The sequence below is a fragment of the Brevundimonas sp. SL130 genome (assembly GCF_026625805.1).
GTDB lineage: Bacteria > Pseudomonadota > Alphaproteobacteria > Caulobacterales > Caulobacteraceae > Brevundimonas.
Map to the genome: position 1 here is coordinate 113,416 of NZ_CP113064.1, position 56,360 is coordinate 169,775.

A 56,360-nucleotide genomic window follows, 5' to 3' on the forward strand; every position below is an offset into this window, starting at 1 on the left:
GCGACGAGGCCCTGGCCGGGGTCTCCGTCACCGTGACCGAGGTCCGTCTGTCGCCGGACCTGAAACACGCCACCTGTTTCGTCAAACCCCTGGGCGCCGGCGTCGAGGCCGCCGCGACCACCGGTCACGAGAGCGAGATCATCAAGGCGCTGAACGTCCATGCCAAATTCCTGCGCGGCCAGCTGGGTCGTCGCCTGGACATGAAGTTCACCCCCGACCTGCGCTTCCTCCACGACGAAAGCTTCGACACCGCCGGCCATATCGACCGCCTGTTCGACGACCCCCGCGTCCGCGCCGACCTGGAACGCCGCGACGACGAGAGCGAGAACGACGCCTAATGTCCCGGCCTCAAGTAGCGCGAAGCGCGTTAGGTCCAACCTTCCGGCCTCAAGTAGCGCGAGGCGCGATAGGCCAAGCATCCTGGCCTCAAGCAGCGCGAAGCGCGATAGGCCCAGCATAATGGCCCGCAAGAAGAAGGGCGACGTGGTCGACGGCTGGGTCTGCCTGGACAAGCCGTTCGAGATGGGATCGACCGAGGCGGTCAGCCGCATCCGCCGCCTGTTCAACGCCCAGAAGGCCGGTCACGCCGGAACCCTGGACCCGCTGGCCAGCGGCATCCTGCCCATCGCCCTGGGTGAGGCGACCAAGACCGTGCCGATGATGATGGAGGCGCAGAAGGTCTATCGTTTCACCATCAACTGGGGCGTCTCGACCGACAGCGTGGACCGCGAGGGCGAGATCATCGGCCGCTCCGACGTTCGCCCCTCGGTCGAGGCGGTGAAGGCCGCCCTGCCCGCCTTCGTCGGCGAGATCGACCAGACCCCGCCGCGTTTCTCGGCCATCAAGGTGGACGGCGCCCGCGCCTATGACCTGGCCCGCGACGGGGTCGAGTTCGAGCTTCAGGCGCGCCGCGTCACCATCTATTCGGCAGAAGTCACCGACGCGCCGGACGCCGATCACGTCGAACTGACCATCCGCACCGGCAAGGGCGTCTATGTCCGGTCGCTGGCGCGCGATCTGGCTGTCGTCCTGGGCGCCGAGGGGCATGTTTCGGCCCTGCGGCGCGAGCGGGTGGGACCGTTTCATACCGAAAACGCCGTGACGCTGGATTTTCTCGAGGATTTGGTGCATAGGGGCGCCGCCTCGGAAGGCTTGCTTCCCGTTGCGACCGCCCTGGACGACATCCCGGAGCTGGCCGTGACGGATCAGGACGCCTTCTCGCTTCGGCAGGGACGCCCGATCGTTCTGCTCCCCCGTCAGGTGGAAACCCTCAAGACCCGTCTGTCGGACGGTTCGCGAACGGTTTCAGCCTTTCAGGGTCAGACCCTCGTCGCACTCTGTCAGTTGCGGGCCGGCCGGTTAGAACCCGACCGCGTTTTCAATCTTTCCTGATCGCCTGATCAGGGGACTCCAACCCGGCCTCAAGTAGCGCGAAAGCGCGGTAGGCCACCAAGGGAGACTTACGATGTCGGTTACTGCTGAACGCAAGCACGAGATCATCGCCGATAACGCCCGCACCGCTGGCGACACCGGCTCGGCCGAGGTTCAGGTCGCGATCCTGTCGGAACGCATCGCCAACCTGACCGAACACTTCAAGACCCACAAGAAGGACAACCACTCGCGTCGTGGCCTTCTGAAGATGGTGTCGCAACGTCGCCGCCTGCTCGACCACCTCAACAAGGTCGACGCCGGTCGCTACCAGGCGCTCATCTCCAAGCTGGGCCTGCGCCGCTAAGGCGTCGGATCAGTGTAAGACTGTATTTCGAGGCGCGGGCGGTCACGTCCGCGCCTCGTTGTGCGATTAGAACCGACCTGCGCGCCGCAGGACTTTACGGCGCAGACGCGAGGGCCATGCCGGTCCTCAAATGGTCTTCCGCGATGGCGCGGCGACCCTGGATCGAAGGACTGAACGCCCGACGCATCCGCCCCCAATGATGGGACCCCGCACGGAATACGCCGTCCGGGATACGAAAGACGAAATATGTTCGATATCAAACGCAAGACGATCGACTGGGCCGGCCGCCCGCTCACCCTGGAAACGGGCCGCATCGCCCGCCAGGCCGACGGCGCCGTGCTGGCGACCTACGGCGAGACCGTAGTTCTGGCCACCGTCGTCTACGGCCGTTCGCCCAAGCCGGGTCTGGATTTCTTCCCCCTGACCGTCAACTACCAGGAAAAGACCTTCGCCGCCGGCAAGATCCCGGGTGGCTACTTCAAGCGTGAAGGCCGTCCGACCGAGAAGGAAACCCTGGTTTCCCGCCTGATCGACCGTCCGATCCGCCCCCTGTTCGTCAAGGGCTTCAAGAACGAGACCCAGGTCGTCGTGACCGTGCTGCAGCACGACATGGAAAACGATCCGGACATCGTCGGCCTGGTCGCCGCCTCGGCCGCCCTGACCATTTCGGGCGTGCCCTTCATGGGCCCGATCGGTGCCGCGCGCGTCGGCTTGATCGACGGCGAGCTGGTTCTGAACCCGCACATCGACCTGATCGCGACCTCGGACCTCGACCTGGTGGTCGCCGGCACCCAGGACGCCCTGATGATGGTCGAATCCGAAGCCAAGGAGCTGTCGGAAGAGAAGATGCTCGAAGCCCTGATGTTCGCTCACGCGGGCATGCAGCCGGTGATCGAGGCCATCATCGAACTGGCCGAACACGCCGCCAAGGAGCCCTTCGACTTCCAGGCCGAAGATCACTCCGACGTCGTCGCCTCGATCAAGAAGCTGGTCGGCGAAGACATCAAGGCCGCCTACACCCACCCCGGCAAGTACGACCGTCGCTCGGGCGTCGACGCGGCCAAGAAGACCGCCGCCGCCAAGCTGGTGAAGACCGACGAAAACCCCGACGGCGTCGACAGCTCCAAGTTCTCGGCCGCCTTCAAGGAATGCGAAGCCGACGTCCTGCGTCGCGACATCATCGAGAACGCACACCGCGTCGACGGCCGCGCCCTCGACAAGGTCCGCGCCATCGTGTCGGAAGTCGGCGTCCTGCCGCGCACCCACGGTTCGGCCCTGTTCACGCGTGGGGAAACCCAGGCCCTGGTCGTCGCCACGCTCGGCACCGGCGAGGACGAGCAGTACATCGACAGCCTGTCGGGCACCTACAAGGAAAGCTTCCTGCTGCACTACAACTTCCCCCCCTATTCGGTGGGTGAAGCGGGTCGCATGGGTTCGCCCGGCCGTCGCGAAATCGGTCACGGCAAGCTGGCCTGGCGCGCGATCCGTCCGATGCTGCCGTCGAAGGAAGACTTCCCCTACACCATCCGTCTGGTCTCCGAGATCACCGAGTCGAACGGCTCGTCCTCGATGGCCACGGTCTGCGGTTCGTCGCTGGCCCTGATGGACGCCGGCGTGCCGCTGATCCGTCCGGTCTCGGGCATCGCCATGGGCCTGATCCTGGAGCCGTCGGGCGAGTTCGCCATCCTATCGGACATCCTGGGTGACGAAGATCACCTGGGCGACATGGACTTCAAGGTCGCCGGCACCTCGGAAGGCATCACCAGCCTTCAGATGGACATCAAGGTCGCCGGGATCACCAAGGAGATCATGAAGCAGGCTCTGAGCCAGGCCTCGGCCGGTCGTCTCCACATCCTGGACGAAATGTCCAAGGCCATGGACGCGCCGCGCACCGAACTGGGCGAGCACGCGCCGAAGATCGAAACGGTCAAGATCGCGGTCGACAAGATCCGTGAAGTGATCGGTTCGGGCGGCAAGGTCATCCGCGAGATCGTCGAGAAGACCGGCGCCAAGATCGACATCGGCGACGACGGCACCATCAAGGTCGCCGCCAACGACCAGGAAAAGATCGACGCCGCCAAGGCCTGGATCCAGTCCATCGCCTCGGAACCGGAAGTCGGAACCATCTATTCCGGCAAGGTCGTGAAGGTCGTCGATTTCGGCGCCTTCGTGAACTTCTTCGGCGCCAAGGACGGTCTGGTCCACGTGTCCCAGATCGCACTGGAACGCGTCGCCAACCCGGCCGACGTCCTGTCGGAAGGCCAAGAGGTCAAGGTCAAGTTCCTGGGCTTCGACGATCGCGGCAAGACCAAGCTGTCGATGAAGGTCGTCGATCAGTCGACGGGTGAAGACCTGACCGACAAGATCAACGCCGAGCGCGCCGAACGCGGCGAAGAGCCCCTGTCGGAAGACACCGGCGGCCGTCCCAAGCGCGAAGGCGGCGGTGATCGCGGTGGCGATCGCGGTCGTCGTCGTCGCGACTAAGCCTTAGGCTCAGTTGAGAACGAGAAAGGCCCCGCCGGCGACGGCGGGGCCTTTTTTCATTCAGCAGCCGCAAAAAGCAGCGCGTCTGCTGGCGATCAGAGGGCCAGCACCGTCCCCAGCAGCACGCGGGCGCCCGCGCGGCCCAAGGTGGCGTTAGTGGCCGCCTGAAGCTCGGCCGTCAGTCGATCCAGATCGGGAACCGCGCCGGGGCGAAGTCCATTTGCGAACCTCTGAGCGACGATGGCATATGCGGCGCGAAGCCGCGGCGCCGACTGCTGCGCCCGGGTTCGAAGCGTCGCGTCCGGCACATCTACGCCGGTCTCGACCGAAAACACGCCACGCCCGCCATTGGCGCGCATGATCGAGGCCGTGATGATCGGCAGCCGGAAATAGGTGTCCGCCGACGGGGCGGCGGCTCCGCTCGAAGAGGCGTGAGCGGAGGTCGAGGCGGCGGCCGTCGCGACAAGGGCGAGGCCAAGAAGAGCGCGGCGTTCCATGCCTCCACGCTAACCGGTCTGGCTTAAGAAACTGCTTAGCCCGCCATCAGGCATAGCGCATATAAGGATATCCTTATGTGTTTATTGCTCCTTCATCGTCTGCGGGCTAGAAGGTCTGGGAAATCCCCTGCGGCCAGGAGCCCCCATGACCGACTACATCATCCGCGACATCTCTCTGGCCGACTGGGGCAAGAAGGAAATCGACATCGCCGAAACGGAAATGCCGGGCCTGATGGCCTTGCGCGCCGAGTTCGGCGCGGCCCAGCCGCTGAAGGGCGCCCGGATCGCCGGCAGCCTGCACATGACCATCCAGACGGCCGTTCTTATCCAGACGCTGGAAGCCCTGGGCGCCGAAGTGCGCTGGGCCTCGTGCAACATCTTCTCGACCCAGGATCACGCCGCGGCCGCCATCGCCGCCGCCGGCACGCCGGTCTTCGCCATCAAGGGCGAAACCCTGGAAGAATACTGGGACTATGCCCACAAGATCTTCGAATGGGCCGACGGCGGCTATCCGAACCTGATCCTGGACGACGGCGGCGACGCCACCCTGCTGTGCGTGCTTGGCCCCAAGGCCGAGAAGGACATCTCGGTTCTGGCCAATCCCCAGAACGAGGAAGAAGAAGCCCTGTTCAAGGTGATGAAGCGCTACATCGCTGAAAAGCCCGGCTTCTATTCGGCCATCCGCGACGCCATCGGCGGCGTGTCGGAAGAAACCACCACGGGCGTGCACCGCCTGTACCAGATGTCGGAACGCGGCGAGCTGCCCTTCCCGGCCATCAACGTCAACGACAGCGTCACCAAGTCGAAGTTCGACAATCTGTACGGCTGCCGTGAATCCCTGGTCGACGCCATCCGTCGCGGCACCGACGTCATGCTGTCGGGCAAGGTCGCCGTGGTCTGCGGCTACGGCGACGTGGGCAAGGGCTCGGCCGCCTCGCTGCGCCAAGGCGGCGCCCGCGTGATCGTGACCGAGATCGACCCGATCTGCGCCCTGCAAGCCGCCATGGAAGGCTATGACGTCCAGACCCTGGACGACGTCGCCGACAAGGCCGACATCTTCGTCACCGCCACCGGCAACAAGGATGTGATCACCGTCGATCACATGCGCCGGATGCGTCACAACGCCATCGTCTGCAACATCGGCCACTTCGACTCCGAGATTCAGGTGGCCGGCCTGAAGAACTTCAAGTGGGACGAGATCAAGCCTCAGGTCCACCACATCGAATTCCCCGGCGGCAACAAGATCATCCTGCTGTCGGAAGGCCGCCTGGTGAACCTGGGCAACGCCACGGGCCACCCCTCCTTCGTGATGAGCGCCTCCTTCACCAACCAGACCCTGGCGCAGCTGGAGCTCTGGACCAACAAGTCGGCCTATGAGACCAAGGTCTACACCCTGCCCAAGCATCTGGACGAGAAGGTCGCCGCGCTGCACCTCGGCAAGCTGGGCGCCAAACTGACCGTGCTGAACAAGGAACAGGCCGATTACATCTCCGTGCCGCAGGAAGGCCCGTTCAAGCCCGAGCACTATCGCTACTAAGACCCAAGTCCCGGAGCCGGTCTCGTGAGCCGGGCGTCCTTCGACGTCCTGGTGATCGGGGCCGGCGCCGCCGGCATGATGTGCGCCGCCGAGGCCGGGCGGCGCGGCCGTCGGGTGCTGGTCGTCGATCATGCGGCCAATCCCGGCGAGAAGATCCGCATCTCCGGCGGCGGCCGGTGCAATTTCACCAATCTGGGCTGCGGGCCGGCGAACTTCCTGGGTGAGAACCCGAGGTTCGCCACCTCGGCCCTGCGCCGATTCACCCAGCACGACTTCATCAAGCGCGTGGACCGGGCCGGGATCGCCTGGCACGAAAAGACGCTGGGTCAGCTATTTTGCGACGACAGCGCCAAACAGATCGTCCGCATGCTGACCGACGACATGGCGGCGGCGGGCGTGACCCTGAAGATGAAGACCGGCGTCGAGCGCCTGGCGAAAGCGGGCGAGGCCTGGACCATCGACCTGTCGGACGGAACCCAGGTCACGGCGGCGGCCCTGGTCGTCGCGACCGGCGGCAAGTCGATCCCCAAGATGGGCGCGACCGGCTGGGCCTATGAGGTCGCACGCCAGTTCGACATTCGCGTCACCGACACCCGCCCCGCCCTGGTCCCCCTGACCTTCGAGGCCGGCCTGTTGGAGACCCTGACGCCGCTGGCCGGCGTGGCGGTGGACGCACGGGTCGCCTCGGCGCCCGACACGAAGGCGCGCAAGGCGGCCTTTAACGAGGCCATGCTGTTCACCCACCGCGGCCTCAGCGGCCCGGCCATATTGCAGATCAGCTCCTACTGGCGCGAGGGCGAGGCCATCGTCGCGTCCATGGCTCCCGGCCGCGACGTCTTCAACGAACTGAAGGCGGCCAAGACCGCAAACGGGCGTCAGGCCGTGCACACGGCTCTGGGCCATATCCTGCCGCGACGGCTGGCGGAAAGCCTGTGCGCGCGCGAGGGCGCGGCGGGCAATCTGGCCGACCTTTCGGACGCCACGCTGCGGCGGCTGGACCAGGCGGTCAACGCTTGGAGCGTGAAGCCGGTCGGGTCTGAAGGCTATCGCACCGCCGAAGTGACCCTGGGCGGGATCGACACCGCCGCCCTGGACCAGCAGACCCTGGCCGCCAAGGCGGTTCCGGGCCTGTATTTCATCGGCGAGGCGGTCGATGTGACCGGCTGGCTGGGCGGCTATAATTTCCAGTGGGCCTGGTCGTCGGGCTGGGCCGCTGGGCAGGTCTGTTAGGTCGCCGAACCATCGCCGATCAACCGGTCGGGAACGGTCGACCGGCCAGCCCGTTATCCCGCCTCTGTCTTCCTAAGCTTCAGTATTGCGATGAACAGGGCTTCATCGGAGCGCCGGAATATGGTCAGGCTCGCGTCATTCCGACGCCAAGCCGGCCGGGCAAGACAGCAGGATCGCTGACCATTCCCGACGGGGAGACTGACTTCATGACCGAACCCACCCAATCCAAGACCCAGGCCGCCGTCGCCGAAGCTACGGACCTTGACCGGCGCCGGCTGCTGCTGGGCGCGGGCCTCCTGACCGGGGTTGCGGCCCTGGGTCTGTTTGACGCGGCTGAGGCGCAGTCCAGCCTGTCGGCTGAGGATCGCGCCGTGGTGCAACAGGCCCAGACCTATTTGCAGGGTTTGACCTCGGCCCAGGGCGGCTTCGTGGAGACGGGTCCGGGCGGCCAGCGTCGCGAGGGTCGCTTCTATCTTCAGCGCCCCGGCAAGATGCGGTTCGAGTACACCAATCCCGCCGGGCTTCTGGTCGTGTCGGACGGCTATAACGTCAAACGCTACGATCCGCGCCTGAACAACTTCCAGCAGGTCCCCCTGGGGCGGACGCCCCTGTCCACCTTCCTGGCGCGCAATGTGCGTCTGGACCAGGGCGTGCGCATTGACCGCGTCACCCGCATGAACGCCGGCGCCTTTGCGATTACGGCGCGGGACGCCGGACGACCCAATGACGGCTCCGTGGTCCTGGCCTTCGGCGGCGATCCGATCCGTTTGCAGGAGTGGACCATCACCGACGCCCAGGGCGCACGCACCCGGACGCAGTTGATCGGGCTGAGAGCGGCGTCCGGCCTGTCGGCCAGCCTGTTCCAGCTGCGGGATCCCACCCGTCGTCCGGGTCGAAACTGACCGGATTGTTCGCCGATCAACGCTATCGATCCGTTGCCGGATAATCACGGCCAAACGTCAAATATGACAATTTGACCTTTTCTCCAGGGCGTGACATCAAGAGCACAGAGCGGCGGCGGCCGTTCTACCGCCTCGGATGCATCCCCCTCCCGGCGGCGAGAGAGACGATCACCTTCATAAGCCCGGCCCGTAGCGGCCGGGCCTTTTTTATCCGGCGTGGCCTGCTACAGCGGGGCATGACTCTTCGCCTCGCTACCTGGAACATCAACTCCGTCCGTCTGCGCATCGATCAGGTGGCCCGGTTCGTCGCCGAGAAGGCTCCTGACGTCCTGCTGTTGCAGGAGATCAAATGCACGACGGACCAGTTTCCGCGCGCCGCCTTCGAGGAGATGGGGATGCCTCATCTACGGGTGGCGGGCCAGAAGGGCTGGCACGGGGTGGCCATCGCCTCGCGCCTGCCGCTTGAGGACAGCGACACCTTCCAGGTCTGCAAGCTGGGCCACGCCCGTTGCGTCTCGGCGCGGGTCGCCGGGATCGACGTGCAGAATTTCTACATTCCCGCCGGCGGCGACATTCCGGATCGAGCGCTGAACCCGAAGTTCGATCACAAGATGGACTTCTATGAGCAGCTGACCGCCATCGTCGCCAAACAGGACAAGTCGCGCCCCCTGGTCATGGCCGGCGACTTCAACATCGCCCCGGGCGAGGGCGACGTGTTCAACCATCGCTACATGTCCAAGATCGTCAGCCACACCCCGATTGAGGTGGAGACCCTGAATCGGCTGCAGGAAACGGGCGGGTTCGCCGACGTGCTGCGCGACCGCTTCCCCGAACCGCAGAAACTGGCCAGCTGGTGGAGCTATCGCGCGGCGGATTTCCGCAAGTCCAACCGCGGCCTGCGTCTGGACCACATCTGGACCTCGCCGGGCCTGACGCCGGCCGTGATCAAGGACACCGCCCGGATCCACGACGACGTTCGCGAATGGGACCGCCCGTCGGACCATGCACCGGTGACGGTCGATCTGGACGTGTGAGTTAATAGACGGCGGCGGGCTTGCTGGCGGCCGGCGCTATTGATTTGCGCCGGCCGAGCGCCTTCGCCGCCCTTGCCAGCCGCCCCACAGCCTCATCCAGTTCGCTCTCCGGCAGGGTGTAAGGCAGGCGTAGGCGGCGTTCGAAGGCGCCGTCCACGCCAAAACGCGGCCCGGCGGCCAGGATCAGGCCTTGCGTGGCCGCCTGGACCGTCAGGCTCGAACTGATCGGCGCGGGAAGCTGCACCCAGAGCGTCAGACCGCCGGCGGGTCGAGGGCAGGACCAGTCCGGCAGGTGCTGCGTCAGGCGCGCCCGCAGATGGTCGCGTCGCGCGCGCAGCAGAGGCCGCCGCGCCGACAGAGCCGCGCCGCCGTCGTTCAACAGCTCCACGGCGGCCAATTGCTCCAGAATCGGCACGCCCAGATCGAAGCTGGCGCGGCTTTGGGCCAGGCGCTGGATCACGGCCCTGTCGGCGCGGATCCAGCCGATGCGCAGACCGCCCCAGACGCTCTTGGACATGGAGCCCAGCCGCACCACGCGCGGAGCGTCCACGGCGGAGGCGGTGAGCGCCGGCGGGCCGCTGAGGGTCAGTTCGACCAGGGTCTCGTCCAGCACCAGCAGGGTCTCTGACCCCTTCAACCCGGCCAGAAGCCGAGCGCGGTCCGGGGCCCGCATCATCCGACCCGTTGGATTATTGTGGTCCAGCACCAGATAGGCCATGGGCGCGCCGCTGCGTCGACAGGCCGAGACCAGGCCGTCCACGTCCCAGCCGTCCGCGCCGTCGTCGTCAGGCAAGGCGACCGGCGTCGGCCGGCCGCCCGCCGCGAGTATGGCGTCGATCGCCTGGGGGTAGGTGGGATGGTCGAACACCACCGGGACGCCGGGTCGAACAGCCAGGCGCAACAGATGAACCAGGCCGTTGTGGGCCCCGTGGGTGATCAGGATCTGGCCCGGCGACGTCGCCAACCCGCGTCGCCGGTAGCCCTGGGCCACGGCCTCGCGGAGTTCTTCGAGGCCCGCCGGCTCATAGCCATGGCCGGGCAGATTGGCGGGAAGCCGCTCCAGCGCCCGCACATAGGCGGCGTGGACATTGGGGTCGGCCGGGAGAACGGCCGCCGTCAGGTCGATCACCCCCGTCGCCGGCGATTGGGGCGGCGCCGCCAGACGGGGGCGAGGCCCGGCCGGCAGGCTGGTCCGCGCGCCTTCGCCCTGACCGCCGACCAGGAACCCGTCATCCCTCAGTCGTCCATAGGCGGACGAGACGGTCGTACGGCTCAAACCCAGGGCCTGCGCCACTTCTCGCTCGCCCGGCAGCCGAACCGCCAGCGGCAGACGGCCGTCGAGAATCAGAAGTCGTACCGCCGCCGCCAGCTGTCGATAGGTCGCGCCGGCGCCGGGCGTGCGCCAGACGCCCAGATGGCGGACAAGCGAGGGAAGACCTATCGAACGGGGAGACATGGGGCCAGAATGACAGAACTGGCTATTTTTTATAGGTCCAGTATCGCCCAAACCGTCGAAATGACTCGTCGCCTTGCCCAGCTCTTCGCCGGCCTCGCCCTCTATGGCTTGGCGATTGCCCTGATTGTTCGCGCCGATCTGGGGCTCGATCCCTGGGATGTTCTGCACCAGGGGGTGTTCGAGCGGTTTGCCGGCCCGGCCGGGATCAGCTTCGGCCTGGTGGTCAATCTGATCGGTATGGCCGTTCTGCTGCTGTGGATTCCCCTGCGCCAGCGGCCTGGAATAGGGACTGTGGCCAATGTTCTGGTGATCGGCACAGTCGCGAATTTCGGCCTGGACTGGATCCCGTCTGACCTGGGCCTACCGCTCCGGGCGGGCTTGCTGGGCGCGGGCGTCGTGCTGAACGGCGTCGCCAGCGGGGCCTATATCGGCGCGGGTCTTGGTCCGGGGCCGCGCGACGGCCTGATGACCGGCATCGTCGCGCGCACGGGCTGGCCGGTGAAATGGGTCCGGACCGCCATCGAGCTGAGCGTCATCGCCCTGGGCTGGCTATTGGGCGGCTCTGTCGGCGTCGGCACGGTGATCTACGCCGTGACCATCGGCCCCCTGGTCCATCTTTTCTTGCCGATGTTCACGATCCGTTCGGCCGTCCGACGCGACCCAAGCTCAGCAGGCTAAGGCGCGGATATGGCCGCCTTCGGCATAAGCGAGCAGCGGGCGATCTCGTGTCACGAGGGTCCAGCCGCGCAGACGGGCCGTCGCCGCCAGAATTCGATCCGCCGGGTCCCTCAACCCCTTGGACTGCGGCAGATAGGACGCCGCCACGAGAATGTCCGGACTGAGCGGCGCCTCCGTCAATCCGGCCGCAAGAAGCGTCTCGAACCAAATCAACGGATCGACGGACAAGGCATATCTGCCCCTGGCGACCAGTTGTGCGACTTCCCAGGCGGTGATCGGAGAAAGATGGATGGGCACGCCTTGCGCATCGGCCTGAATCAAGGCCTCGGCAGCCTGATCTCGCAATTCCATATCGGAAGTCGAGGTCCAGAGCGCCGCACAGGTGTCCAGCAAAAGCGGAGCCTTCAGTCGCACTCGGCGGCCCAGACATCACCCGTTGGCTGCGTCACGTCCACACCGGGAGGAATGGTGACGGTTCCGGCCAAACGGTGACGAATCCGCTCCAGAATATTCGGCCTCGCCGACGAAGGGTTCTGTCGATCCTCCGGACGAATACGACGGAACACCAGCTTTTCCCGGCCGATATCCACCCGCTCGGTCTGGAACCCGGCTTCGAGCCAGGCCCTCGTCATGACGTTGTTGGATGGATTGTTGCTCCACCACGCCGGATATTGCTTTGAAGCCGGCAGGGCCGCGCCGAGAACTCGTTCGATCTCGGAAAAGGTCATCGGCACTTCAGCGGTCGGCCGATCCGCCAGGTAACGCGTCAGGGGTTCATATTTTCCCACGTCCACCTCCGCGCCCGATCACGAAGACACACTACTAAGTGTGTTGCATTCCGTCAAGTCAAGGTTGCAGTCGATACCCGCCGGCGTCGGTCAGCAGCAGGCGGGCCTGACCCGGCTCGGGCTCGATCTTCTGGCGCAGACGATAGATGTGGGTTTCCAGCGTGTGGGTGGTGACGCCGGCGTTGTAGCCCCAGACCTCGGTCAGCAGTTCCTCGCGCGACACCGGCTTGGCCCCGGCGCGGTAGAGGTATTTCAGGATGTTAGTTTCTTTTTCCGTCAGCCGGACCTTCTTGCCCTTGGCGTCCATCAGAACCTTGGCGGCCGGGCGGAACTCGTAGGGGCCGATGGAGAAGACCGCGTCTTCCGACTGTTCGTGGCTGCGCAGATGGGCGCGGATGCGGGCCAGCAGGACGGCGAACCGGAAAGGCTTGGTGACGTAATCGTTGGCGCCGGCGTCTAGGCCCAGGATGGCGTCGGCGTCGGCGGACTGGGCCGTCAGCATGATGACCGGGGTCGAGACCCCGTCCTTGCGCAACAGGCGGCAGGCCTCGCGGCCGTCCATATCCGGCAGGTCGACGTCCAGCAGGATCAGGTCGGCGCGGATCTCGCGCCCCATGCGGACGCCGTCGGTGGCGGTGGAGGCCTGCTGGGTCTTGAACTCTTCGTGGAGGTTCAACTGCTCGGCCAGGGCCTCGCGCAGGTCGTCGTCGTCGTCGATGATCAGAATGGTCTTGGGCGTGGGCATGTGCAGACAATGGCGAGGCTTGGGCCCCGCGCCAAGGCTTGGGGGTGCGAATTCACGTAAGGTTACGGCCTAGAGGCGGTTTAAGGACGATTTCGTTCCCCGAACAACGCCGTTCCCACCCGAACATGGGTGGCGCCGCAGCGGATGGCGGTCTCGTAGTCGCCGCTCATACCCATCGACAGGACCGAAAGTCCGTTGCGGTCGGCGATCTGTTTCAAAAGGGAGAAATGGGGCGCGGCGTCCTGGTCCGCCGGCGGGATACACATCAGGCCCTCGACCGTCAGGCCATAGGTGTCGCGCGCAGCGCGGATCAGGGCGTCGGCGTCTTCGGCCAGGACGCCCGCCTTCTGGGGCTCTGCGCCCGTATTGACCTGGACCAGGACGCGCGGGGCGCGGCTGAGCTTTTGCGCCGCCTCGGCCAGGGCTCGCGCCAGTTTTTCGCGGTCCAGGGCCTCGATCACGTCGAACAGGGCCACGGCGTCTTCGGCCTTATTGGTCTGCAAGGGGCCGATCAGGCGCAGTTCCAAGTCGTTCAGACCGGGAAGACGGCCGATCCACCGCTCTTGCGCCTCCTGCACCCGATTTTCGCCGAACACGCGCTGGCCGGCGGCCAGTATGGCGTCGATGGCCTCGGGCGGCTGGGTCTTGGACACGGCGGTCAGGATGACGGCGGCCGGATCCCGGCCGACGGCGCGGCAGGCCGCGTCAATGCGCGCGCGAACCTCGGCCAGGTTTTCGGCGATGGACGCGGGCGAGGAAGCGGAGGAAGTAGGGGTCATGATCCTGTCGGCCGATTACAGCGATGAGGCGCGCGCGCTCTGGGATGCGGCGACCGCTCTAAACCGCGCCGCGGCCGCTGTCAGCCCGAGCGTCGCCGGTTTGCCGCCCCTGCTGTTCTTCACCGACCCGGAGCGCACGCCCCGGCCCTGGGAGACGGCGGCCCGGCTGCCGGTCGGATCGGCGGTGGTCTATCGCGCGTTCGGCGCCGAAGATGCGGTCGAGACGGGACTGAGATTGCGCGGCGCCACGCGGGAGGCGGGGGTCAAACTGCTGGTGGGGCTGGACCAGGCCCTGGCCGAGGCGGTCGAGGCGGATGGCCTGCACCTGCCGGAACGCGAGGCGGCGCGAGCGGTCTTGATCCGCCGGGCCCATCCCGGCTGGCTGCTGACGCGGGCCTGGCATGGCGGCGACGCGAGCTGCACGGGCCTGGACGCCCTGGTCCTGTCTCCGGTCTTTCCGGCAGGCGGGGTCTCGGGGGTGAAGACGCCGCTGGGCGTGGAGGGATTTCGCAGGCGCGTGATTGCGGCGGATCTGCCCGTCTATGCGCTCGGGGGCGTAGATGCGGCGACCGCCTCGGGCCTGATCGGCTCAGGCGCGTGCGGCCTGGCCGGCGTGGCCGCGATCCAGTCCGCGTTTCGATAGGGCCTGTCCTGCGCGGATCGGATCCGAGCGGGCGAGATCAGAATTTGAAGATGGTCTCGAGCCGGACGCGCGGCTGGGTGCGGCCGGTCGTTTCCGGCGCGCGGGCCGGGTCGGCCTCTGGCGAGGCGACGGCGGCGGCTGCGCCGACACGCAGGCGGTCGTTCAGGCGGTAATAGGCGCCCGCCTCGACATCGCCCCAGTCGGTTTCGCGACCCACCGGCTGGTTCAGATTGAAGTCCAGACCCCAGCGGCCCTTGTCGTTCAGACGCAGGCCGCGGCGCTGCTGCACAGGGGCGTTGCGCTGGGCCGCCTGGGCTTCGGCGAGGGAAACAGTGGGCGCACGAGACGGCGACGCGGTCTGGGCAAGCGCGGGGGCGCCGACGGCGAAGGCCATCGTTGCAAAAACCACCACGGAGAAATCGCCGAGACGCATCCTGAACCCTTTAGACGTCATCGATTGAGGACGTCTTAATCTTGAACCGATCTTTTTTGATCGTGAACGCCGCGATTAGACACCGGGGGTTCGCCCGGTCAACGCAACCTGGCCCAGATGGCGGAGTTCCCTGCATTGTTGCGCTGCGATGTGGCTCAAGCGTCACGGGAATTGGCGAAAAACCGACCGAGCTGTCAGCGCTCTGTCACAGAACACAGAAAGCCGTATCGCCTTGGTCAAGCGGTTCGCCTTGTCATCGCCCCTTTTGCCCGTGTTATAGAGCCACGCAGCGTCGCCCCCTGAAGGCGAAATGTCGTTCGCGCGTGTGGGCGAGGGCCCCCACGTCCCTGAGTTTACGGAGACTTCCTTGATGAGCCTCAACAAGGCCCTGGTTCGCGGCGTCGCTGTCGCCCTGGTCTCAGGCTTGGCGCTCAGCGCCTGCTCGAGCATTCCCTTCGTCGGCGGTGGCGACAAGAAGACGCCCAAGACGGACGTGCAGCAGGGCATCGGCGTCAACGGCTACCTGTGGCGCGCCTCGCTGGACACCCTTAGCTTCATGCCCCTGCTGACCGCCGATCCCTGGGGCGGGGTGATCAATTACGACTGGTACACCAACCCCCAGACCCCGAACGAGCGGTTCAAGGCGACCGTCTTCATCCTGGACACCCGTCTGCGCGCCGATGCGCTGAACGTCACGGTGACCAAGGAAGTGAAGGGCGCCGACGGTCAGTGGACCGCCGCCCCGGTCGCCGCCCAGACCGAAGCCGATCTGGAAAACGCCATCCTGACCAAGGCGCGCCAGCTGAACCTGTCTAATGCGGGCTGAAGGCCCGCATTAGTTCCTTTTTAGGCGCTACCGCCCTTCGGGCTAGTTGAGCGCGACGCGCTCAGGCGTTTGTGGGACGCATTACTTCTTGGGCGCTGTCGTCCTTCGGGCTAGTTGAGCACGGAGGGCGGCAGCGCCCTTTTGACTTCAGGACGACCGTGGCCCGTTACGAACCCAAGACCGCCGAACCCCGCCAGCAGGCTCGCTGGGCGGACGCCTCCGCCTTCGTGACGAAGGACACCGGCAGGCCGAAATACTATGTGCTTGAAATGTTTCCCTATCCGTCGGGGAACATCCATATGGGCCACGCCCGCAACTATGTGATGGGCGACGTGGTGGCGCGGTCCAAGCGCGCGCAAGGGTTTGACGTCCTGCATCCGATGGGCTGGGACGCCTTCGGCATGCCGGCCGAGAACGCGGCCATGGAGCGCGGCATCCACCCCAAGGGCTGGACCTACGACAATATCGCCCAGATGCGGGACCAGTTGAAACTGCTGGGCCTGTCGCTGGACTGGTCGCGCGAGTTCGCGACCTGCGACCCGGAATATTACGGCAAGCAGCAGGCCTGGTTCCTGGAGCTGTATCGGCGCGGCCTGGTCTATCGCAAGGACGGGGTGGTCAACTGGGATCCAGTCGACAACACCGTCCTGGCCAATGAACAGGTGATCGACGGGCGCGGCTGGCGTTCCGGCGCGGTGGTCGAGAAGCGCAAGCTGAACCAGTGGTTCCTGCGCATCACCGACTATGCCGACGACCTGATCGACGGTCTGAAGACCCTGGATCGCTGGCCCGAGAAGGTCCGGCTGATGCAGGAGAACTGGATCGGCCGGTCCAAGGGCCTGCAAATGACCTGGAAATTCGCTGGTCAGGCCCCCGCCGGCTACGAATCGGGCGTCGAAATCTACACCACCCGGCCCGACACCCTGTTCGGGGCCAGTTTCCTGGGCCTGGCGCCGGATCACCCGATCTCGAAACAGCTGGCCGAGGCCGATCCGGCGGTGGCGGACTTCGTCGCCAAATGCCGCGCGGGCGGCACGTCCCAGGCCGACATCGACCAGGCCGAGAAGATCGGCTGGGACACGGGCCTGAAGGCCGCCCATCCCTTCACCGGCGCCGAGGTTCCGGTGTGGATCGCCAACTTCATCCTGTCGGAATACGGCACGGGCGCCATCTTCGCCTGCCCGGCCCATGATCAGCGCGACCTGGACTTCGCCCGCAAATACGATCTGCCGGTGATCCCGGTGGTCCGTCCCGAGGGCGCGGGCGACGACTTCGCCGTGGGCGACGAGGCCTATACCGGCCCCGGCTCCATCTTCCAGTCCGACTTCCTGGACGGCCTGGATATCGAGACCGCCAAGGCCGAGGCGGTCCGCCGCGTCGAGGCGGCCGGCACGGGCAAGGGCGCGACCATCTATCGGCTGCGCGACTGGGGCGTTTCGCGCCAACGCTACTGGGGTTGCCCCATCCCCATCATCCACTGCCCGTCCTGCGGGCCGGTGGAGGTTCCCGCCGATCAGCTGCCGGTGGTCCTGCCCGACGACGTCACCTTCGACGTTCCTGGCAATCCGCTGGACCGTCACCCGACCTGGAAACACGTCAAATGCCCGTCCTGCGGTCAGGACGCGACGCGCGAGACCGACACCCTGGACACCTTCGTGGACTCCAGCTGGTATTTCGCCCGTTTCACCGACCCGACGGCGGCCGAGCCGATCAATACCGAGGCGGCGAACCGCTGGCTGGCGGTGGATCAGTATATCGGCGGGGTCGAGCACGCCGTGCTGCACCTGCTGTACGCCCGATTCATCACCCGCGCCCTGTCCGACGCCGGCATGCTGTCGGTGAAGGAGCCGTTCGCCGGCCTGTTCACCCAAGGGATGGTGGTCCACGAGACCTATCGTCGTGAGAACGGCCAGTGGGTCGAACCCACCGACGTGGACCTGACAAACGACAACGGCGTCCGCTCGGCCCGTCAGCTGTCGACCGGCGAGACCCTGGTCATCGGCGACATCGAGAAGATGTCCAAGTCCAAGAAGAACGTCGTCGCGCCCCAGGAAATCCTGGAATCGCATGGCGTGGACGCCGGTCGTCTGTTCGTCCTGTCCGACAGTCCGCCCGAACGCGACGTGCAATGGACCCCCGGCGGGGTCGAGGGCGCCAGCCGGTTCGTGCAACGCACCTGGACCCTGTTCGACGCCTATGACGCGGGCTTCGCGGGCGAGGACAAGGCCAACGCCGACCTGCTGCGCGAGACGCACAAGGCGATCAAGGCCGTGTCCGAAGGGGTCGAGGGCTTCCGCTTCAACTCGGCCATCGCCAAACTCTACGCCTTTGTCGCCACGGTCCGTGACAGCGCCCGGGCCGGCGGCGACGCCAAGCGTCAGGCCCTGTCCGCCCTGGCCCGCCTGATCGCCCCCTTTACCCCGCACCTGGCCGAGGAAGCCTGGACGCGGCTGGGTGAAGACGGGATGGTTCTGGACGCGCCGTGGCCCGTGTGGGACGCTGCGCTGGCGGCCGACGACGAGGTGGTCCTGCCCATCCAGATCAACGGCAAGCGTCGCGCGGAAATCCGCGTGCCGCGTGGCATGGAGCCCGCCGAGGTCGAGGCCATGGTTCTGGCCGACGAGACCGTGCAGGCGCGGCTGGAGGGTCTGAGCGTGAAGAAGATCGTCGTGGTCAAGGACCGGATCGTCAATCTGGTGGCCGGCTGATGCGCGGTGCAGCGGTTTTCGTGGTGCTGGGCGCGCTGGCGGTCTCCGCCTGCGGCTTCACCCCCATGTACGCCGAACCGGGCGTGGGCTCGCCCCTGCGTCGGATCGCCGTCTCGGCCCAGGACGACCGGCTGGGCTATCGGCTGCGCGAGCAGCTGGAGGACGCCCTGGGCTGGGACCGGTCCGCTGCGCCCCTGTATCGCCTGACCGCCCAGGTGGAACAGGAACGGCGCTCGCTGGGGCGGCGGATCGACGACACCGCCACCCGTTATGAGCTGACCGTCAAGGCGCGCTGGACCCTGACGCCCGCCGACGGCGGGGCGCCCGTCACCGGCGAGGAAACCGTCACCACCACCTATGCCGCCGCCGATCAGCCCTATGCCGCCATCGCCGCCCAGCAGGACGGCGAGGAGCGTGCGGCGTCGGAGCTGGCGCGCCGAATCCGGCTGGACCTGATGCAGGCGCTGTCGAACCGGTGATCCTCGCCAAACGCCCAGAGATCGATCGCTTCCTGAAGGCGCCCGATCCGGCCATCCGGGCGGCTGTGATCCACGGCAAGGACCGTTCGGGCGTCGCCGAGCGGGCCGAGGTTCTGTGCCGTACCGTCACCCCGGACCTGAACGACCCCTTCAATGTCACGGTCCTGACCGACAGCGACATCGACGGTGACGAGTCCAAGCTGGAAGAGGCCCTAACGGCCATGTCCCTGATGGGCGGGCGTCGTCTGGTGCGGATCCGCCTGTCGACGCTGAAGCCCGGCGTGGACAAGGCCGTCGCCGCCGCCGTGAAGATCCACGCCGAGGGCGGCTATAATCCCGACGCCATGCTGGTGGTCGAGGCCGACCAGCTGGGCCGCGACTCCGCCCTGCGCAAGACCGCCGAAAAGGAGAACGGGGCCGTCGGCATCGTCTGCTACGAGGACGAGACCGGCGACGTCGCCCGCATGACGCGCGAGGCCCTGGCCATCGACAAGGTGGGCCTGACCGCCGACGCCCTGGACCGGTTCGTCGGCCGCCTGCCGCGCGAGCGGGGCCTGATGCGCCAGGAGATCGAGCGTCTGGCCCTGTTCATCGGTCCCGGCTCGGGCCGGACCATCGATGTCGAGGAGTTGGAGCAGCATCTGGGCGTCGAACCGGACGCCTCATTGTCCGATGCGGCGCTTCAGGCCTTCGGCGCCCGGCCCGGTCCCGCCCAGTCGGGTTTGAGGCGCGCCTTTGCCGAGGGCGAGTCCTCGGTGCTGGCTGTGCGGTCGGCCGCCCTGCACTTGGGCCGACTGCGCCGGATCAATATCCTGCAAGCCAATGGCGCGGGGGCCAAGGAGGCGGCCAAGGCGGCCGGGGTCTTCTGGAAACAGGAGGCGGAAATGCTGCGTCAGGCCCGCGCCTGGCGGCTGGAGGCGTTGGACGAGGTGCTGGACAGCATCAACACCGCCGACATCGCCACCAAGACGACCGGCATGCCGGATCAGCTGATCGCCGAACGCCTGCTGCTGGAGATCGCCGGGCGGGCCAGACGTCTGGGGCTCTGAGGGCCTGAGGACGCGCCTCAGACCATCGGCGGCGGACCGGCCAGGACATCGCGCTTGCCGGCGTGGTTGGCGGGGCTGACCACGCCTTCCTGCTCCATCCGCTCGATCAGCGAGGCGGCGCGGTTGTAGCCGATCTGTAGCCGGCGCTGGACGTAACTGGTCGAGGCCTTACGGTCGCGGGTGACCACGGCCACGGCCCGATCGTACAGGTCGTCCCCAGAGCCGCCGCCCCCGTCATCCATCGCCCCGTCGGCGTCGCCGTCCGGTTCGTCGGTGATCAGGTCCAGATAGTCGGGCTCGGCCTGGGCCTTCAGGTGTTTGCAGACGTCCTCGACTTCCTTGTCGTCCACGAACGGACCGTGCAGGCGCGTGATCCGCCCGCCGCCGGCCATATAGAGCATGTCGCCCTGGCCCAGCAGCTGCTCGCCGCCCTGTTCGCCCAGGATGGTGCGGCTGTCGATCTTGGACGTGACCTGGAAGGAGATCCGGGTCGGGAAGTTGGCCTTGATGGTGCCGGTGATGACGTCGACCGACGGGCGTTGCGTCGCCATGATCAGGTGGATGCCGGCGGCGCGGGCCATCTGGGCCAGACGCTGAACCGCGCCCTCGACGTCCTTGCCGGCGACCAGCATCAGGTCGGCCATCTCGTCCATGACCACGACCAGGAAGGGCAGGGGCTCGGGCCGGATCTTCTCGGACTCATAGACCGGGCGGCCCTGGTCGTCGAAGCCGGTCTGGACCGTGCGCTCGAAATGCTCGCCCTTCGCTTGGGCTTCGCGGGCGCGCTCGTTGTAGGAGGCGATGTTGCGCACGCCCAGTTTGGACATGCGGCGATAGCGATCCTCCATCTCGCGCACCGTCCATTTCAGGGCGACGACGGCCTTCTTCGGATCGGTGACGACGGGCGCCAACAGGTGCGGGATGCCGTCATAGACCGACAGCTCCAGCATCTTGGGGTCGATCATGATGAAGCGGCATTCGGCCGGGCTGTGGCGATACAGGATCGACAGGATCATGGCGTTGACCCCCACCGACTTGCCCGAGCCGGTCGTGCCCGCGATCAGCAGGTGGGGCATGCGGGCCAGATCGGCGACATAGGGCTCGCCGCCGATGGTCTCGCCCAGGGCGAGCGGCAGCAGATGGCCCTTCTTGTCATATTCGGCGCTGGACAGCAGGTCGCGCAGATAGACGGTCTCGCGCTTGGCGTTCGGCAGTTCGATGCCGATGGCGTTGCGACCCTGGACCACCGAGATGCGGCAGGCGCGGGCGGACATGGAGCGGGCGATGTCGTCGGCCAGGGCGACGACGCGGCCGTGTTTCACGCCGGGGGCGGGCACCAGTTCATACAGGGTGACGACGGGGCCGGGGCGGATCTGGTCGATCACGCCGCGCACGCCGAACTCCTGAAGCACGCCTTCCAGCATCTTGGCGTTCTGTTTCAGCGAATCCTCATCCACCGAACCGACCCGCTGGGGCGGCTTGGTCAGTATGCCCAGCGGCGGCAGGTCGAAGGCGCCTTCGGGACGGTCGAAGACGAAGGCCTGCTGGTCGGCGTCTTCCTTGCGGGGCTTGGGGGCCTTGACCGCAGCGACGCGCGGTTCGACCGAACGAGGCGCGGCGCGGGCGGCGGGGGCGGCTTCGTCTTCCCACGGCGGCAGGTCGTCATAGGCCGTCTGGGGACCATCGGGGTCCTGATCCGGCGCGAAGGCGGCGTCCATAACGGGCGCGGGCGCGCGAACCTCGGGCTTGGGCTTGGGCGCCGCCTTGGCGCGCGGTTTGCGAGCAGCCGGCGGGGGCGGCGCGGCGGGAGCGCGCAAGGACCTGCTCCAGTGGAGCGTATCGACGAAGTCCATGGCGCGCAGGCCGATGGCGAAACCGGTCAGCCATAGGCCGCCCCCCAGGAAGACCACGCCGGCGATGATCCGTCCGCCGGGAATCCTCAGGGCGCCCAGGCCCTGGGCGGTCAGGCCAGTGAAGGCGTCGCCCCACAGGCCGCCCAGACCGGCGGCCAGGGGCCAGGCGGCGGGCGCAGCCAGGGCGGCGAGGGCGCCGGACAGCAGCAGGGTTCCGGCGGTGGCGGCCAAGGCCTTGATCGGGCTGGGCTTCAATCTCTGCTGGATGGCGTCGCCGACGGCGCGGGCCAGGCCGAAGGCGACCAGCAGCAGGGCGGCGGGCCAAGCGGCGAGGCCCAGCGACTGCATGAACAGGTCCGCGAACAGGGCGCCGTTCGCGCCCAACCAGTTGGTGGTCGGCAGGCTGGAGGCGGCGTTCAGACTGGCGTCCGCCGGGTTCCACGAGACCAGGGCGACCAGCAGAAGGGTCGCCAGCAGGGCCTGAAGCACCCCCCGGAACCGCACGACGAAGGGCGCCTCCCACAGGATGCGGGCGCTGATCCAGGCCTGACGGCCGACGGCGAGGGCGGTGGACATGAAAGGCGTGACCTTCCGGGCGGCTGACGTTCGGCAGCTCTTGTCGCATCCTCAGGGTTAAGAGCCTGTTTACCAGCGGCCGCGCGAGACAAACCGCCCACTGGACGTTCGCTGTTCCTGGAGCGAAAAGGCCTGCATGGCCCAAACCGAACCCTATGACATCATCATCGCCGGCGCGGGCTTAGCCGGGGCGGCCTTCGCCCTGGCGGCGACGCAGGGCGGGCTGAAGGTGGTGCTGGTCGATCCGCAGCCGTTCAGCGCCCAGTTGGCGCCGACCTTCGACGGCCGTTCGACCGCCGTGGCCTTTTCGACCTTCCGCATGCTGGACGCCCTGGGACTGGGCGAGGCGCTGCGGCCCCATGCCTGCCGGATGGATCACATCCTGGTGACGGACGGCCGCCGGCCGGGGGCCGCCAGTCGGCCCGCCTCGCCGGCCTTCCTGAGGTTCGACGCCGACGAGATCGGCGGGCGCAACGGCGGCGAGCCCCTGGGCTATATGGTCGAGAACCGACGCATCCGGGTCGCTCTGGCCGAGGCGGTGACGGCGGCGGGGATCGAGGTCCGGGCGCCGGCGTCTGTCGTCTCGGTCGAGACCGACGCGGGTCAGGCGACCGTGACCCTGGCCGACGGCGCGATTCTCAAGGCGCCTCTGGTCGTCGGCGCCGAGGGTCGGGGATCGACGGTGCGCCGCGCCGCCGGGATCGAAACCGTCGGCTGGGGCTATGGCCAGAGCGGCGTCGTGGCCACGGTCCGGCTGGGTCTCGACCACGGCAATGTCGCCCACGAATATTTCCTGCCCAGCGGCCCCTTTGCCATCCTGCCCCTGACGGACCAGCGCGCCAGCCTGGTCTGGACCGAGACGACGCGCCGGGCCGAGGCCCTGCGAGACGCCTCGGACGCGGCCTTCCAGTCCCATCTGATGCGGCGGTTCGGGGAGTTTCTGGAGGGGGTTTCGGTCGAGGGCCCACGCTTCGTCTATCCGCTGTCGCTCAGCCTGGCCGAAAAACTGGTCGCGCCGCGCATCGCCCTGATCGGCGACGCCGCCCATGGGGTGCATCCGGTCGCGGGCCAGGGCCTGAACATGGGGCTGAAGGACGCCGCCGCCCTGGCCGAGGTGCTGGCCGAAGCCGCGCGGCTGGGCGAGGATCTGGGGGCGGAGACCGTGCTGGAACGCTACGCCCGCTGGCGCCGGTTCGACACCGCAGCCCTGGCGGCCGGCTTCGACGCCTTTGTCCGCCTGTTTTCCAACGACATCGCCCCGGTGCGGATCGCCCGCGACCTGGGCATGGCGGCGGTGAACCGGATCGGGCCCTTGCGCCGGGCCTTTATGCAGGAGGCCGGCGGGGCGACCGGGGATCTGCCGCGGCTGCTGCGCGGCGAGGCGGTCTAGTTCAGCTGCAACCGCACGCGGTCGAAGGTCGTCGATCGCCGCGCTTCTTCGACACCGTCCAGGCCGTGGGCGCGGGCCAGGGCTTCTAGCGAGCCGGCTAAAGCCCCTTGTTTCTCGCGCGCGGCGGCGACGTCCAGCCAGGGGCGGTGGTCGTCCGGGTCCAGCAGGGCGCGGCGCAGGGCCGAGCGTTCGGCGGCGTCATAGTCGCGACTGCGAATGGCGCGGCTGAACAGCAGATTTTGCAACCGGATCAGCGACTGGCGGTCGGTCACAGGAGCCATCAGCAGGTCCAGCCTGTCCGCGACGTGCGGGGTCAGGCCGGCCCGTAGCGCGCGCCGGGTCAGTTCGCTGGGCAGGACCAGCCGTCCCTGACTGAAGGGGTCCAGGGCCACTGGCCCCTCGGCCGTCTCGACGCGAACCAGGAAATGGCCCGGAAAATCGACGCCTGCGGCCTTTAAGCCGACCGCCCTTGCCGCATGCAGATAAAAGACCGCCAGGGCCGCAGACAGGCCGCGCCGACGCTCCGCCACGTTGATGATGTCGGTGTTGGCGGGATGGTCCGAGTGCAGCAGGTCGCCGTTCAGCTGCAGATCGGCGGACAGGGTCTCGGACAGGGCCTCGTCGGGGCCTTCGCCCTCCATCCGTTCCTTCAGTCTTTCACAGGCGCTGCGGGCCAGAGTGCGGACGGGTTCAGGGTCGCGGAACGGATAGTCGTGGATGGCGCAGGCGATCGCCGCCTCCAGCAGGGGGAAGCCGTTGTCGCCGCCCTCCCCGGCCGACGTCAGGATGGCCTCGGCCTCTTCCCGCGTCATGCGATCCCTTCAATCTCCGCGTCGTTGAACGCCGCGAAGATGACGCGGAAACCGACCGGGAGCCAGCGCCACCATATCAATTCTTAATTCAAGCGGTTGCAGGGCCGGGCGATTGCGTCGGACGGCCTCGCCCGCCGCGACCAGCCGGTCATGCTGGGCGGGCTTCAACGCCAGGACGGCGAGGTCGAGCCTGGTGCGGCGCTTGACCTCCACCACGGCGAGGACGGGGCCGCGCCGGGCCAGCAGGTCGATCTCGCCGGAGCGGGTCTTCAGCCGAAATCCGAGCACCTGATAGCCTTTCAGCATCAGCCAGAGCGCGGCGATCCACTCCGCCGCATGACCGGCCTTGAAGGCGGCGCCGCCCTTGGCCTGGCGCCACGCCGCCTTGGGACGGCGGTTCGGCGCCGGGCGGGGCAGGCGAGGGTTCACTTGCCCTGAAGCTCCAGGGCGCGGCGGTAGAGGGTCTTGCGGTTCAGCCCCAGGGCCCGGGCCACTTCCGAGGCGGCCTCGCCGGTCGATAGACGCGTCAAGGCGTCGGTCAGGGCGGCGTCGGCGTCGGCCTGGGTCGCTTCTTCGGCCTCGCCGGGGCCGATGACCACGACGATCTCGCCCTTGGGCCCGTCAAGGCGGGGATCGACCGCCAGTTCGTCCAGCGATCCCCGCACGCATTCCTCGTACAGCTTGGTCAGTTCGCGCGCCACGGCGGCCGGACGAGGACCCAGGACAGCGGCCATGTCGGTCAGACTGTCTCGCAGGCGCGGCCCGCTTTCGAAGAAGACCAGGGTCTGGCGCTGGCCTTTCAGCCCCTCCAGGGCGGCGGTCCGGCCGGCGGTCTTGTGCGGCAGGAAACCGGCGAACAGGACGCGGTCGGCGGGCAGGCCGGCGATGCACAGGGCGGCGAGCAGGCTGGACGGGCCGGGGATCGGGTGGACCGGCAGACCCTCGGCGATCACCGCGCGGGCGACGACGAAACCGGGGTCGGAGACCAGGGGGGTGCCGGCGTCGGAGACCAGGGCCACCACCTCGCCGCTTCTGAGACGCTCGATCGCCTGTTCGGCGGCGCGGCCCGACGCGTGATCATCGCAGCGTTCCAGCTTCGCCTTCAGTCCATAGGCGGTCAGGAGCTTGGCGGTGACGCGCGTGTCCTCGGCCAGGACCAGGTCGGCGGCGGCCAGGACGTCCAGGGCCCTGAGCGTCATGTCGCGCAGGTTCCCGATCGGCGTCGCCACCAGATAGAGACCCGGTTCCACCCGCCGGGGCGGGGGGGCGGTGGGCGGGAAGGGGCCGGGTTCGCTCATGATCAGACGGTGGGGGGCACCGCAGTGCTCGGCTTTTCGACCACGGCGGCGGGCGGACGCGGGGCCGAGGTCAAGCCCGATCCCTGGAAGGCGGGGCCGGCGTCATAGGCGGCGAAGGTGGCGGCGGTGATGATCTCGCTGACCGAGGCGCCCAGGGAGACGATCTGCACCGGCTTCTCCAGCCCGACCAGCAGCGGGCCGATCACCGTGGCGCCGTCCAGGGCCTGGACCAGTTTGGTCGAGATGGCGGCCGAATGGATGGCGGGCATGACCAGGACATTGGCCGGCTTGGTCAGGCGATTGAAGGCGTAGGCGGGGTGGCCCTTGGGATCCAGGGCCACTTCCGGCGGCATTTCGCCCTCGTATTCGAAGTCGACGCCCTTCTTGTCCAGGATGCGGATGGCTTCGCGCACCTTTTCGGCCCGGTCGCCGGGCGGATTGCCGAAGGTGGAATAGCTGAGGAAGGCCACGCGCGGATTGCGGCCCAGCTTGCGCACCGTCTCCGCCGCCTTGATGGCGATGTCGGCCAGTTCAGAGGCGTCAGGCAGTTCGTGGATGGTGGTGTCGGCGACGAACAGGGTGCGGCCCTTGGCCAGCAGGATCGACAGGCCGATCAGGGTGTCCTCGACATCCAGCACGCGCTGGACCTCTTTCAGGGCCATGTTGAAGTTGCGGGTCACGCCGGCGACCATGGCGTCGGCCCGGCCCTTGGCGACCAGGGTGGCGGCGAAATAGTTGCGGTCCTGATTGATCATCCGCGCCACGTCGCGGCGCAGATAACCCCGGCGTTGCAGCTTCTCGTACAGCCAGTCGGTGTCCTCGACATTGTGTTCCGAGACGCGGGCGTTGGTGATTTCGATGTCCAGATCGTCGAAATTCAACCCGGCCTCGGCGGCGTTCTGGCGGATCAGATCCTCGCGACCGACCAGGATCGGCGTGCCCAGATCGGCCTGTTTGAAGCCCCAGGCGGCGCGGATCACGGCCAGTTCTTCGCCCTCGGCGAAGACGACCCGCTTGTTGGGGCCGCCGCGCACCGCCGAGTTGATCTTCTGCATCAGGGCGGCCGACGGATCGACACGCGAGCGCAGGGCGTTGCGATAGACGTCCATGTCCTCGATCTGGACGCGGGCGACGCCGGTATCCATGGCCGCCTGGGCGACGAAGGGCGGGATGTACCAGATCAGGCGCGGGTCGAACGGGGTCGGAATGATATAGTCCGGGCCGAACTTCAGCTTGCGGCCGCGATAGGCGGCGGCGACCTCGTCCGGCACGTCCTCACGGGCCAGGGCGGCCAGGGCCTGGGCGCAGGCGACCTTCATCTCGTGGTTCACGCGACGCGCGCGCACGTCCAGGGCGCCCCGGAACAGATAGGGGAAGGCCAAGACGTTGTTGACCTGGTTCACATAGTCCGAGCGGCCGGTGGCGATGATGGCGTCGGACCGGACCGACTTGACGTCTTCCGGCGTGATTTCGGGATCGGGGTTGGCCATGGCGAAGATGATCGGATTGGGCGCCATGGAGGCGACCATCTCCTTGGTGATCGCGCCCTTGGCGGACAGGCCCAGCACCACGTCGGCGCCGACCATGGCCTCGGCCAGGGTGCGCAGGGAGGTGTCGGTGGCGTGGGCGGCCTTCCACTGGTCCATGCCGTGTTCGCGGCCCTGGTAGACGACGCCGTCCTTGTCGCAGATGACGGTGTTCTCGGCCTTGACGCCGGCGGCCTTCATCAGGGCGATGGAGGACAGGCCCGCCGCCCCGGCGCCCGCCAGCACCACCTTGACCTCGTCCAGTCGCTTGCCGGCGACGTGACAGGCGTTGATCAGGCCGGCGGTCGAGATGATGGCCGTGCCGTGCTGGTCGTCATGGAAGACGGGGATGTCCAGCAGGTCCTGAAGTTCGCTCTCGATGACGAAACACTCCGGGGACTTGATGTCCTCCAGATTGATCCCGCCCCAGGTGTCGCCGATGTTCTTGACGACGGTGATGAACTCGTCCGGATCGGTGGTCTTGACCTCGACGTCGAAGCTGTCGACGTCGGCGAAGCGTTTGAACAGGACCGACTTGCCCTCCATCACCGGCTTGGAGGCCATGTGGCCCAGGTTGCCCAGGCCCAGGATGGCGGTGCCGTTCGAGATGACGGCGACCAGATTGCCCTTGGAGGTGTATTCGTAGGCCTTGTCCGCGTCGGCGGCGATGGCCAGGACCGGCACGGCCACGCCCGGCGAATAGGCCAGCGACAGGTCGCGCTGGGTCGCCATCGGCTTGGTCGGGGCCATCGAGATCTTGCCCGGGGTGGGAATGCGGTGGAAGTCCAGCGCTTCCTGGTCGGAGAAGGTCTGTTTTTCGGTTTGATCGGGCATGGGGCGTCCAGGGCGTCGGCGGGGCTGTAACCGTTCGTGTCCTAGAGTGTGGGAAGGGCCGCGCCAAGCCTTGACGCCCCGGAAGGTTCACAGACTAGGGCGCAAGTTTCCGTTCGCGTCAGCGTCAACCCGAAGGGAGGCTTCAAAACACGAGGGCGCCGGTGCGCTCGATTTCGACGGGGCCGGTCATCAGGACGTGATCCGTCGCCGGGTCCCAGTCGATCACCAGTTCGCCGCCGTCGACGACCACCGTGGCCTTGCGATCGGTCAGGCCGCGACGGGCCGCCGCCACCTGGGCCGCGCAGGCGCCTGTGCCGCAGGCCTTTGTCAGGCCGGCGCCCCGTTCCCAGACGCGCAGACGGATATGGCTGCGGTCCAGCACATTGGCGAAGCCGACATTGACCCCTTGCGGGAACAGCGGGTGATGTTCGACCAGGGAGCCGGAGCCGGTGACGAAGCCGTCGTCCTGGCGGTCGGTGAAGAAGACCACGTGCGGATTGCCCATGGAGACAGCGCCGGGCGTGTGCAACAGGGGGGCGTCGATGGGCCCGACCTGAAGCTCGATCCCACGGGTGTCCATCTCCTCGGCCAGGGGCACCTGGGTCCAGTCCAGCCGAGGCTTGCCCATATCGACCGTCACCTGGCGGTCGCCGGCGCGCACGGCGGTGGTCGGGCCGCCGGCGGTGTCGATGACGACCCGGTCCGAGCCCTTAGCCTCCATCAACAGCCAACCCAAGCAGCGCAGGGCGTTGCCGCAGGTCTCGACCATGGAGCCGTCGGCGTTCCACACCCGCATGAAGGCGTCGGCCGTGTCTGACGGCTCCATGGCGATCAGCTGGTCGAACCCCTCGCCCGAGCCACGGTCGGCGAGCGCGCGGATCTGGTCCTCGGTCGGACGAAACGGCGTTTCCAGCGCGTCGATGACGATGAAGTCATTGCCGGCGCCGTTCATCTTGACGAAAGGACGGGTCATGCAGGCCATATAGGCTGATCCCCGCCGTCCGGAAACCACTGTGTCCCAGAGCGAAACCGACCCCAAGGACGACGGCCTGCGGCTGCGCGCGCGGCTGCGCTATCTGTATCACGGCGGCCAGCCTGCGGCGGTGAAGTTCCGGCTGACGGTCATCGTCATCGACTTCGCCATCATCGCCTTCTTCCTGGCGGCGCCGATCCTGAAGAACATGGGCTGGGCCTTCTATGTGCTCGACTATCTGATCGCCGCCCTGCTGGCGCTGGACCTGGCGGCGCGGGCCTACGCCTATTCCGACATCAAGGACTGGCTGAAGCGGCCGATCGTCTGGCTGGACCTGTTCATCCTGGCCACCCTGCTGTTCCCGGCCTGGCTGTTCAATCTGGGCTTCCTGCGGATGTTGCGCCTATGGACCCTGCTGAACTCGGACTTCTTCTGGCGTACGGTGGGCCGTCGCTTCGACGACACCCGGGTTGAGGCGATCGTGCGGGCGCTTTCGGGCCTCGTGACCTTCGTCTTCGTCGTGACCGGCTTCGTCTACGCGACCTTCCGGGGGCATGACGGCATCAACGGCTATGTCGACGCCCTGTATTTCACCGTGGCGACCCTGACGACGACCGGTTTTGGCGACGTCACCCTGCCGGGGGCGACGGGAAGGCTGCTGTCCATCGCCATCATGCTGGTCGGGATCACCCTGTTCCTGCGTCTGGCCCAGGCCCTGATCAAGCCGCACAAGGTTCGCTTTCCCTGCGACCGCTGCGGGCTTCAGACGCATGATCCCGACGCCGTCCACTGCAAGGCCTGTGGGAACCTGCTCTGCATCCCCGACGAGGACTGAGCGGAGATGACAAAACCGTAAGGGTCTGTCGGCTCGCCTTGCCGCAGGGCCGCCCGTCGTTAAGGTGCCCGCCTTCACTCGGGGACTGTCCATGATCCGTTCATCCGCCGCCGTGCTTGCGGCCCTTCTCGCCTCCACCAGCCTGACATCGGTATCCATGGCCCAGACCGCGCCCTCCGTTCCCGCCTTCGCCACCAGCGAGGCGAGCGATCCCTATGTCTGGCTCGAGGACGTCGACGGCGAGCGGGCCATGGAATGGGTCAAGGCGCACAACGCCCATTCGCTGGGCGTATTACAGGGCGACCCCCGCTACGAAACCTTGCACGACCAGGCGCTGGCGATTGTTCAGGCGCGCGACCGGATCCCCGCGCCGGGCTTCACCCACGACGGTCATATCGACAATTTCTGGCAGGACGCCGAACACGTGCGCGGCGTCTGGCGCCGCACCACCCTGGACTCCTACAAGACCGCGGAGCCCCAGTGGGAGACGGTGCTGGATATCGACGCCCTGGCCGAGGCCGAGAGCGCCAACTGGGTCTACAAGGGCTCGACCTGCCTGGCCCCCGAAGAACGCTACTGCCTGATCAGCCTGTCGAACGGCGGCAAGGACGCCGTGACCCTGCGCGAGTTCGACAGCGTGACCCGCAGCTTTGTGGAGGGCGGCTTCGTCCTGCCGGAGTCCAAGGGCGGGGCGACCTGGCTGAACAAGGACACCCTGCTGATCGCGCGCGATTTCGGCGTCGGCACCCTGACCAACTCGGGCTATCCGATGGTGGTGAAGCGGATGATGCGCGGCCAGTCGCTGGATCAGGCCGACGTCCTGTTCATGGGCGAACCGACCGACGTCTCGGTGTCCGGCTATACGCTGCGTGACGCCGACGGGGTGCTGAAGGCGACCCTGATCAACCGGTCGATCGACTTCTATTCGTCCGAGACCTATCGCGTGAGCGACGACGGGGCGGTGGTGAAACTGGCCCTGCCGGCCAAGTCGGACATCACCGGACTGGTCGCCGGCAAGCTGGTGGTGTCGCTGAAACAGGACTGGACCGCGCCGTCGGGCCAGGACTTCAAGAGTGGCGACCTGATCGCCTGGCCGCTGGACGCCTGGCTGGAAGACCAGGCGACGCCGGCGGTGCTGGTGCTGCGACCGACCGACCGCCAGGCCGTCGAGGGGGTCAATGCGACGCGCAACACCCTGGTCGTGGCCCTTTACGACAATGTGCGCGGATCGATCCGCGTTTACAGCCCCGGCGACGCCGAGTGGACCTACAAGACGCTGGACCTGCCCCAGAACGTCTCGGTCGGCGTCGGCTCGGCCTCCGAGATCGACGACAAGGTCTTCGTCAGCGTCACCGGCTATCTGAACCCGTCCAGCCTGTTGCTGGCCGATGCGGCGACCGGGGCGGTGGATCAGGTCAAGTCGATGCCGGCCAAGTTCGACGCCGCCGGCATGACGGTGGACCAGCACGAGGCCCGCTCGGCCGACGGGACCATGATCCCCTATTTCGTGGTCCATAAGGCGGACATGCCGCTGGACGGCTCCAATCCGACGCTTCTGTACGGCTACGGCGGGTTCGAAAGCTCGCTGCTGCCCGGCTATTCGGCCACGGTCGGCAAGCTGTGGCTGGAGCGGGGCGGGGTCTATGTCATCGCCAATACGCGCGGGGGCGGCGAGTTCGGACCGCGCTGGCACGAGGCGGCCCTGCAACAGAACCGCCAACGGGCGCACGAGGACTTCCAGGCCGTGGCTCTGGACCTGATCGCGCGCGACATCACCAGCCAGCCGAAGCTGGGGATCATGGGCGGGTCGCAGGGCGGCCTGTTCATGGGGGCGATGCTGACCCAGCGCCCGGACCTGATTAATGCGGCCGTCATCCAGGTGCCGCTGTTCGACATGCTGCGCTTCCACAAGCTGCTGGCCGGCGCCTCGTGGATCGGCGAATACGGCAACCCGGACGTCCCGGAAGAACGCGCCTGGATCCAGGCCTATTCGCCCTATCAGAACCTGCGCGCCGGCCAGCCCTATCCGGAGGTCTTCATCCACACCTCGACCAAGGACGACCGGGTCCATCCAGGCCACGCCCGCAAGGCGGCGGCGCGTCTGGAGGAGCTGGGCTATCCGGTGCTGTTCTACGAAAACACAGACGGCGGCCATGCGGCGGGGGCGAACCTGCAAGAGACGGCGCGTCGGTTGGCGTTGGAATACACCTATCTGTCGCGCAGGCTGATGGATTCCCCGGCGAAGGAATAGGTCTCCTTATCCGCTCATCCCCGCGAAAGCGGGGCCCCAGTGCTTTCGCGAGGTTCGGCGGCTGGGATCGAGTTCAGTACGAATGGGCGCCGCCGAACGCCCAAAGATCTGGGTCCCCGCTTTCGCGGGGATGAGCGGAGAATTTGAGCCATGCGTCACCTGATCCTGTCCGCCGCCATCCCGGCGCTTCTGATGGGCGCCGCGCCCGTTCTGGCCGAAGCCGCCGCGCCGACGCAGCAGGCCGAACGCGCGCCCCCACCCCACTTTCCCCGCGACCTGACCCCCGCGGGCGTCGCGGCGGCGGATGATCATCTAGCGCTGGAGCAGGTGGACGGGGCCGAGGCCATGGCCTTCGTCGCCGAGGAAAACCGCAAGTCCCTGGCCGTCCTGACCGGCGATCCCCGCTACGAGACCTTCCGCGCCGAAGCCGAAGCCATCCTGACTGGCGCCGACCGGATCCCCAGCCCGTCCTTCCTCGGCGACGGGATCGGCAACTTCTGGCAGGACGCGACCAATCCCAAGGGGGTCTGGCGCCGGACCTCGCTGGACTCCTATCGCACTGCGACCCCGCAGTGGGAGACCCTGCTGGACATCGACGCCCTGTCCAAGGCCGAGGGCAAGGACTGGGTGTTCAAGGGCGCCGACTGCCTGGCGCCCGACGAGACCCGCTGCCTGATCAACCTGTCCGACGGCGGCAAGGACGCAGTGGTCGTGCGCGAGTTCGACCTGACGACCAAACGCTTCGTGGACGGCGGTTTCCACCTGCCCGAAGGCAAGCACCGCATCGAATGGCTGGACCGCGACACGCTTCTGGTCGCCACCGACTTCGGCGCCGGAACCATGACCGAGTCCGGCTATCCCTTCATCGTCAAGACGCTGAAGCGCGGTCAGACCCTGGCCCAGGCGGTCGAGGTCTATCACGGCGAACAGGGCGACGGCGGATACGGCGTCAGCCCCGCCGTCTATCGCGACAAGGCCGGCAAGGTGACGGCGGTCATCATCACCCGCCCGCTGGACACCTTCCGGTCCGAGACGTGGATGCTGGGTGACGGCGGACCTGTTCAGTTGGACCTGCCTGCACGTGTTTCGGTTCACGGCGTTCTGGAGGGACGCTTGATCTTTTCGACCGAAGAAACGTGGACGCTAAACGGAGGGACTTACCCCGCAGGAGCCGTACTGGCCTATTATCCGGGCGAGCTGGTGAAATCAGATGATCGAATTGTGATCATGGGAGAGGGGCCCTCGCCTGTGGTGCTGATGCCGGAGGCGCGTCAGGCCGTGCAACAGGTTGCAGTGCTGGACGACCGTCTGGTTATCGCGACGACAGATAATGTTGCGGGGCGATTGAAGGTCTATCGTCACCGCCCCGGCCGTCCCGCTCGCTGGGAAGCGCAGGACATCACCGTGCCCGACAACCTCGCCGTCGGTCTGGGCGACAGCTCCAAGTCGCGTGGCGAGGTCTTCGTCTCGACCCAGGGCTTCCTGATGCCGCCGACCCTCAGCCTGGCCGACGCGGATGCGGCGACCCTGACCATATTGAAATCGGCCCCGGCCAAGTTCGACGCCTCGCGCGACGTGACCGAACAGTATGAGGCCACCTCGACCGACGGGACCAAGATCCCCTATTTCATCACCCGGCCGCGCGACATGAAGCTGGACGGGTCGAACCCGACGATCATGCTGGGCTACGGCGGGTTCCAGGTCAGCCTGAACCCAGCCTACAAGCCCGAGATGGGCAAGCTGTGGCTGGAGCGGGGTGGAGTCTTCGTCCAGGCCAATATTCGTGGCGGCGGCGAGTTCGGGCCCGACTGGCACCAGGCGGCCCTGGACGGAAACCGTCAGCGCGCCTTCGACGACTTCGCCGCCGTGGCGCGCGATCTGGAACAGCGCGGCGTCACCAGCCCGCGTCGCCTGGGCATCTATGGCCGGTCGAACGGCGGGGTTCTGACCAGCGTCTCCATCACCCAGCACCCGGAACTGTTCAATGCGGCCGTGATCGAGAGCCCGCTGGTCGATATGCTGCGCTATCACGAGCTGCCGGCCGGGGCCTCGTGGATCGGCGAATACGGCGACCCGCGCATTCCCGAGGAAGCCGAATGGATCGCCCGATATTCCGCCTATCAGCAGCTGCGACCCGACGTGACCTATCCGCGCGTCTATCTGACCACCAACACCCGCGACGACCGCGTCCATCCCGGTCATGCCCGCAAGTTCGCCGCCCGCCTGGGCGATCAGGGCCACGACCACCTCTATTATGAGGACACGGCCGGGGGGCACTCCAACGACGCCGATCCGGTGGCCAACGCCCGGCGCTGGGCCCGTCACTATGTCTATCTGTCGCAACAGCTGATGGATTGAGGGCTGTTTTGGGGGCTATCGCGCTTCGCGCTGCTTGAGCCCGTGGGTCACGCGATTATGAGGCGCGGCGGTGGATCGCGGAGACTAAGAACGTTGGGATGAGAAACAGGGTCTGGGTCATAGCAGCGACGATCATGGCAGGCGCCGTCCTGTCCGTGGGCTCGGTCGCCCAGCCGGCGGGGCCGCGCGCCAAGCCCGTTCGCCATGCGGTGAACGCCGGTCCGCCGGTCGTGGTCGAGCTGTTCACCGCCCAGGGCTGCGGCGGCTGTGTCGAGGCCAATGCGGTGGTCGAACGGGCGGCGGCGGAGCCCGGGGTGATCGCCCTGACCTATGGCGTCGACTACTGGGACTATCTGGGCTGGACCGACACCTTCGCCCGGCCCGAGTTTTCCCAGCGCCAGCGCGCCTATCGCGCCGCCCTGCGTCAGCGCGGGGTCTCGACGCCCCAGGTGGTGATCGACGGCCGCCGTCAGGTGTCCGGCGCGCGCGGCCAGGAGTTGCAGACCGCCATCGTCGAGGAGGCCGGCCGTCAGGTCTGGCCGCCCGAAATCGAGTTCCGCGAGACCGGCGACCGGGTCGGCATAGGTTCGGGCCGCGCCCCCGCCGGGGGCGCCGAGGTCGTCGCCGTCACCTATACGCCCGGCCCCCAGGTGGTCGAGGTCAGCCGCGGCGAAAACCGGGGCCAGACGGTGCGCCACGTCAATGTGGTGCGCGACATCGTCCGGTTGGGCGAATGGCGCGGCCGCCCCATCCTATTTGACCTGCCCCAGACGCGCGACGAGGAGGCCGTAGTGGTGATGGTCCAGGCCAAGACCGACCACCGCATCATCGGCGCCGCAGTCAGGCAATAGGCCGGCCGATCCGGCTCAACAAAAAAGGCCCCGGCGCTGACGCCGGGGCCTTTTCCTTGACTGATCTTCAAACCTGAAATCAGGCTTCGTCGCCCTTGTCGGCGGCGCCCGTCTCGGGAACCACAACGCCCTTGGCGGGGCGGACGGTCTGACGTTCGGCGATCCGGGCCGACTTGCCGCGACGATCACGCAGATAATAGAGCTTGGCGCGACGCACGACGCCGCGGCGCTTCACTTCGATCGACTCGATGTTCGGCGACAGAATGGGGAATTTGCGTTCGACGCCTTCGCCGAACGAGATCTTGCGGACGGTGAAGGTCTCGCTGATGCCGCCGCCGTCACGGGCGATGCAGACGCCTTCGAAGGCCTGGACGCGCTCGCGCTCGCCTTCCTTGATCTTCACATTGACGCGCAGGGTGTCGCCGGGCTGGAAGTCCGGGATCTTGCGGTCGCCCAGGACGCGGGCTTTTTCTTCGGCGTTCAGCTGTTGAACGATGTTCATGTCATTTCTCCTCGAGCTTTGCGCTCTTTGCCTGTGATTTGGCGAGATGCGCTTCCCAGAGGTCTGGTCGTCGCTCCCGCGTGGTCTCTTCCCGCTGCGCCTCGCGCCATTTGGCGACCTTCTTGTGGTCGCCCGATAGCAGCACCTCGGGTATCTCAAGCCCCTCGAACGTTCGCGGTCGCGTGTACTGCGGATGTTCCAGAAGCCCGTCCTCGAAGCTTTCGGACGACAGGCTGTCTGCCGCCCCGAGCACTCCGGGGATCAGTCTTACGCACGCCTCGATCACGACCATGGCCGCCGCCTCGCCGCCGGCGAGCACCGCGTCTCCGACCGAGACCTCCTCGAACCCGCGTGCGTCCAGCACCCGCTGATCCACCCCCTCGAAACGGCCGCACAGCACGACGATTCCGTCGGCTGTCGCCCATTCCTTGACGCGCGCCTGGGTCAGGGGCCGACCCCGGGCGCTCATGTACAAAAGCGGGCGCCCCCTAGAAGGGTTGGTCGGTCCCGGAAGGCTATCCACCGCCCGAGCCACCACGTCCGCCTTAAGCACAGCCCCCGGGCCGCCACCCGCAGGGGTGTCGTCCAGGAAGCCGCGCGTATCTGTGGAAAAGCCGCGAATGTCAACCGTATCCAGGCTCCACAAGCCCTTCTCGCGCCAGGCCGTGCCGATCAGAGACACGCCGAGCGGGCCGGGAAAGGCCTCGGGGAACATGGTCAGGACGGTTGCGGTGAAAGGCATGGCGGCCCTTTAGCCCCGAATGGATGCGAAAATCCATCGGGGGCGGCAAAGTCGTGCAACCAAGGTCAAGCTCGGGCGTTGGCGAGAAGCTTGACCATAATAAAGGTTCGCCATGCGCAAAATCATCACCCTGTCCCTCGTCGCCGCCGCCCTGGCCGTCTCGGCCTGCAACACCATCGCCGGCGTCGGCCGCGACGTCTCCGCCGCCGGCTCGGCCGTCAGTTCGGGCGCGGAACGGGCGAAGCACTAAGGATCAGATGATCCGGAAGGTCCGCTGAATCGGCGGACCTTCGCCTTTCAGGACGGCTGGCCCTCGGTAGCCGCGACGGCGGGATCCTCGTCTTCGGCCATTTGACGGGCCTGAAGCGCCGTCTGTTTGCTGGCCACAACGAAGGCCAGAACGATGCCGAAAAGACCGATGACGAAGGAATAGAGGAAGAAGGCGACATAGCCGGCGCCCAGGGCGGCGGGCGTCACGCCGCTGGTCGCCGCTCCAGTGGTCAGAACCCCCTCCTGCATGTTGGCGAACAGGCCGCGCAAACCGGCGAACGGCCCATTGCCCTCGGCCGCGCGGGCCGAGGCCTCGACGATCCGGCCCGATTGCGAGGCGATCAGCTTGCCGGGCAGGGCGTACAGCGAGGTGAACAGGGCGTATTGGGTCGCGGTGAAGCCGATCGACGTCAGGCTGGACATATAGGCGATCAAGGCCGTCCCGGCGTAGCCGCCGGAAATGTTGTCAACGCCGATCGCCACGGTCAGGGCCGGCAGGCTGTGGCCCTGGGTCGCCAACCAGGCGAAGATCAGGTTGGAGACTGGGCTCATGAAGGCGCCGATCACCATGGTGCGGATCAGGCCCAGCCTGGCCACCGACCAGCCGCTGATCAAGACGCCGAGGGTCGTCATGATCACCCCGAACACTTTGCGCACCTCGGCCAGCTCGGTCTTCGTGAAACCAAGGTCGATATAGAAGGGCGGCATGATGTTCAGCACGAAGTCAGCCAGCCGATAGACGCAGATCAGGGCCAGGATCAGGGTCGCGACGCCGGAAAAGCGTTGGTAGAAGTCAGCCAGCGGCTGGCCGAAGGAGCCTGCCAGATAGGCGCCAGGCCGGGTTTTCAGCCCCGGCAAAGGCCAGCAGGCCAGAACCATTACGGTAAGGCCGAGGAAGACAGAGGCAAACTGCAGATAGACGCCTTCGGGCTTGGCAGACAGGGCCGCCTTCACGGCCGCCTGGCCGTCCACCCCCAGGCCAAACAAGCCGAAGAGGGCGTTCAGGGGTGCAGACTGACCCGTCAGCCCCGAGCCAAGGAACATGGCGGCGACGCCGATCACCGCCAGACGGACGATCCATTCGACCACTTCCAGCTTCGGCCGTGACGGCACGTCGCCGACGGGGATGGGCCGGATTGTGTGAGCCTTCTCGCGCGGGGCGAACAGGACGCCGACGATGCCGAAGCCCATGAGGCACGCCATTACCGCATAGGACAGGTTCCAGTTGTAGAGGTCGGCCAGGACCAGGGGCACGGCGCCGGCCACGATCATGGCGACGCGGTACCCCATCTGATAGGCGGCGGCCATGGCGCCGTGGCGGCTGTCGTCGGCCGCCTCGATGCGCCAGGCGTCGATGACGATGTCCTGAGTGGCGCCGAAGAAGCCGACCAGTGCGGCGAACCCGGCGACGGCGATCAAGGCGTTGGCCGGATTCAGCGTCGAGATCGACCACAGGCCGAAGACGATCACGGCTTGCGTCACCAACATCCAGGCTCGGCGGTGACCCAGCAGGGGCGTCAGCAACGGCACAGCGGTCCGGTCGATCAGGGGCGCCCAGACGAACTTCAGCGAATAGGACAGGGTGGCCAGGGCGAAGAAGCCGATCACCTCCAACGTCAAGCCGCTCTCGCGCAACCAGGCGGTCAGAGTGTCGAAGATCAGCAGATTGGGCAGACCGGCCGAAAAGCCCAGCAACAGCATGATGAAGACGCGCCGTTCGCCGTAGACGGCGAAGCCGCCGAAACGGCCGGCGGGTTTCGCTTTCGCAGGCGAGGCTTGGTCGGTCATGCACGGCTCCGGCGGCGGCCGGAATCGCGGGCGCCTAAACGGGGGCGACCTTGGCGCGGATGTCGCGTTTCGTCCAGCGGGTCAGGGCGGTGCGCAGGGCCTCGACGTCCAGCGGCTTGACCAGATGGTCGTCCATTCCGGCCTCGAGGCACAGGCGGCGGTCCTCGGCGAAGGCGTTGGCGGTCAGGGCCAGGATGGGGGTGGCGTCGCCCGCAGCGCGGATGGCGCGGGCGGCGGCCGGGCCGTCCATTCCCGGCATCCGCATATCCATGAAGACCAGGTCGTAGCGGGCGCGGGCCAGGGCGGCGACGGCCTCGGCGCCGGTGGCGGCGGTCTCGACGGTGCAGCCCTCGCGGCGCAGCAGGGTGCGGGCCAGCAGCGCCCCGACCGGATTATCCTCGGCCAGCAGGACGCGAACCCCGGCAAAACGGGCGGTCGCGACCCGGTCGTCTTCGGGCGGAAGCAGGTTGGAGGTTGCGACCGCATCGCCGGCGCCGGCCGCCGCCAGCACCCGCTCGACCAGGGAGGCCCGACGCAGGGGTTTGATCAGATAGCCGTGGAAGCCGGCGGACCGATAATTGGGAATCAGGTCGCGTTCCGACGGCTTCAGCAGCACCACGCCGCGTCCCTTTTGCGGCGCGGCGACCAACTCGCCGGGCGCCGCCTCGGCATGGTCGATCAACCACACGGGCGCGTTGTCTGTGATCTTGCCGCCGGACGCCTCGATCTGGGCGGCCGCGGCGGCGCGAACAAAGGGGTCAGGCGAGCGGAGGGCGACCTTCTGGCCCCGCAGCAGCTTCTTGCGGGGCGCAGCGACGGCCTCGAAATCAGCCTCGAACCGGAAGCGGGCGCCGCCGCCGGGGCGGTCCTCCACACTCACCGCTCCGCCCATGGCCGTGGCCAGCTTGCGCACGACGGCCAAGCCGAGGCCGGCGCCGTCATGGCGCACCGCGTCGGACGAATCGGCATGGCCGAACTCCTCGAAGATACGGGTACGCGCCTCGAGCGGCACGCCGGGGCCGGTGTCATCGACGATGAAGGCCAGACGGACGCGTTCTTCCTTGGCGGCCGGCGCGTCGTCGGTCGCACGTTCCACCGACAGGCGGACGCCGCCCGTCTCGGTGAACTTGACCGCATTGCCGGCGAGATTGAACAGCACCTGCCTCAGCCGGCCTTCGTCGGCCAGGATGTCGGGCGCGTCGGCGGCGACCGACCAGACGATCTCAAGCCCCTTGTCATGGGCGCGCGGGCTGAGCAGTTCGGCGACGCCGCGCGCCAGACCTTCCAGATTGACCGGGGCCCGATCGAACTCCAGCGCCCCGGCCTCCAGTCGGGCATAGTCCAGCAGATCATTGACCAGGCCCAGCAGATGTTCGGCGGACTGGCGCGCATTCTCGGCATAGGCGCGCTGGGCGCCGTCCAGCCGGGTCCGCTGCAACAGATTGATCATGCCCAGCACCCCGTTCAGCGGGGTGCGCATCTCGTGGCTCATCAGGCGCAGGAATTGCTGCGCCGCCTCGACGGGGGGCGTCGGCTGGGTCTCGATCCGTTTCGTCGCCGTCCGTCGCGCCATACAGGCCTCCGCAAGCCATGGAGCTTAGCAGCATCGGGTTAAGGAGTTTTCTTCTCTCCTTACGGGCCGGGCGGTCCGGATGGCGGCCTCACGAATAGAGGAAGGGCGCTTGGTCCGTTTCCGCCTCGCGGATCTCAGAGGCTTCGCCGCGATGGGCCTGGCGACGGCTGAAGTCGGCCTCGGCGCCGACGGTGTTGCGGCGATAGATCAGGGCCTCGGCGATGTGGCGGCGCAGAACCCCGGTGCAGCCGTCCAGATCGGCGATGGTGCGGGCCAGCCGCAGGGTCCGGGTCCAGCCCCGCGCCGTCAGCCCACCGGCCTCGCCTGCCCGCATCAGCAGCATCCGCCCCGCCTCGTCGGGGGTGGCGAACCGGTCCAGGGTGTCGCCGGACGCGCGGGCGTTCAGGCCCTGGGCCGGGTCCAGCCCCGCCGCGCGCACCCGTTCCTCTTGCTGGGCGCGGGCGGCGGCGACGCGGGCCTTGGCCTCGGCCGTGCCTTCGGGCGGGGGCGGCAGGGTCATGTCGGCGGCGGTGACGGGCGGGGTCTCGACCGTCAGGTCGATGCGGTCGAACATCGGGCCGGACACCCGGTTCTGATAGTCGCGCTGACAGCGCGGGGCCTTGCCGCAAGCCCCCCGCCCTGCCCCGCCCATGCCGCAGCGACAGGGGTTCATCGCCGCCACCAGCTGGAACCGGGCCGGATAGCGGATATGGGCGTTGGCCCGCGCCACCACGATCTCGCCCGTCTCCAAGGGCGCGCGCAGCGAATCCAGGGCCTGGGCGCTGTACTCGGGCAGTTCATCCAGGAACAGGACGCCGTTGTGGGCCAGGGACGCCTCGCCCGGCTTGGCCCGCAGCCCCCCGCCGGTCAGGGCCGCCATCGAGGCGGAATGGTGCGGGCTTCGAAAAGGCCGATCCCGGTTCAGCGCGCCCCGCTCGATCAGGCCGGCGACCGACCAGACCATCGAGGTCTCCAGCAGCTCCTGCGAGGTCAGGGGCGGCAGGAGGCCGGGCAGGCGTTGCGCCATCATCGACTTGCCCGACCCCGGCGGGCCGATGAACAGCAGGTTGTGGCCGCCCGCCGCGGCGATCTCCAGCGCCCGCTTGGCGCCCTCCTGACCCTTGACCTCGCGCAGGTCGGGCACGGCCTTGCCGCTGGCCAGGGGACCGGGCTCGGGCGCGCGCAGGATCTGGCTTCCCTTGAAGTGATTGACCAGGGCGATCAGCGAACGCGGCGCCAGGATGCGCGCCCCGCCGGCCCAGGCCGCCTCCGGCCCCGTGGCTTCGGGACAGATCAGGCCCAGGCCCATGGCGTCGGCGGCCACGGCGGCCGGCAGTGCGCCGCCCACCCGTGCGATCTGTCCGTCCAGCCCCAGCTCGCCGATGGCGGCCCAGCCGTCCAGGGCGTCGGGCGCGATCACTCCCATGGCCGCCATCAGGGCCAGGGCGATGGGCAGGTCGAAATGACTGCCCTCCTTGGGCAGGTCGGCCGGGGCCAGATTGGCGATGATCCGCCGCGACGGCAGGGCCAGGCCGATGCCGGCGAAGGCGCCCCGCACCCGTTCGCGGCTTTCGGCCACGGCCTTGTCCGGCAGGCCGACGATGGTGAAGACCGTCTGCTGATCCTGGCCGACCAGCTGGACCTCGACATCCACGCGCCGGGCCTCCACTCCATCAAAGGCGACCGTGACAACCCGCGCGACCATGGCGTTCCCTCCGCTGGAGAGAACGAAGCATGAACCTTGTTCTAGCGCAAGGGGCGTTTACGCAACCTGTGCGGCGCGCTTCTTCTCGATCACGTCCCACATCAGGGCGGTGGCGTCGACGCCCGTGAAGGTCTTCAGCTGCTGGGCGCCGGTGGGGGAGGTGACGTTGATCTCGGTCAGATAGTCGCCGATCACGTCGATGCCGACGAAGATCAGGCCGCGTTCCCTCAGGGTCGGGCCGATGGCGGCGCAGATCTCCAGGTCGCGCGAGGTCAGCTCGACCGGCATGGCGGTGCCGCCGACGTGCAGGTTGGAGCGCACGGCGCCGGCCGCCGGGACGCGGTTGATGGCGCCCACCGGCTCGCCGTCGATCAGGATGATCCGCTTGTCGCCCTTGGACACGGCGGGGATGAATTTCTGGATCACCAGGGGATCGCGGCTGCCGGCGGCGTGGATCTCGATCAGGGCGTCCAGATTGGGATCGTCGGCGCGCAGCTTGACCACGCCCGAACCGCCGTTGCCGTGCAAGGGCTTCAGCACCACCTCGCCGTGCTTCTGATGGAAGGCGGTCAGGGCGACGGGGTCGGCCGAGATCAGGGTCGGGGGCTGAAGCCCGGGGAAGGCGGTGACGAGCAGCTTCTCAGGCGCCGAACGCACCTGGGCCGGGTCGTTGACGACCAGGGTCTTCGGATGGACCGTCTCCAGCAGATAGGTGGCGGTGACATAGGCCATGTCGAACGGCGGATCCTGGCGCATCAGGATGACGTCCACGTCCTCGGCCAGGTCCAGTCGCACCCAGTCGCCGAAATCGACGTGGTTGCCGACCGCGCGTCGCACGGTGATCGGCCGGGCGCGGCAGTAGAGACGGCCCTCCTCCAGGGCCAGGGTGCGGAAATCATAGACCCACAGCCGGTGTCCACGCGCCTGGGCCGTCTCGGCCATAAGGAAGCTGGTGTCCCCGGCGATGTCGACGGCCTCGATCGGGTCCATCTGGATGGCGATTTTCAGCATGAACGGGTCCATATGCTCCGTCGAGACCGGGGGTCACGACAGGAACCGGGGGTATGGATCCTCGCCACAAGGGCGAGGATGACGGGCGGAAGGGACGGGGAAATCTAGCCCAGCGGACGGGCTTCCTCGGCCAGCATGATCGGCACGCCTTCGCGGATCGGATAGGCCAGTTTGGCCCCGGCCGAGATCAGCTCGCCCGCGTCGCGGTCGTAGGTCAGCTTGCCGCGCGTGACCGGGCAGACCAGCACCTCGAGCAGGCGGGGATCGACGGAAACGGGGGTGTTGAAGGCGTCACTCATTTTTTGGGCCTATCGCGCTGGCGCTACTTGAGGCGGTTGTAGGGTGGCTCGTCGCATCGCGCTACTGGATCGACGGCGCGGCGTCGTCACCGGCGTCGGCGGCGTCGATGCGGAGAAGGGCGGTCAGGGCTTCGGCGCGGGGCATCAGGCCCATGGCCTCCAGCAGGGCCTGTTTCTCGGCCGGTTCGAACGGCAGGGCCATCGACAGGCTGTTGACCAGGGCCTCCATCGGCGCGGTCTCGGCGGTGTCCCAGTCGATGTCCAGCAGGCGGTGGGTCATATAGGCGCGCAGGGCGTCGAGGAAGGCGTGGCGGTCGAAGTCCGGCTCTTCCGGCGGGGGCGCCAGGTCGTCCTCATAGGCGTCAAAGGCCGCGCGCACCTGGCGATAGGGCGCCTTGGACGGCAGTTCGGCGGCGATGCGGAACCGCGACACCCCGGTCAGGGTGATCAGATAGCGGCCGTCCGAGGTCTCGGCGAAACTGGTGATCCGCCCGGCGCAACCGACCGGCGACAGGCCGGGCTGGGCCGGGTTTCCGCCTCTGGGCTGGATCAGGCCGATGATCCGGTCCCCGGCCATGGCGTCGTCCACCATGTTCAGATAGCGCGGCTCGAAGATGTTCAGCGGCAGTTGCCCGCGCGGCAGCAGAATGGTCCCGCCCAGCGGAAACACCGGGATCACCTGGGGCAGGTCCAAAGCGCGCACATAGCCCTGGGGCATCTTCTCTCCTTGGGCCTATCGCCCTTCGGGCTACATGAGGCCGTTGTTGCTTGGCCTATCGCCCTTCGGGCTACTTGAGGCCGGCGGTTTAACGCTTAAGAGAACAGGATGGACGACAGGCGGCGCCGGCCGTCCTTGGACACGTCGGAACTGACGCCGGCGGCGTCGAAGATGACCAGCAGCTGTTTGCGCGCCGCCTGTTCGTTCCATTCGCGATCAGCCTGGATGATGGCCAGCAGATTGTCGACCGCGCCCTTGAAGTCGCCGGCCGCGCTTTGCGCCTCCGCCAGGTCGAAACGGGCCTGGTGGTCGGTCGGGTCGGCCGCGACCCTGGCTTCGAGCTCGGCGAAGGCCCCCGTCGGGGCCTTGGCGGCCAGGGCCAGCTGGGCGCGCACGCTCTGGACCGTCGGCTCCTTGGAGTCCTGGGGGGCCATGGCGATGGTCTGCAACGCCTGCTCAGGATCGCCGTTGGCCAGATAGACCCGCGCCATGCCGGCGATGGCCTTCTCGTTCTCGGGTTCGATCGACAGGACATGGGCAAAGGCCTGGGCCGCGCCGCCGAAGTCGTTGAGGCCCAGCGACTCCTCGCCCAGCTCCAGCAGTTGCGTCGTCTCGGTCGAGCCGCCGGCCCCGCCGGTCAGCTTGTCGATGAAGGCCTTGATCTGGCTGTCGGGGATGGCGCCCTGGAAGCCGTCCACCGGCTGGCCGTTGACGAAGGCGTAGACGGTGGGGATCGACTGCACCCGCAACTGACCCGCATAGGCCGGATTGGCGTCCACATCGATCTTGACCATCTTCACCGCCCCCTTGGCGGCGCGCACGGCCTTCTCCAGCGCCGGGCCCAGGGTCCGGCACGGGCCGCACCAGGTGGCCCAGAAGTCGACGATGACCGGCTGATGCTTCGACGCCTCGATGACATCGGTCATGAAGGAGGCGTCCGTGCCTTCCTTGATCAGGTCGTCGCCGGAGCGGTTGGCGGAAAGGGTCGGGTCGATCAGGGTCATGATGGGTCCGTGCAGGCTCGAAGGTCGTAATGGACCAGATGGCGTCGGGACGCCTCGGCATCAAGCGGCGAATTGGCTGCGGGGCGCCCGGAGGAACGAAAGACGGGTCGCTCGTTCTGGCGCAAATGGCGCGAAAACACCGTGCCAAGGCGCCAAACGTGCCAAACATGGCGCGGCGCAGGTTGGTCGAGGCTGTGGCGTCGGGACGCCTCGGCATCAAGCGACGAAGGGGCCGCGAGGACGGAAATAGACGGAATCCACTCGAAAAAAAATGGAGTCTATTTTCGTCTATTCTTCGCGGGGCGGCGGGAGATGCGTGGCCGGCAGGGGGGATTCAGTTTTCAAAGACCGTGCGGGGAGTGTCGCACGGTTTTGAGGCGTGGTGGGTTCGCGGGCGGATCAAAGGGTCAGGACGTTGAAAAGGCGACGCTTCGACGAGAAAATTAGGATGGGATGGGCCAGACGGCGGAGCGGGCGCCGCTCTTTTCATCCCGCAAGCAGGGAGTAGACAGAATGGCGTAACCGGGAGCTTAGTCCGGTGCGGAAAAGTTCTTTATCGTCTGCTTCTGTACAAGCCGCCGAGACGTCAGGCCGAGCACCGCGCCGACTGAGCCTCCGATCGCACAGAAGAGCAGGATCAGCGGAACGCCCATCAGTAGTCCGGCCCAGATGGCGAAACGAGAGCTTTCAGACGCGCCGTCGTCACGCATCAGGGCCTCTCCGACGCCGTAGAGCCACCAGACTATGGTGGCCAAGATCAATGCTACTGCCGAGCCCGCCAGTCCGCGAATACCGAAACGGAATGTCAGGCCCGCAGTGAGAAGGAACCCGCCGACAATGAGGTAGAGAGCCGGGTCGGACCGGAAGGTCATGGGCTCAATCTTTCTGACCAGCTCATATGTCCTGAACCTTCGTACGGGGCGAGCGCGCAAGCGCCTCAAAAAGAACGGGCAGAGCAGACGCATCACCGTCTATTTGGGCCCCGCCCCAGTCGTCAGTCCAATAGTTGAACGAATGGCCTTGCCACTCGAATCTGGCAGACAAGGTTTTGAAGTCTGACGTGTATCGGAAATTCCTGGCGCCTCCGCCGCTGATGAAGCGGTTTAGCAGGGCGAGCGGAATTTCATGACCGAACTCGGGAAGCAGGATTTTGCCGCCGCTGAAACAGACCGGCGTCACCCAGATGCCGAACAAGGACAAAATCAGCTTCACCCGTTGAAGCTGCCATGCCGACTTGAAACCTGCAACGTTCCACCTCTCACCCCAACGCCCCGAAATCCACCACCACCGGCTCCCGCCCCAGCAGCGCCAACACCCGCCGGAACGCCGTCTGTGCCAGGGCCGTCGTCGCCGTATTGGTCAGGGGGTGGAAGTTGACGATGTCGGCGTCCCACAGGCGGCGGTCCAGGACGAAGGTGACGCGGCGGTCCGTGTCGTTGATCAGGCCTAGGGCCGTGACCGAACCGGGGCGGACGCCCAGGGTGTCGAACATCAGGGTCTCGGCGCCGAACGACAAGCGGCCTGACCCCATCGCGACGGCGGCGCGTTTCAGGTCGATGACCGTGTCCTGGCGGGCCGAGATCAGCCAGAGGCGGCCCTTGTGGTCCTTCAGGAACAGGTTCTTGGTGTGGGCGCCGGGCAGGTCGGCCTTGAGGTCCAGGCCTTCCTCGACGCGGAAGACGGCCGGGTGGTCGTGGGTCGTGTGGGCCACGTCGTTCTCGGTCAGCCAGGCGGTCAGGGCGTCACGGTCGAAGGCGGGGGCATGGACGGAGTCTGGCGTCATGGTTGAGCAGTCGCGTTTGCGGCGTTAGGAACGGTTCCATGGTCGATACCGTGCAGACGCGCCCGCTGGAACTGGAATGCTATCCGATGACGGCCCGGCCGCCGGATCTGGTGCCCGGCCGCCAGTCGCGCAACTGGATGGACGCCTTCATCAGCCGCCACCCCTATCGCTGCCTGCCGCTGAACATGGCCAACACCACCGGGTGGGAGATTCTGTGCCCGTTCGGCTTCTCGGCCGAGTGGAACGGCGGGCCGCGTCAGGAAGACATCGTCATCACGCCCGACCGGCCCCAGCACGACCTGGCCCATTTCGTCACCTCGCACTTTTCGCGCGGGGTGCTGACCATGCACCCGCAGTATCTGTTCCGCACGCCGCCGGGCTGGGGGATGATGTGTTCGGGGTCGCCCAATCACCTGAAGGACGGGATCCAGCCCCTGGTCGGCCTGATCGAGACCGACTGGCTGCCCTTCCCCTTCACGATGAACTGGATCTTCACCCGGCCGGGCCGGATTACGTTCGAGAAGGGCGAGCCCTTCTGCTTCATCAATCTGATTGAGCACAAGAAGGTCGAACAGTTCCAGCCGGTGATCCGCACCCTGGAGTCCAACCCGGTGATGAAGGGCCAGTTCGAGGCTTGGAACCGCGCCCGCACCGATTTCAACCAGCGGCTGGCCGGCGGCGATCCGGACGCGGCCAAGGAGGCCTGGCAGCGCTACTACTTCAAGGGCGAGGTGCCCGAGGACCTGGGGGCGGCGCCGCCCACCCATTCGAACAAGCGCCGCCTGAAGTCGCCCCGCGTCGGCTGACGCGGGTGCGGAGGTTGGCGCCCTTAGCGGCGCACTGCCTCCAGCGCCGCCTTTTGCAGGGCGAACAGTTCGGTGCAGCCGATCTCGGCCAGGGAGAAGAGGCGGTCGAACTCGGCGCGGGAGAAGCCGCGCTTCTCGCCGGTGGCCTGGACCTCGACGATCTGGCCCGCGCCGGTCAGGACGAAGTTGGAATCGGCTTCGGCCTCGGAATCCTCTTCATAGTCCAGGTCCAGCACCGGCACGCCGTCGCAGACGCCGCACGACACCGCCGCCACCTGGTCCAGGATCGGGTCGGACTTCAGCACGCCTTCGTCACGCAGATAGTTGAGGGCCGAGGCCATGGCGACCCAGGCGCCGGTGATGGAGGCGGTGCGGGTGCCGCCGTCGGCCTGGATGACGTCGCAGTCCAGCACCACCTGACGCTCGCCCAGGGCCTTCAGATCGACGACGGCGCGCAGGCTGCGGCCGATCAGGCGCTGAATTTCCTGCGTCCGGCCCGTCTGTTTGCCGGCGGCGGCCTCGCGCCGGCCGCGGGTGTGGGTGGCGCGGGGCAGCATGCCGTATTCGGCCGTGACCCAGCCCTGGCCCTTGCCGCGCATCCAGCCGGGGATGCTCTCCTCGACCGAGGCCGTCACCAGAACCTTCGTATGGCCGAAGGTGATCAGGCACGAGCCCTCGGCATAGCGGTTGACGCCGGTCTCGATGGTCACGGGACGCAGCTGGTCGTCGGTGCGTTGCGAATGGCGCATGAGATGAGTCCTTGGAAGCTGAGGCGGCGCTGCTTATCCTGAAACCGTGAGCCTGTATGCCCCCAAAACCCCGCCGTTCGACGGCGCCCAGTCCCAAAGCATGGCTTTCGCCGGGCTGGCCGGCCTGGACGCGCGCGCGCGCGACATCTTCCGGCGGATCGTCGAATCCTATCTGGAGACGGGCGAGCCGGTCGGGTCGCGCACCCTGTCGCTGGGCGGGATCGCCCTGTCGCCGGCCTCGATCCGCAATACGATGCAGGACCTGACCCTGGCCGGGCTGCTGGCCTCGCCCCATACGTCGTCGGGGCGGATCCCGACCCATGCGGGCCTGCGCCTGTTCGTCGACGGCCTGCTGGAGATCGGCGACCTGACGAAGGAGGAGCGGCGCGAGATCGACGGGCGGCTGGCCGGGCGGGGGCGGAATTTCGAATCCGCCCTGGACGAGGCGTCGAACCTGTTGTCGGGCCTGGCGGGCGGCGCGGGCGTGGTCTCCAGCCCGGTGCGCGAATCCGGCGTCAAACATGTCGAATTCGTCGCCCTGGGCGGGGATCAGGCCCTGGCGGTCATCGTCGCCGACGACGGCACGGTGGAGAACCGGATCATGACCCTGGCGGCCGGGGTCACGCCCTCGACCCTGGTCGAGGCCTCCAACTTCCTCAACGCCCGCCTGCGCGGCCGGCCTTTCGCCGACGCCAAGCGCGAAATGACCCAGGAGCTGGAGATCGCGCGGCGCGAACTGGACCAGACCGCCGCCCGCCTGGTCGAGGACGGGTTCGCCGCCTGGTCCGGCGGGCCGGACCGCGAGCGCGCCCTGATCGTGCGGGGCCGCGCCAACCTGTTGCAGGACGGCGAGGGGCTGGCGGATCTGGAGCGGGTGCGGGTCCTGTTCGACGATCTGGAGCAGAAGGAACAGCTGATCGGCCTGCTGGACGGGGTCGATGCGGCGCAAGGCGTGCGAATTTTCATCGGCGCCGAAACGCGGTTGTTTTCACTTTCGGGTTCCGCCGTGATCGCGGCGCCCTATATGAGCGGCCGACAGCGGGTTCTGGGCGCCATCGGCGTGATAGGCCCCGCTAGGTTGAACTACGCCCGTGTCATTCCGTTGGTGGACTATACCGCCCGGGTGCTGGGCCGGATGCTGGACGGGAACGACAAGTGAGCGACACGCCCCATAACGACGATTTCAATGAACTGGACGCCGACATGGCGGAAATGAACGCCGAACACGGCCTGGACGCCCAGCCGTCAGATGATCTGGCGCCGCTGGACGCCGTCATCGCCGAGCGTGACGAGTGGAAGGACCGCGCCCTGCGCGTCGCCGCCGAGATGGAGAACCTGAAGCGGCGCGCCGAGACGCAGCAGAACGACGCCCGCGCCTTCGCCATCCAGCGCTTCGCCAAGGACCTGCTGGGCGTGGCCGACAATCTGGAACGCGCCCTGATGGCCGCGCCCAAGGAGACCGACGGCCCGACCGTCGCCCTGGTGACCGGCCTGGAAATGACCCAGAAGGCCCTGTTGCAGGCGTTCGAGACCAATGGGCTGAAGCGCGTCGCCCCCGAGGCCGGCGAGGCCTTCAATCCCCACCTGCACCAGGCCATGATCGAACAGCTGTCGGACTCGGTTCCGGGCGGCGCCGTGCTCCAGACCATGCAGTCCGGCTTCGAACTGTTCGGCCGCACCATCCGCCCAGCCATGGTCGTGGTCGCGGCCAAGGGGTCGGGCGCGCAGGCCGCCAATCCCTATGGCGCGGCGCCGGAGCCCGAGACCCACGCCTTCGACGGCAAGGCCTGATCGTCTGGACGTGAGGAGTGATTAGTGATTAGTGAGCAAGCCGTGAGCGAGGGGTGAGCTGCGGTGTTTGTGCACGCCGCTCACCCCTCGCTCACTAGCACTTTTCACCCCGTTCACCTCAGGACTGACGCCGCCCCCCGCCGAAGTGAAGAATGAGCAAGAGGTGAGCGAGAAGTGAGTTGCGGTGCCTGTACGCACCGCTCACCCCTTGCTCACTAGCACTACTCACCAACACCCCCCTCAGAACTGACGCCGCCACCCGCCGATCAGGGCGAACTCGGGCGCCGCGTCGGCGACATGGCGGGGTTCGCGGCTGGCGACGGCCTGGACCGACAGGCTTGAGCCGTCCCACATGCGACGCTCGCCGCCCAGGATGAAGTCGATCTGACGACCGCTGGGCGTGGCCGAGAAGCTGCGGCGCGAATAGGTCAGGGGGTCGAAATACTCGACCGGGACATCGGCCAGCCAGGCCGAGAAGGTCCCGCGCTCGATCCGCAGCGGCTGTGACACGGTGAAGCTGATCCGGTCGCACAGGACGACGCAGCCGGTCAGCAGGCCCAGCCGCCAGTTGGAGCTGATCGCCGCCTGGTCGGTGGACAGGAACCGCCCCTCGCTCTCGGTCGCGCCCAGGCCGGCCTCGCCGATCAGGGCCAGGCCGGGCCGCAGGCTCCAGTCGCCGCCGACCGCATAGAAGCTTGTCCGCGACGGCAGGGCGAAGTCCGATCCGCCCGGCAGGAAGGCGCCGAGCGGACCCAGACGTTCGTCCAGGGCGCCCAGGCTGAGCGACAGGCCGCCGTCGGCGCCGCGCCAGGCCAGGGTGGCGCGACTGTAGCTCGAAGCCTCTTCCTCGACCTGGCGCAGGGGCATGCGGCGGTCGCCGCCGCCGCTCTCGGCCGCCAGGGTCAGGGCGCCGAACCGGACGGCGCCCCGCATCGCATGATCGACCTGGGCCAGGGCGGCGAAGCCGTCGCCGGCCGCGCCGTCGAACGGCGAGGACGCCCCGCCGCGACCCTGCCATGTGGCGAAGCTCAGCCGGCCCATTTCCAGGTCCAGCATGGCCTCCTGCCGGGGCTCGTCGCCCAGCCAGGGGGCGTCGGTCAGGTCGTGGCGCGGGGCGATGGGCTCTGGTCCCTCGACCGGCTGGGCGGCGGTCAGGTTCAGACGTCCGCCGTTGGGCAGGGCCAGGCTGGTCGTCGCCGTGCGGCTGGGTTCGAACGGGGCGGCCTGGTACGAGCGGCTGGGCGCCGTCGGATAGGCCCCGCCCAGCTGGACCGCGAACATCCGATCATAGCCGTCGAACAGGACGGTCCCCAGGGCGGTCTGGCGGGCGAAGGCGTCGCCGAAGGCGGGGCCGACGAAACTGCCCGGCTCGGTCTCGGCGACGATGGAGGCGCCGTCGGCCATCGGCACGGAAGTCGCCCCGACGGGCCGGAAGGCGTTGGCCAGGTCCAGCAGGCCCCGGCCATAGACGATGTCGGTCCCGGCGTCCCCGGCGTCGCGCGCCGTATCGATCACGATGGCCAGGGCCTCGCGCGCCGTCAGATTGGGGAAGGCGTCCATCAGCAGGGCCAGGGCGCCCGAGACATGGGGCGCCGAGAAGGAGGTGCCGTTGATCCGCCAGCAGCTGGTCCCGTCGCAGCCGGTGATGACATCCTCGCCCGGCGCCGAGATATAGCCCGCGGCCGTCACCCCTGCGCGGTTCGAGAAGTCGGACATCAGATTGGTCTCGCCGTGCGAGCCGACGGCGATGACGGCGCCGGCGAACCGGGGGTCCACCGCATACTGCGCGGGCCAGCCGGGGTTGGCCTCGCCGTCATTGCCGGAGGAGGCGACGATCACCGCGCCGGAGTTGACCGCGCGCAGCAGGGCCGCCTCGAAGGCCGAGCCGAGACGGCCGTCGCCGCCCAGGGACATGTTGATGATCTTGACCCCGTTGGCCACGGCGAAGTCCAGGGCCCGGACCAGGTCCGAACCGCTGAAACAGACGTCATCGTCTTCGTCGTCGCACTCCGAAATGTCGGTGCGGATCGACAGAATGGTCGATTCATAGGCGACGCCGATCGAGCCCAGGCCGTTGAAGTTCGAGGCGATGACCCCGGACACCAGGGTGCCGTGACTGTCGTCGGCGACATAGGGGGTGTTGCGGCCCGCGACCACGTCGGTCGAGGCGCTGGAGATGCGGCCGACCAGATCCGCCTGGCTGTTGCTGACGCCGGAATCGACCACGGCGACGGTGACGCCGTTCCCGGTCGCGCCGGCCTGCCAGGCGACGGAGGCCTTCATATTGGCCAGGCCGTAGTTGCGCAGATATTCGCTCGACGTCACCGAAGGGGGCGGAGGTGGCGGGGGTGGCGGAGGCGGTGGTGGTGGTGGGGGCGGCACGACCGGCGTCGTGGTTCCGCCGCCACCGCCGCCGCCTCCCCCGCCGCCACAGGCCGCAAGGGGAAGGAACAACAGGCCTGCACCCAGCAGGACCGCCCTACGCCACTGAGAATTCGCCACCTTCACCCCTCCATGACACACAGCCCGCCGCAGTGTGTCACATCAGGAACAATTCAACCTCTTAAAGATTTGTCGAAGGTCTCCAGCAGTTTCGACCAACCGTCCTTGGCGTCGGCCTCAGCGTAGCTGGCGCGATAGTCGGCGTGGAAGCCGTGGGGCGCGTCGGGATAGACCACGATCCGGCTTCCGGTCTGGCCGGCGCGGGCCAGGGCCTCGCGCATCCGTTCGACACTGGCCAAGGGAATGCCCTGGTCCTTGCCGCCGTACAGGCCCAGAACCGGCGCCTTCAGATCGGCGGCCAGATCGACCGGCCAGGGCTGGCCCGACGAGACCTGAACCGGGGTCGCATCGGGAGCCGGGGCCAGACGGCCGTACCAGGCCACCCCGGCGCCGATGACGGCGAACCGCGCCGCCGCCTGCCACACCACCTTGCCGCCCCAGCAGAAGCCGGTGATCCCGACCTTGCCGTCGCGCGACCACAGCTGCTGGCTGGCCCACTCCAGGGTCGCCGACAGGTCGCCCATCACCTGTTCATAGTTGGCCGCCCCGACGATCTGGATGATCCGGCCCATGTCGGCCAGGGGCGCTGGATCCTCGACCCGGTTGAAGAAGGCCGGGGCGATGGCGGCATAGCCCTGTTTGGCCAGGCGACGGCAGATGTCCTTGATATAGGCGTGGACGCCGAAAATTTCAGACACGACGATCACGACCGGGAAGGGTCCGTCTCCGGCCGGACGCGCCACATAGGCCGGCAACTGGAACCCGTCCGGCGCCGGATAGGTCACCTCCGCCGTCTCCAGCCCGGCCGCGTCGGTGGTGATCGGCTGGGCCTCCTTGGCCAGGGCCGCGACCGCATAGCCGGAGAACAGCAGCCCCCCCAGGGCGCCCACCGCCCGGCGGCTGAGCTTCAGATCATCGGGGGTCTGGCCTTCGGGACGGATCAGGGTGGTCATGGGAGGGCTCCAGAAACGGGGGAGCCGCAGACCATCACGGCGCGCCGGGGGCGTCCAGTCAACTTAGGCGGAAGTCGATCCGACTGGCTTGGCGAAACAGACGGCTTCCGGTCGGCCGACATAGCGGCCGTAGGGCGGAATTTCGCGATAGCCGGCACGGAGATAGAAGCCCACGGCCACCGTGTTGACGCGGCGCGTTTCCAGACGGATTTCGGCATAGCCGAGGGTTTTCGCCTTCGCCTCCAGGGCCGCGAGCACGGCCGAACCCACGCCCTGTCCGGCGACCGCCGCATACATGCGTTTGATTTCGGCGACGCCCGGCTGGAGCGGACGCAGGGCGCCGCAGCCAATGGCCCGCCCCAGCTCGTCGCGCGCCAGCAGGAAGGCGGCGCCGGGCCCGCGCACATCGTCCGCATCGAACGAGGCCTGACCGCTGGAGCCCGTGATCGCCGCCAGTCGCTGGGACAGGGCGGCGATCAGGACTTTGGCGTCGGCATGGTCGGGGTCGGCGTCCTCGATATGGATCATGCCTGTTCGATCCTCAGTGTCGGAAAACGCGGACTCCAGTGAAGGCCATGGCGATGCCCTTCTCGTCGGCGGCGGCGATGACTTCGGCGTCGCGCATCGAGCCGCCAGGCTGGATCACCGCCGAGGCGCCGGCCGCGACCGCTTCCAGCAGGCCGTCGGCGAAGGGGAAGAAGGCTTCCGAAGCGCAGGCCGACCCCTCGGCCAGGGACTGAGTCAGGCCCTTGGCTTCTCCGGCTTCCTTGGCGCGGATGGCGGCGATGCGGGCGCTGTCGCGGCGGTTCATCTGGCCGGCGCCGATGCCGGCGGTCTGGCCGTCCTTGGCGTAGACGATGGCGTTGGACTTGACGTGTTTGGCCACGGTGAAGGCGAACAACATGTCCTGGACCTCCGTCGGGGTCGGCTGGCGCTGGGTGACGATCTTCAGGTCCGATGGCTTGATCAGCGACCGGTCGCGGCTTTGGACCAGGAAGCCGCCGGCGACCGAGCGGAACACTTCGCCCGGTCCGTGCGGGTCCGGCAGGCCGTCGGTGATCAGCAGGCGCAGGTTCTTCTTCGAAGCAAAGACTGCCTTGGCTTCGTCGTCGGCGCCGGGGGCGATAACCACCTCGGTGAAGATGCCGGTGATGGCGCGGGCGTCGTCGCCGTTCAGCGGGCGGTTGACCGCGATCACGCCGCCGAAGGCGGAAACGGCGTCGCATTCCAGCGCGCGGGCATAGGCTTCCGACAGGTCCTTGCCCACGGCCACGCCGCAGGGGTTGGCGTGTTTGACGATGACCACGGCGGGGGCCTCGAACTCGGCGACCAACTCATAGGCGGCGTCGGCGTCGGCGATATTGTTGTAGCCCAGTTCCTTGCCCTGGATCTGGGTCGCATAGGCCACGCCCGGACGGCGCTCGCCCGTGCGGTAGAAGGCGCCGGTCTGGTGCGGGTTTTCGCCGTAGCGCAGGGTCTGAGCCAGAGAACCGGCGATGGATTTGCGGGCCGGGGCGACGTCCTCAATCTGCTGGGCGAACCAGCCGGAAACGGCGGCGTCATAGGCGGCGGTGCGGGCGAAGGCGCGGGCGGCCAGCCGCTTACGCAGGGCCAGATCGGTCGAACCCTCGGCCTTCAGCGCCTCAAGGATCAGGCCGATGGACTCGCCGTCGACGGCGACGGCGACATAGCCGTGGTTCTTGGAGCCCGAGCGGATCATGGCCGGGCCGCCGATGTCGATATTCTCGACCGCCGCCTCGAACGATCCGCCGGAAGCAACCGTGGATTCGAACGGATAGAGGTCGATCCAGACGATATCGATGGCGCCGATGCCGTGGTCGGTCATGGCCTGGGCGTGGTCGGCCGCGTCGCGCACGCCCAGCAGGCCGCCGTGGACCACGGGGTGCAGGGTCTTGACCCGGCCGTCCATCATCTCGGGGAAGCCGGTCAGGTCGGCCACGTCCTTGACCGGCAGGCCCAGTTTCGCGATCGCCGCGCGGGTGCCGCCGGTCGAGACCAGTTCGACGCCCAGGTCGTACAGGGTGCGGGCGGCGTCTTCCAGTCCGGCCTTGTCGGACAGGGAGATCAGGGCGCGTTGCGGCTTGACCCGGTCGGGGGCGGGCGGGAAGTCGGGAGCGGCGGGCATGAAGCGGCGTCCGTGAAGGCTGGGGGAGGATGGCGCGCCCTCTAGACCCAAACTGGCGTCACGTCACCCCACGGACGGTTTCCGGACGCGCTCAGGTCGGATCGCCGCTCGCGCCCGCCGGGCTCAGCTTCCAGCGGATCCGGCTCTCGCTGTCGGTGCGGGCCGAGCCGCGCACCACGATCTGCAGCGAGCGGCGGGTCAGGCCGGCGTCGATATGGACGCTGGGTTCAATGGCCACGTCGGGGCCGTCGGTGCGGAACCACCAGCCCCGGCCCGAGGCGCCGCGCAGCAGGATCGAGCGGCGGTCGCGCGCCAGCGAGGCCTGGACCCCCGGCTCCAGATGGAAGCGGATGGCGTAGGGGGCGGCGATCTGGCGGATCATCTCCTTGCGACCCGGCGTCGGGAACAGTTTTTCCTCGGCCCGCAGCTCGTCCATCCGCTGGTCCAGATAGAGGCGG

At 67.6% G+C, this 56,360-nt stretch carries 54 protein-coding genes (2 of these 54 only partly in view); 23 read left to right on the forward strand and 31 right to left on the reverse strand.

Annotation, left to right across the window (positions count from 1 at the left end; all coding sequences use genetic code 11):
• The 4 genes from rbfA to pnp form a co-directional block, all read left to right on the forward strand.
• Positions 1 to 338, forward strand: the 3' portion of a protein-coding gene (gene rbfA, locus OU998_RS00535) for a 30S ribosome-binding factor RbfA (protein ID WP_267514906.1). Its footprint begins 133 nt before the window's first position; the window shows 338 of its 471 coding nt (coding positions 134-471); its start codon lies off the left edge, out of view; the stop codon is at positions 336 to 338.
• Positions 339 to 459: 121 nt separating this feature from the next.
• Positions 460 to 1,392: a tRNA pseudouridine(55) synthase TruB gene (gene truB, locus OU998_RS00540; RefSeq protein ID WP_267514907.1), complete on the forward strand. Its 933-nt coding sequence runs from the start codon at positions 460 to 462 to the stop codon at positions 1,390 to 1,392.
• Between the two features lie 73 nt (positions 1,393 to 1,465).
• Entirely contained in the window at positions 1,466 to 1,735 is a 270-nt protein-coding gene (gene rpsO, locus OU998_RS00545) for a 30S ribosomal protein S15 (protein ID WP_267514908.1), read from the forward strand.
• A gap of 246 nt (positions 1,736 to 1,981) precedes the next feature.
• A complete protein-coding gene (gene pnp, locus OU998_RS00550; protein WP_267514909.1) occupies positions 1,982 to 4,219 on the forward strand; it encodes a polyribonucleotide nucleotidyltransferase in 2,238 nt (745 codons plus the stop codon).
• Between the two features lie 95 nt (positions 4,220 to 4,314).
• Here the strand turns inward: pnp and OU998_RS00555 are convergent, their stop codons facing one another.
• Positions 4,315 to 4,716, reverse strand: coding sequence for a Tat pathway signal protein (locus OU998_RS00555; protein ID WP_267514910.1), 402 nt, complete (start codon positions 4,714 to 4,716; stop codon positions 4,315 to 4,317).
• A gap of 145 nt (positions 4,717 to 4,861) precedes the next feature.
• On the opposite strand from OU998_RS00555, the gene ahcY reads away from it, so the two are divergent.
• The 4 genes from ahcY (at position 4,862) to OU998_RS00575 (ending at position 9,419) form a co-directional block, all read left to right on the forward strand.
• Positions 4,862 to 6,253 carry an adenosylhomocysteinase gene (gene ahcY, locus OU998_RS00560; RefSeq protein WP_267514911.1) on the forward strand — a complete coding sequence of 464 codons (1,392 nt, stop codon included), beginning with the start codon at positions 4,862 to 4,864 and terminating at the stop codon, positions 6,251 to 6,253.
• Positions 6,254 to 6,277: 24 nt separating this feature from the next.
• On the forward strand, positions 6,278 to 7,483 hold the full coding sequence (locus OU998_RS00565) for an NAD(P)/FAD-dependent oxidoreductase (RefSeq protein ID WP_267514912.1): 1,206 nt from the start codon (positions 6,278 to 6,280) through the stop codon (positions 7,481 to 7,483).
• A gap of 206 nt (positions 7,484 to 7,689) precedes the next feature.
• Entirely contained in the window at positions 7,690 to 8,385 is a 696-nt protein-coding gene (locus tag OU998_RS00570) for a LolA family protein (RefSeq protein ID WP_267514913.1), read from the forward strand.
• A gap of 236 nt (positions 8,386 to 8,621) precedes the next feature.
• A complete protein-coding gene (locus OU998_RS00575) occupies positions 8,622 to 9,419 on the forward strand; it encodes an exodeoxyribonuclease III (protein ID WP_267514914.1) in 798 nt (265 codons plus the stop codon).
• 1 nt (position 9,420) lies between these two features.
• Here OU998_RS00575 and OU998_RS00580 read toward each other — a convergent pair whose 3' ends face one another.
• A complete protein-coding gene (locus OU998_RS00580) occupies positions 9,421 to 10,875 on the reverse strand; it encodes a PLP-dependent aminotransferase family protein (protein WP_267514915.1) in 1,455 nt (484 codons plus the stop codon).
• 60 nt (positions 10,876 to 10,935) lie between these two features.
• Here OU998_RS00580 and OU998_RS00585 point away from each other — a divergent pair, with 60 nt between their 5' ends.
• A complete protein-coding gene (locus OU998_RS00585) occupies positions 10,936 to 11,553 on the forward strand; it encodes a YczE/YyaS/YitT family protein (RefSeq protein WP_267514916.1) in 618 nt (205 codons plus the stop codon).
• Here OU998_RS00585 and OU998_RS00590 read toward each other — a convergent pair.
• The 4 genes from OU998_RS00590 to OU998_RS00605 form a co-directional block, all read right to left on the reverse strand.
• Complete coding sequence (locus OU998_RS00590) at positions 11,542 to 11,967, reverse strand: type II toxin-antitoxin system VapC family toxin (RefSeq protein ID WP_267514917.1); 426 nt, start codon at positions 11,965 to 11,967, stop codon at positions 11,542 to 11,544. The genes OU998_RS00585 and OU998_RS00590 overlap by 12 nt on opposite strands.
• Complete coding sequence (locus tag OU998_RS00595; protein WP_267514918.1) at positions 11,958 to 12,341, reverse strand: DUF7662 domain-containing protein; 384 nt, start codon at positions 12,339 to 12,341, stop codon at positions 11,958 to 11,960. Before OU998_RS00595 ends, OU998_RS00590 begins: the two co-directional genes overlap by 10 nt.
• 58 nt (positions 12,342 to 12,399) lie before the next feature.
• The gene (locus OU998_RS00600; RefSeq protein WP_267514919.1) at positions 12,400 to 13,086 is read right to left on the reverse strand and encodes a response regulator transcription factor; all 687 of its coding nucleotides are present in this window, start codon (positions 13,084 to 13,086) and stop codon (positions 12,400 to 12,402) included.
• An 80-nt stretch (positions 13,087 to 13,166) separates the two neighbouring features.
• Positions 13,167 to 13,865, reverse strand: coding sequence for a YggS family pyridoxal phosphate-dependent enzyme (locus tag OU998_RS00605; RefSeq protein ID WP_267514920.1), 699 nt, complete (start codon positions 13,863 to 13,865; stop codon positions 13,167 to 13,169).
• On the opposite strand from OU998_RS00605, the gene OU998_RS00610 reads away from it, so the two are divergent.
• The gene (locus OU998_RS00610) at positions 13,864 to 14,508 is read left to right on the forward strand and encodes a thiamine phosphate synthase (protein ID WP_267514921.1); all 645 of its coding nucleotides are present in this window, start codon (positions 13,864 to 13,866) and stop codon (positions 14,506 to 14,508) included. The two genes, OU998_RS00605 and OU998_RS00610, sit on opposite strands and share 2 nt — an antisense overlap.
• Positions 14,509 to 14,545: 37 nt before the next feature.
• Here the strand turns inward: OU998_RS00610 and OU998_RS00615 are convergent, their stop codons facing one another.
• Positions 14,546 to 14,941 (reverse strand): NtrZ family periplasmic regulatory protein, encoded by a 396-nt coding sequence (locus tag OU998_RS00615; RefSeq protein WP_267514922.1) that lies wholly within the window; start codon positions 14,939 to 14,941, stop codon positions 14,546 to 14,548.
• Positions 14,942 to 15,311: 370 nt separating this feature from the next.
• Between OU998_RS00615 and OU998_RS00620 the strand changes: the two genes are divergently transcribed.
• The 4 genes from OU998_RS00620 (at position 15,312) to holA (ending at position 20,003) form a co-directional block, all read left to right on the forward strand.
• The gene (locus OU998_RS00620) at positions 15,312 to 15,767 is read left to right on the forward strand and encodes a DUF3576 domain-containing protein (protein ID WP_267514923.1); all 456 of its coding nucleotides are present in this window, start codon (positions 15,312 to 15,314) and stop codon (positions 15,765 to 15,767) included.
• 158 nt (positions 15,768 to 15,925) lie between these two features.
• The gene (gene leuS / locus OU998_RS00625) at positions 15,926 to 18,475 is read left to right on the forward strand and encodes a leucine--tRNA ligase (protein ID WP_267514924.1); all 2,550 of its coding nucleotides are present in this window, start codon (positions 15,926 to 15,928) and stop codon (positions 18,473 to 18,475) included.
• Positions 18,475 to 18,954, forward strand: a complete 480-nt coding sequence (gene lptE / locus OU998_RS00630; protein WP_267514925.1) for an LPS assembly lipoprotein LptE — start codon at positions 18,475 to 18,477, stop codon at positions 18,952 to 18,954. Before leuS ends, lptE begins: the two co-directional genes overlap by 1 nt.
• Positions 18,951 to 20,003 carry a DNA polymerase III subunit delta gene (holA, locus tag OU998_RS00635; protein WP_267514926.1) on the forward strand — a complete coding sequence of 351 codons (1,053 nt, stop codon included), beginning with the start codon at positions 18,951 to 18,953 and terminating at the stop codon, positions 20,001 to 20,003. The genes lptE and holA overlap by 4 nt, the downstream gene beginning before the upstream one ends.
• A 17-nt stretch (positions 20,004 to 20,020) precedes the next feature.
• Here the strand turns inward: holA and OU998_RS00640 are convergent, their stop codons facing one another.
• The gene (locus OU998_RS00640) at positions 20,021 to 22,432 is read right to left on the reverse strand and encodes a DNA translocase FtsK (protein ID WP_267514927.1); all 2,412 of its coding nucleotides are present in this window, start codon (positions 22,430 to 22,432) and stop codon (positions 20,021 to 20,023) included.
• A 136-nt stretch (positions 22,433 to 22,568) separates the two neighbouring features.
• Between OU998_RS00640 and OU998_RS00645 the strand changes: the two genes are divergently transcribed.
• Positions 22,569 to 23,822 (forward strand): UbiH/UbiF/VisC/COQ6 family ubiquinone biosynthesis hydroxylase, encoded by a 1,254-nt coding sequence (locus tag OU998_RS00645; RefSeq protein ID WP_267514928.1) that lies wholly within the window; start codon positions 22,569 to 22,571, stop codon positions 23,820 to 23,822.
• Here the strand turns inward: OU998_RS00645 and OU998_RS00650 are convergent.
• The 5 genes from OU998_RS00650 to dapF form a co-directional block, all read right to left on the reverse strand.
• Positions 23,819 to 24,634, reverse strand: coding sequence for a SirB1 family protein (locus OU998_RS00650; RefSeq protein WP_267514929.1), 816 nt, complete (start codon positions 24,632 to 24,634; stop codon positions 23,819 to 23,821). The genes OU998_RS00645 and OU998_RS00650 overlap by 4 nt on opposite strands.
• A 9-nt stretch (positions 24,635 to 24,643) precedes the next feature.
• The gene (locus OU998_RS00655; protein ID WP_267514930.1) at positions 24,644 to 25,063 is read right to left on the reverse strand and encodes a YraN family protein; all 420 of its coding nucleotides are present in this window, start codon (positions 25,061 to 25,063) and stop codon (positions 24,644 to 24,646) included.
• On the reverse strand, positions 25,060 to 25,932 hold the full coding sequence (gene rsmI, locus OU998_RS00660) for a 16S rRNA (cytidine(1402)-2'-O)-methyltransferase (protein WP_267514931.1): 873 nt from the start codon (positions 25,930 to 25,932) through the stop codon (positions 25,060 to 25,062). The genes OU998_RS00655 and rsmI overlap by 4 nt, the downstream gene beginning before the upstream one ends.
• A 2-nt stretch (positions 25,933 to 25,934) precedes the next feature.
• Positions 25,935 to 28,292: an NADP-dependent malic enzyme gene (locus tag OU998_RS00665; protein ID WP_267514932.1), complete on the reverse strand. Its 2,358-nt coding sequence runs from the start codon at positions 28,290 to 28,292 to the stop codon at positions 25,935 to 25,937.
• Between the two features lie 142 nt (positions 28,293 to 28,434).
• Positions 28,435 to 29,265 (reverse strand): diaminopimelate epimerase, encoded by an 831-nt coding sequence (dapF, locus tag OU998_RS00670; protein ID WP_267514933.1) that lies wholly within the window; start codon positions 29,263 to 29,265, stop codon positions 28,435 to 28,437.
• A 40-nt stretch (positions 29,266 to 29,305) separates the two neighbouring features.
• Between dapF and OU998_RS00675 the strand changes: the two genes are divergently transcribed.
• The 4 genes from OU998_RS00675 to OU998_RS00690 all read left to right on the forward strand — a co-directional run bounded on the left by OU998_RS00675 (position 29,306) and on the right by OU998_RS00690 (position 35,560).
• Complete coding sequence (locus tag OU998_RS00675; protein WP_267514934.1) at positions 29,306 to 30,100, forward strand: potassium channel family protein; 795 nt, start codon at positions 29,306 to 29,308, stop codon at positions 30,098 to 30,100.
• Positions 30,101 to 30,191: 91 nt separating this feature from the next.
• A complete protein-coding gene (locus OU998_RS00680; protein ID WP_267514935.1) occupies positions 30,192 to 32,351 on the forward strand; it encodes a prolyl oligopeptidase family serine peptidase in 2,160 nt (719 codons plus the stop codon).
• A gap of 150 nt (positions 32,352 to 32,501) precedes the next feature.
• Positions 32,502 to 34,709, forward strand: a complete 2,208-nt coding sequence (locus tag OU998_RS00685; RefSeq protein WP_267514936.1) for a prolyl oligopeptidase family serine peptidase — start codon at positions 32,502 to 32,504, stop codon at positions 34,707 to 34,709.
• Positions 34,710 to 34,843: 134 nt separating this feature from the next.
• Positions 34,844 to 35,560: a DUF1223 domain-containing protein gene (locus OU998_RS00690; protein WP_267514937.1), complete on the forward strand. Its 717-nt coding sequence runs from the start codon at positions 34,844 to 34,846 to the stop codon at positions 35,558 to 35,560.
• Positions 35,561 to 35,639: 79 nt separating this feature from the next.
• Here OU998_RS00690 and rplS read toward each other — a convergent pair whose 3' ends face one another.
• Together rplS and trmD are read right to left on the reverse strand one after the other, a co-directional pair.
• Positions 35,640 to 36,062 carry a 50S ribosomal protein L19 gene (rplS, locus tag OU998_RS00695; protein ID WP_267514938.1) on the reverse strand — a complete coding sequence of 141 codons (423 nt, stop codon included), beginning with the start codon at positions 36,060 to 36,062 and terminating at the stop codon, positions 35,640 to 35,642.
• A gap of 1 nt (position 36,063) precedes the next feature.
• A complete protein-coding gene (gene trmD / locus OU998_RS00700) occupies positions 36,064 to 36,804 on the reverse strand; it encodes a tRNA (guanosine(37)-N1)-methyltransferase TrmD (RefSeq protein WP_267514939.1) in 741 nt (246 codons plus the stop codon).
• 112 nt (positions 36,805 to 36,916) lie between these two features.
• Between trmD and OU998_RS00705 the strand changes: the two genes are divergently transcribed.
• On the forward strand, positions 36,917 to 37,054 hold the full coding sequence (locus OU998_RS00705) for an entericidin A/B family lipoprotein (protein ID WP_054764494.1): 138 nt from the start codon (positions 36,917 to 36,919) through the stop codon (positions 37,052 to 37,054).
• Between the two features lie 47 nt (positions 37,055 to 37,101).
• Here OU998_RS00705 and OU998_RS00710 read toward each other — a convergent pair whose 3' ends face one another.
• The 10 genes from OU998_RS00710 to OU998_RS00755 form a co-directional block, all read right to left on the reverse strand.
• On the reverse strand, positions 37,102 to 38,862 hold the full coding sequence (locus OU998_RS00710) for an AmpG family muropeptide MFS transporter (protein WP_267514940.1): 1,761 nt from the start codon (positions 38,860 to 38,862) through the stop codon (positions 37,102 to 37,104).
• Between the two features lie 34 nt (positions 38,863 to 38,896).
• A complete protein-coding gene (locus OU998_RS00715) occupies positions 38,897 to 40,435 on the reverse strand; it encodes a response regulator (RefSeq protein ID WP_267514941.1) in 1,539 nt (512 codons plus the stop codon).
• A gap of 88 nt (positions 40,436 to 40,523) precedes the next feature.
• Entirely contained in the window at positions 40,524 to 42,140 is a 1,617-nt protein-coding gene (locus tag OU998_RS00720; RefSeq protein ID WP_267514942.1) for a YifB family Mg chelatase-like AAA ATPase, read from the reverse strand.
• 57 nt (positions 42,141 to 42,197) lie between these two features.
• Entirely contained in the window at positions 42,198 to 43,151 is a 954-nt protein-coding gene (gene gshB, locus OU998_RS00725; protein ID WP_267514943.1) for a glutathione synthase, read from the reverse strand.
• A gap of 104 nt (positions 43,152 to 43,255) precedes the next feature.
• Positions 43,256 to 43,450 (reverse strand): Trm112 family protein, encoded by a 195-nt coding sequence (locus OU998_RS00730; RefSeq protein WP_267514944.1) that lies wholly within the window; start codon positions 43,448 to 43,450, stop codon positions 43,256 to 43,258.
• 61 nt (positions 43,451 to 43,511) lie between these two features.
• Complete coding sequence (locus OU998_RS00735; protein WP_267514945.1) at positions 43,512 to 44,168, reverse strand: LON peptidase substrate-binding domain-containing protein; 657 nt, start codon at positions 44,166 to 44,168, stop codon at positions 43,512 to 43,514.
• A gap of 95 nt (positions 44,169 to 44,263) precedes the next feature.
• A complete protein-coding gene (gene trxA, locus OU998_RS00740; protein ID WP_267514946.1) occupies positions 44,264 to 45,172 on the reverse strand; it encodes a thioredoxin in 909 nt (302 codons plus the stop codon).
• A gap of 530 nt (positions 45,173 to 45,702) precedes the next feature.
• Positions 45,703 to 46,044, reverse strand: a complete 342-nt coding sequence (locus tag OU998_RS00745; protein ID WP_267514947.1) for a hypothetical protein — start codon at positions 46,042 to 46,044, stop codon at positions 45,703 to 45,705.
• A 22-nt stretch (positions 46,045 to 46,066) separates the two neighbouring features.
• On the reverse strand, positions 46,067 to 46,384 hold the full coding sequence (locus OU998_RS00750; protein WP_267514948.1) for a hypothetical protein: 318 nt from the start codon (positions 46,382 to 46,384) through the stop codon (positions 46,067 to 46,069).
• A gap of 46 nt (positions 46,385 to 46,430) precedes the next feature.
• Positions 46,431 to 46,955 (reverse strand): prolyl-tRNA synthetase associated domain-containing protein, encoded by a 525-nt coding sequence (locus OU998_RS00755; RefSeq protein ID WP_267514949.1) that lies wholly within the window; start codon positions 46,953 to 46,955, stop codon positions 46,431 to 46,433.
• 38 nt (positions 46,956 to 46,993) lie between these two features.
• Here OU998_RS00755 and OU998_RS00760 point away from each other — a divergent pair, with 38 nt between their 5' ends.
• Positions 46,994 to 47,761: a DUF6065 family protein gene (locus OU998_RS00760; protein ID WP_267514950.1), complete on the forward strand. Its 768-nt coding sequence runs from the start codon at positions 46,994 to 46,996 to the stop codon at positions 47,759 to 47,761.
• Between the two features lie 23 nt (positions 47,762 to 47,784).
• Here the strand turns inward: OU998_RS00760 and rph are convergent, their stop codons facing one another.
• Entirely contained in the window at positions 47,785 to 48,510 is a 726-nt protein-coding gene (gene rph / locus OU998_RS00765) for a ribonuclease PH (RefSeq protein ID WP_267514951.1), read from the reverse strand.
• 100 nt (positions 48,511 to 48,610) lie between these two features.
• Here rph and hrcA point away from each other — a divergent pair, with 100 nt between their 5' ends.
• Positions 48,611 to 49,669: a heat-inducible transcriptional repressor HrcA gene (gene hrcA, locus OU998_RS00770; protein ID WP_267516667.1), complete on the forward strand. Its 1,059-nt coding sequence runs from the start codon at positions 48,611 to 48,613 to the stop codon at positions 49,667 to 49,669.
• Between the two features lie 53 nt (positions 49,670 to 49,722).
• Positions 49,723 to 50,301 (forward strand): nucleotide exchange factor GrpE, encoded by a 579-nt coding sequence (grpE, locus tag OU998_RS00775; RefSeq protein ID WP_420709824.1) that lies wholly within the window; start codon positions 49,723 to 49,725, stop codon positions 50,299 to 50,301.
• A gap of 240 nt (positions 50,302 to 50,541) precedes the next feature.
• Here the strand turns inward: grpE and OU998_RS00780 are convergent, their stop codons facing one another.
• The 5 genes from OU998_RS00780 to OU998_RS00800 all read right to left on the reverse strand — a co-directional run.
• Positions 50,542 to 52,626 (reverse strand): S8 family peptidase, encoded by a 2,085-nt coding sequence (locus tag OU998_RS00780; RefSeq protein WP_267514953.1) that lies wholly within the window; start codon positions 52,624 to 52,626, stop codon positions 50,542 to 50,544.
• A gap of 230 nt (positions 52,627 to 52,856) precedes the next feature.
• Positions 52,857 to 53,756, reverse strand: coding sequence for a dienelactone hydrolase family protein (locus OU998_RS00785; protein ID WP_267514954.1), 900 nt, complete (start codon positions 53,754 to 53,756; stop codon positions 52,857 to 52,859).
• 63 nt (positions 53,757 to 53,819) lie between these two features.
• A complete protein-coding gene (locus OU998_RS00790; protein ID WP_267514955.1) occupies positions 53,820 to 54,284 on the reverse strand; it encodes a GNAT family N-acetyltransferase in 465 nt (154 codons plus the stop codon).
• A 13-nt stretch (positions 54,285 to 54,297) separates the two neighbouring features.
• Positions 54,298 to 55,902, reverse strand: a complete 1,605-nt coding sequence (gene purH, locus OU998_RS00795; RefSeq protein ID WP_267514956.1) for a bifunctional phosphoribosylaminoimidazolecarboxamide formyltransferase/IMP cyclohydrolase — start codon at positions 55,900 to 55,902, stop codon at positions 54,298 to 54,300.
• 91 nt (positions 55,903 to 55,993) lie between these two features.
• Positions 55,994 to 56,360, reverse strand: partial view of a heparinase II/III family protein gene (locus OU998_RS00800; RefSeq protein WP_267514957.1) — the final stretch only. 1,487 nt of this gene lie beyond the right edge of the window; only the last 367 of its 1,854 coding nucleotides appear in the window; its start codon lies off the right edge, out of view; the stop codon is at positions 55,994 to 55,996.

Coding starts and splice junctions, on each gene's coding strand:
- truB (WP_267514907.1), top strand. CDS start 460: ATGGCCCGCAAGAAGAAGGGCGACGTGGTCGACGGCTGGGTCTGCCTG.
- rpsO (WP_267514908.1), top strand. CDS start 1,466: ATGTCGGTTACTGCTGAACGCAAGCACGAGATCATCGCCGATAACGCC.
- pnp (WP_267514909.1), top strand. CDS start 1,982: ATGTTCGATATCAAACGCAAGACGATCGACTGGGCCGGCCGCCCGCTC.
- OU998_RS00555 (WP_267514910.1), bottom strand. CDS start 4,716: ATGGAACGCCGCGCTCTTCTTGGCCTCGCCCTTGTCGCGACGGCCGCC.
- ahcY (WP_267514911.1), top strand. CDS start 4,862: ATGACCGACTACATCATCCGCGACATCTCTCTGGCCGACTGGGGCAAG.
- OU998_RS00570 (WP_267514913.1), top strand. CDS start 7,690: ATGACCGAACCCACCCAATCCAAGACCCAGGCCGCCGTCGCCGAAGCT.
- OU998_RS00575 (WP_267514914.1), top strand. CDS start 8,622: ATGACTCTTCGCCTCGCTACCTGGAACATCAACTCCGTCCGTCTGCGC.
- OU998_RS00580 (WP_267514915.1), bottom strand. CDS start 10,875: ATGTCTCCCCGTTCGATAGGTCTTCCCTCGCTTGTCCGCCATCTGGGC.
- OU998_RS00585 (WP_267514916.1), top strand. CDS start 10,936: ATGACTCGTCGCCTTGCCCAGCTCTTCGCCGGCCTCGCCCTCTATGGC.
- OU998_RS00600 (WP_267514919.1), bottom strand. CDS start 13,086: ATGCCCACGCCCAAGACCATTCTGATCATCGACGACGACGACGACCTG.
- OU998_RS00610 (WP_267514921.1), top strand. CDS start 13,864: ATGATCCTGTCGGCCGATTACAGCGATGAGGCGCGCGCGCTCTGGGAT.
- OU998_RS00605 (WP_267514920.1), bottom strand. CDS start 13,865: ATGACCCCTACTTCCTCCGCTTCCTCGCCCGCGTCCATCGCCGAAAAC.
- OU998_RS00615 (WP_267514922.1), bottom strand. CDS start 14,941: ATGCGTCTCGGCGATTTCTCCGTGGTGGTTTTTGCAACGATGGCCTTC.
- OU998_RS00620 (WP_267514923.1), top strand. CDS start 15,312: ATGAGCCTCAACAAGGCCCTGGTTCGCGGCGTCGCTGTCGCCCTGGTC.
- lptE (WP_267514925.1), top strand. CDS start 18,475: ATGCGCGGTGCAGCGGTTTTCGTGGTGCTGGGCGCGCTGGCGGTCTCC.
- OU998_RS00640 (WP_267514927.1), bottom strand. CDS start 22,432: ATGTCCACCGCCCTCGCCGTCGGCCGTCAGGCCTGGATCAGCGCCCGC.
- OU998_RS00645 (WP_267514928.1), top strand. CDS start 22,569: ATGGCCCAAACCGAACCCTATGACATCATCATCGCCGGCGCGGGCTTA.
- OU998_RS00650 (WP_267514929.1), bottom strand. CDS start 24,634: ATGACGCGGGAAGAGGCCGAGGCCATCCTGACGTCGGCCGGGGAGGGC.
- rsmI (WP_267514931.1), bottom strand. CDS start 25,932: ATGAGCGAACCCGGCCCCTTCCCGCCCACCGCCCCCCCGCCCCGGCGG.
- OU998_RS00665 (WP_267514932.1), bottom strand. CDS start 28,292: ATGCCCGATCAAACCGAAAAACAGACCTTCTCCGACCAGGAAGCGCTG.
- dapF (WP_267514933.1), bottom strand. CDS start 29,265: ATGACCCGTCCTTTCGTCAAGATGAACGGCGCCGGCAATGACTTCATC.
- OU998_RS00680 (WP_267514935.1), top strand. CDS start 30,192: ATGATCCGTTCATCCGCCGCCGTGCTTGCGGCCCTTCTCGCCTCCACC.
- OU998_RS00685 (WP_267514936.1), top strand. CDS start 32,502: ATGCGTCACCTGATCCTGTCCGCCGCCATCCCGGCGCTTCTGATGGGC.
- OU998_RS00690 (WP_267514937.1), top strand. CDS start 34,844: ATGGCAGGCGCCGTCCTGTCCGTGGGCTCGGTCGCCCAGCCGGCGGGG.
- rplS (WP_267514938.1), bottom strand. CDS start 36,062: ATGAACATCGTTCAACAGCTGAACGCCGAAGAAAAAGCCCGCGTCCTG.
- trmD (WP_267514939.1), bottom strand. CDS start 36,804: ATGCCTTTCACCGCAACCGTCCTGACCATGTTCCCCGAGGCCTTTCCC.
- OU998_RS00705 (WP_054764494.1), top strand. CDS start 36,917: ATGCGCAAAATCATCACCCTGTCCCTCGTCGCCGCCGCCCTGGCCGTC.
- OU998_RS00710 (WP_267514940.1), bottom strand. CDS start 38,862: ATGACCGACCAAGCCTCGCCTGCGAAAGCGAAACCCGCCGGCCGTTTC.
- OU998_RS00715 (WP_267514941.1), bottom strand. CDS start 40,435: ATGGCGCGACGGACGGCGACGAAACGGATCGAGACCCAGCCGACGCCC.
- OU998_RS00720 (WP_267514942.1), bottom strand. CDS start 42,140: ATGGTCGCGCGGGTTGTCACGGTCGCCTTTGATGGAGTGGAGGCCCGG.
- gshB (WP_267514943.1), bottom strand. CDS start 43,151: ATGCTGAAAATCGCCATCCAGATGGACCCGATCGAGGCCGTCGACATC.
- OU998_RS00730 (WP_267514944.1), bottom strand. CDS start 43,450: ATGAGTGACGCCTTCAACACCCCCGTTTCCGTCGATCCCCGCCTGCTC.
- OU998_RS00735 (WP_267514945.1), bottom strand. CDS start 44,168: ATGCCCCAGGGCTATGTGCGCGCTTTGGACCTGCCCCAGGTGATCCCG.
- trxA (WP_267514946.1), bottom strand. CDS start 45,172: ATGACCCTGATCGACCCGACCCTTTCCGCCAACCGCTCCGGCGACGAC.
- OU998_RS00745 (WP_267514947.1), bottom strand. CDS start 46,044: ATGACCTTCCGGTCCGACCCGGCTCTCTACCTCATTGTCGGCGGGTTC.
- OU998_RS00755 (WP_267514949.1), bottom strand. CDS start 46,955: ATGACGCCAGACTCCGTCCATGCCCCCGCCTTCGACCGTGACGCCCTG.
- OU998_RS00760 (WP_267514950.1), top strand. CDS start 46,994: ATGGTCGATACCGTGCAGACGCGCCCGCTGGAACTGGAATGCTATCCG.
- rph (WP_267514951.1), bottom strand. CDS start 48,510: ATGCGCCATTCGCAACGCACCGACGACCAGCTGCGTCCCGTGACCATC.
- hrcA (WP_267516667.1), top strand. CDS start 48,611: ATGGCTTTCGCCGGGCTGGCCGGCCTGGACGCGCGCGCGCGCGACATC.
- grpE (WP_420709824.1), top strand. CDS start 49,723: ATGAACGCCGAACACGGCCTGGACGCCCAGCCGTCAGATGATCTGGCG.
- OU998_RS00785 (WP_267514954.1), bottom strand. CDS start 53,756: ATGACCACCCTGATCCGTCCCGAAGGCCAGACCCCCGATGATCTGAAG.
- OU998_RS00790 (WP_267514955.1), bottom strand. CDS start 54,284: ATGATCCATATCGAGGACGCCGACCCCGACCATGCCGACGCCAAAGTC.
- purH (WP_267514956.1), bottom strand. CDS start 55,902: ATGCCCGCCGCTCCCGACTTCCCGCCCGCCCCCGACCGGGTCAAGCCG.